Source organism: Bordetella ansorpii, assembly GCF_900078705.1.
In the GTDB taxonomy this organism is placed as follows: Bacteria; Pseudomonadota; Gammaproteobacteria; order Burkholderiales; family Burkholderiaceae_B; genus Bordetella; species Bordetella ansorpii_A.
In genome coordinates, this window is sequence record NZ_FKIF01000002.1 from 1,016,208 (window position 1) to 1,073,192 (window position 56,985).

49 protein-coding genes, 2 CRISPR repeat arrays and 1 riboswitch (2 of these 52 running past the window's edge) are annotated in these 56,985 nt (G+C 65.4%); of the genes, 29 read left to right on the forward strand and 20 right to left on the reverse strand.

Features of this window, described 5'->3' with window-relative positions:
• From A6745_RS08225 to A6745_RS08250, 6 genes are all read left to right on the forward strand, one after another.
• A protein-coding gene (locus tag A6745_RS08225; protein ID WP_066125554.1) for a response regulator transcription factor crosses the window boundary here: on the forward strand, positions 1-266 show its 3' end. 289 nt of this gene lie to the left of the window's left edge; the window shows 266 of its 555 coding nt (coding positions 290-555); the start codon falls outside the window, past its left edge; it ends in the stop codon at positions 264-266.
• Between the two features lie 280 nt (positions 267-546).
• Complete coding sequence (gene cyoA, locus A6745_RS08230) at positions 547-1,461, forward strand: ubiquinol oxidase subunit II (protein ID WP_066125556.1); 915 nt, start codon at positions 547-549, stop codon at positions 1,459-1,461.
• 9 nt (positions 1,462-1,470) lie between these two features.
• Positions 1,471-3,453, forward strand: coding sequence for a cytochrome o ubiquinol oxidase subunit I (gene cyoB / locus A6745_RS08235; RefSeq protein ID WP_066125558.1), 1,983 nt, complete (start codon positions 1,471-1,473; stop codon positions 3,451-3,453).
• Between the two features lie 3 nt (positions 3,454-3,456).
• The gene (cyoC, locus tag A6745_RS08240) at positions 3,457-4,077 is read left to right on the forward strand and encodes a cytochrome o ubiquinol oxidase subunit III (RefSeq protein WP_066125560.1); all 621 of its coding nucleotides are present in this window, start codon (positions 3,457-3,459) and stop codon (positions 4,075-4,077) included.
• Positions 4,077-4,415: a cytochrome o ubiquinol oxidase subunit IV gene (cyoD, locus tag A6745_RS08245; protein WP_066125562.1), complete on the forward strand. Its 339-nt coding sequence runs from the start codon at positions 4,077-4,079 to the stop codon at positions 4,413-4,415. The genes cyoC and cyoD overlap by 1 nt, the downstream gene beginning before the upstream one ends.
• Before the next feature lie 265 nt (positions 4,416-4,680).
• The gene (locus tag A6745_RS08250; protein WP_197488115.1) at positions 4,681-5,667 is read left to right on the forward strand and encodes a tripartite tricarboxylate transporter substrate binding protein; all 987 of its coding nucleotides are present in this window, start codon (positions 4,681-4,683) and stop codon (positions 5,665-5,667) included.
• Positions 5,668-5,727: 60 nt separating this feature from the next.
• On the opposite strand, the gene A6745_RS08255 is transcribed toward A6745_RS08250, so the two are convergent.
• Positions 5,728-6,474: an IclR family transcriptional regulator gene (locus tag A6745_RS08255; RefSeq protein WP_066125564.1), complete on the reverse strand. Its 747-nt coding sequence runs from the start codon at positions 6,472-6,474 to the stop codon at positions 5,728-5,730.
• A gap of 100 nt (positions 6,475-6,574) precedes the next feature.
• Here A6745_RS08255 and A6745_RS08260 point away from each other — a divergent pair, with 100 nt between their 5' ends.
• Together A6745_RS08260 and A6745_RS08265 are read left to right on the forward strand one after the other, a co-directional pair.
• Complete coding sequence (locus A6745_RS08260) at positions 6,575-7,837, forward strand: CaiB/BaiF CoA transferase family protein (RefSeq protein WP_066125566.1); 1,263 nt, start codon at positions 6,575-6,577, stop codon at positions 7,835-7,837.
• Between the two features lie 49 nt (positions 7,838-7,886).
• On the forward strand, positions 7,887-8,969 hold the full coding sequence (locus tag A6745_RS08265) for a TauD/TfdA family dioxygenase (RefSeq protein ID WP_066125568.1): 1,083 nt from the start codon (positions 7,887-7,889) through the stop codon (positions 8,967-8,969).
• A 41-nt stretch (positions 8,970-9,010) separates the two neighbouring features.
• On the opposite strand, the gene A6745_RS08270 is transcribed toward A6745_RS08265, so the two are convergent.
• Entirely contained in the window at positions 9,011-10,222 is a 1,212-nt protein-coding gene (locus A6745_RS08270) for an MFS transporter (RefSeq protein ID WP_066125570.1), read from the reverse strand.
• A 211-nt stretch (positions 10,223-10,433) separates the two neighbouring features.
• Here A6745_RS08270 and A6745_RS08275 point away from each other — a divergent pair, with 211 nt between their 5' ends.
• The 9 genes from A6745_RS08275 (at position 10,434) to cas2e (ending at position 22,511) form a co-directional block, all read left to right on the forward strand.
• Positions 10,434-11,402 (forward strand): NAD(P)-dependent oxidoreductase, encoded by a 969-nt coding sequence (locus A6745_RS08275; RefSeq protein WP_269148889.1) that lies wholly within the window; start codon positions 10,434-10,436, stop codon positions 11,400-11,402.
• Between the two features lie 122 nt (positions 11,403-11,524).
• Positions 11,525-13,204: direct repeats of the CRISPR family, unit length 29 nt; unit sequence GTGTTCCCCGCGTATGCGGGGATGAACCG.
• 337 nt (positions 13,205-13,541) lie between these two features.
• Positions 13,542-16,304 (forward strand): CRISPR-associated helicase/endonuclease Cas3, encoded by a 2,763-nt coding sequence (locus A6745_RS08280; protein ID WP_066125573.1) that lies wholly within the window; start codon positions 13,542-13,544, stop codon positions 16,302-16,304.
• Positions 16,305-16,643: 339 nt separating this feature from the next.
• Positions 16,644-18,206 (forward strand): type I-E CRISPR-associated protein Cse1/CasA, encoded by a 1,563-nt coding sequence (gene casA / locus A6745_RS08285; protein ID WP_066125575.1) that lies wholly within the window; start codon positions 16,644-16,646, stop codon positions 18,204-18,206.
• Positions 18,203-18,823 (forward strand): type I-E CRISPR-associated protein Cse2/CasB, encoded by a 621-nt coding sequence (gene casB, locus A6745_RS08290; RefSeq protein ID WP_066125577.1) that lies wholly within the window; start codon positions 18,203-18,205, stop codon positions 18,821-18,823. The genes casA and casB overlap by 4 nt, the downstream gene beginning before the upstream one ends.
• Positions 18,820-19,857: a type I-E CRISPR-associated protein Cas7/Cse4/CasC gene (cas7e, locus tag A6745_RS08295; protein ID WP_066125579.1), complete on the forward strand. Its 1,038-nt coding sequence runs from the start codon at positions 18,820-18,822 to the stop codon at positions 19,855-19,857. The genes casB and cas7e overlap by 4 nt, the downstream gene beginning before the upstream one ends.
• 3 nt (positions 19,858-19,860) lie before the next feature.
• Positions 19,861-20,628, forward strand: coding sequence for a type I-E CRISPR-associated protein Cas5/CasD (gene cas5e / locus A6745_RS08300; RefSeq protein WP_066125581.1), 768 nt, complete (start codon positions 19,861-19,863; stop codon positions 20,626-20,628).
• Positions 20,625-21,299 (forward strand): type I-E CRISPR-associated protein Cas6/Cse3/CasE, encoded by a 675-nt coding sequence (gene cas6e / locus A6745_RS08305; RefSeq protein ID WP_066125584.1) that lies wholly within the window; start codon positions 20,625-20,627, stop codon positions 21,297-21,299. Before cas5e ends, cas6e begins: the two co-directional genes overlap by 4 nt.
• 28 nt (positions 21,300-21,327) lie before the next feature.
• Entirely contained in the window at positions 21,328-22,215 is an 888-nt protein-coding gene (cas1e, locus tag A6745_RS08310; RefSeq protein ID WP_066125892.1) for a type I-E CRISPR-associated endonuclease Cas1e, read from the forward strand.
• On the forward strand, positions 22,215-22,511 hold the full coding sequence (gene cas2e / locus A6745_RS08315) for a type I-E CRISPR-associated endoribonuclease Cas2e (protein ID WP_066125586.1): 297 nt from the start codon (positions 22,215-22,217) through the stop codon (positions 22,509-22,511). The genes cas1e and cas2e overlap by 1 nt, the downstream gene beginning before the upstream one ends.
• Before the next feature lie 317 nt (positions 22,512-22,828).
• Here the strand turns inward: cas2e and A6745_RS08320 are convergent, their stop codons facing one another.
• The 3 genes from A6745_RS08320 to A6745_RS08330 all read right to left on the reverse strand — a co-directional run bounded on the left by A6745_RS08320 (position 22,829) and on the right by A6745_RS08330 (position 25,217).
• The gene (locus tag A6745_RS08320) at positions 22,829-24,160 is read right to left on the reverse strand and encodes an IS5 family transposase (protein ID WP_066124824.1); all 1,332 of its coding nucleotides are present in this window, start codon (positions 24,158-24,160) and stop codon (positions 22,829-22,831) included.
• Between the two features lie 170 nt (positions 24,161-24,330).
• Positions 24,331-24,918 carry a DUF6036 family nucleotidyltransferase gene (locus A6745_RS08325; RefSeq protein WP_066125587.1) on the reverse strand — a complete coding sequence of 196 codons (588 nt, stop codon included), beginning with the start codon at positions 24,916-24,918 and terminating at the stop codon, positions 24,331-24,333.
• On the reverse strand, positions 24,915-25,217 hold the full coding sequence (locus tag A6745_RS08330) for a hypothetical protein (RefSeq protein WP_066125588.1): 303 nt from the start codon (positions 25,215-25,217) through the stop codon (positions 24,915-24,917). Before A6745_RS08330 ends, A6745_RS08325 begins: the two co-directional genes overlap by 4 nt.
• A gap of 272 nt (positions 25,218-25,489) precedes the next feature.
• Positions 25,490-26,251: direct repeats of the CRISPR family, unit length 29 nt; unit sequence GCGTTCCCCGCGCATGCGGGGATGAACCG.
• A 246-nt stretch (positions 26,252-26,497) separates the two neighbouring features.
• Between A6745_RS08330 and A6745_RS08335 the strand changes: the two genes are divergently transcribed.
• The 4 genes from A6745_RS08335 (at position 26,498) to A6745_RS08350 (ending at position 31,083) form a co-directional block, all read left to right on the forward strand.
• Positions 26,498-26,995: a (2Fe-2S)-binding protein gene (locus tag A6745_RS08335; RefSeq protein WP_082852953.1), complete on the forward strand. Its 498-nt coding sequence runs from the start codon at positions 26,498-26,500 to the stop codon at positions 26,993-26,995.
• 5 nt (positions 26,996-27,000) lie between these two features.
• The gene (locus tag A6745_RS08340; protein ID WP_066125592.1) at positions 27,001-27,996 is read left to right on the forward strand and encodes an FAD binding domain-containing protein; all 996 of its coding nucleotides are present in this window, start codon (positions 27,001-27,003) and stop codon (positions 27,994-27,996) included.
• 10 nt (positions 27,997-28,006) lie between these two features.
• A complete protein-coding gene (locus A6745_RS08345; protein ID WP_066125595.1) occupies positions 28,007-30,223 on the forward strand; it encodes a xanthine dehydrogenase family protein molybdopterin-binding subunit in 2,217 nt (738 codons plus the stop codon).
• Between the two features lie 218 nt (positions 30,224-30,441).
• Positions 30,442-31,083: a phosphatase PAP2 family protein gene (locus A6745_RS08350; RefSeq protein ID WP_066125598.1), complete on the forward strand. Its 642-nt coding sequence runs from the start codon at positions 30,442-30,444 to the stop codon at positions 31,081-31,083.
• Between the two features lie 27 nt (positions 31,084-31,110).
• On the opposite strand, the gene A6745_RS08355 is transcribed toward A6745_RS08350, so the two are convergent.
• The 4 genes from A6745_RS08355 to A6745_RS08370 all read right to left on the reverse strand — a co-directional run bounded on the left by A6745_RS08355 (position 31,111) and on the right by A6745_RS08370 (position 34,187).
• The gene (locus tag A6745_RS08355; protein ID WP_066125600.1) at positions 31,111-31,872 is read right to left on the reverse strand and encodes a LamB/YcsF family protein; all 762 of its coding nucleotides are present in this window, start codon (positions 31,870-31,872) and stop codon (positions 31,111-31,113) included.
• Between the two features lie 10 nt (positions 31,873-31,882).
• The gene (locus tag A6745_RS08360) at positions 31,883-32,899 is read right to left on the reverse strand and encodes a 5-oxoprolinase subunit C family protein (RefSeq protein ID WP_066125602.1); all 1,017 of its coding nucleotides are present in this window, start codon (positions 32,897-32,899) and stop codon (positions 31,883-31,885) included.
• A 9-nt stretch (positions 32,900-32,908) separates the two neighbouring features.
• Positions 32,909-33,661, reverse strand: a complete 753-nt coding sequence (pxpB, locus tag A6745_RS08365; protein ID WP_066125604.1) for a 5-oxoprolinase subunit PxpB — start codon at positions 33,659-33,661, stop codon at positions 32,909-32,911.
• 94 nt (positions 33,662-33,755) lie between these two features.
• Positions 33,756-34,187: a VOC family protein gene (locus A6745_RS08370; RefSeq protein ID WP_066125606.1), complete on the reverse strand. Its 432-nt coding sequence runs from the start codon at positions 34,185-34,187 to the stop codon at positions 33,756-33,758.
• 115 nt (positions 34,188-34,302) lie between these two features.
• On the opposite strand from A6745_RS08370, the gene A6745_RS08375 reads away from it, so the two are divergent.
• A complete protein-coding gene (locus A6745_RS08375; protein WP_066125609.1) occupies positions 34,303-35,163 on the forward strand; it encodes a LysR family transcriptional regulator in 861 nt (286 codons plus the stop codon).
• 25 nt (positions 35,164-35,188) lie between these two features.
• Here A6745_RS08375 and serA read toward each other — a convergent pair whose 3' ends face one another.
• The 3 genes from serA to phoB form a co-directional block, all read right to left on the reverse strand.
• On the reverse strand, positions 35,189-36,385 hold the full coding sequence (gene serA, locus A6745_RS08380; protein ID WP_066125610.1) for a phosphoglycerate dehydrogenase: 1,197 nt from the start codon (positions 36,383-36,385) through the stop codon (positions 35,189-35,191).
• A 228-nt stretch (positions 36,386-36,613) separates the two neighbouring features.
• The gene (phoR, locus tag A6745_RS08385) at positions 36,614-37,915 is read right to left on the reverse strand and encodes a phosphate regulon sensor histidine kinase PhoR (protein WP_066125612.1); all 1,302 of its coding nucleotides are present in this window, start codon (positions 37,913-37,915) and stop codon (positions 36,614-36,616) included.
• Positions 37,916-37,924: 9 nt separating this feature from the next.
• Positions 37,925-38,623, reverse strand: a complete 699-nt coding sequence (gene phoB, locus A6745_RS08390) for a phosphate regulon transcriptional regulator PhoB (RefSeq protein ID WP_066125614.1) — start codon at positions 38,621-38,623, stop codon at positions 37,925-37,927.
• Positions 38,624-38,769: 146 nt separating this feature from the next.
• On the opposite strand from phoB, the gene ubiE reads away from it, so the two are divergent.
• The 6 genes from ubiE to rfaE2 all read left to right on the forward strand — a co-directional run bounded on the left by ubiE (position 38,770) and on the right by rfaE2 (position 44,643).
• Positions 38,770-39,543: a bifunctional demethylmenaquinone methyltransferase/2-methoxy-6-polyprenyl-1,4-benzoquinol methylase UbiE gene (ubiE, locus tag A6745_RS08395; protein ID WP_066125616.1), complete on the forward strand. Its 774-nt coding sequence runs from the start codon at positions 38,770-38,772 to the stop codon at positions 39,541-39,543.
• A gap of 148 nt (positions 39,544-39,691) precedes the next feature.
• Positions 39,692-40,675, forward strand: a complete 984-nt coding sequence (locus tag A6745_RS08400) for a Tim44 domain-containing protein (RefSeq protein WP_066125618.1) — start codon at positions 39,692-39,694, stop codon at positions 40,673-40,675.
• Positions 40,676-40,842: 167 nt separating this feature from the next.
• Positions 40,843-41,466, forward strand: coding sequence for a ubiquinone biosynthesis accessory factor UbiJ (locus A6745_RS08405; RefSeq protein ID WP_066125620.1), 624 nt, complete (start codon positions 40,843-40,845; stop codon positions 41,464-41,466).
• 4 nt (positions 41,467-41,470) lie between these two features.
• Entirely contained in the window at positions 41,471-43,027 is a 1,557-nt protein-coding gene (gene ubiB, locus A6745_RS08410; protein ID WP_066125623.1) for a ubiquinone biosynthesis regulatory protein kinase UbiB, read from the forward strand.
• 192 nt (positions 43,028-43,219) lie between these two features.
• On the forward strand, positions 43,220-44,107 hold the full coding sequence (locus tag A6745_RS08415) for a ferritin family protein (RefSeq protein WP_066125625.1): 888 nt from the start codon (positions 43,220-43,222) through the stop codon (positions 44,105-44,107).
• 56 nt (positions 44,108-44,163) lie between these two features.
• Entirely contained in the window at positions 44,164-44,643 is a 480-nt protein-coding gene (gene rfaE2, locus A6745_RS08420; protein ID WP_066125895.1) for a D-glycero-beta-D-manno-heptose 1-phosphate adenylyltransferase, read from the forward strand.
• A 52-nt stretch (positions 44,644-44,695) separates the two neighbouring features.
• Here rfaE2 and A6745_RS08425 read toward each other — a convergent pair whose 3' ends face one another.
• The 8 genes from A6745_RS08425 to A6745_RS29265 form a co-directional block, all read right to left on the reverse strand.
• Complete coding sequence (locus A6745_RS08425) at positions 44,696-45,877, reverse strand: ATP-binding protein (RefSeq protein WP_066125627.1); 1,182 nt, start codon at positions 45,875-45,877, stop codon at positions 44,696-44,698.
• Between the two features lie 138 nt (positions 45,878-46,015).
• Positions 46,016-47,344 carry a TolC family outer membrane protein gene (locus A6745_RS08430; RefSeq protein ID WP_066125629.1) on the reverse strand — a complete coding sequence of 443 codons (1,329 nt, stop codon included), beginning with the start codon at positions 47,342-47,344 and terminating at the stop codon, positions 46,016-46,018.
• A gap of 3 nt (positions 47,345-47,347) precedes the next feature.
• Complete coding sequence (locus A6745_RS08435) at positions 47,348-48,028, reverse strand: protein-L-isoaspartate O-methyltransferase family protein (protein WP_066125631.1); 681 nt, start codon at positions 48,026-48,028, stop codon at positions 47,348-47,350.
• A gap of 55 nt (positions 48,029-48,083) precedes the next feature.
• Positions 48,084-48,920, reverse strand: coding sequence for a bifunctional hydroxymethylpyrimidine kinase/phosphomethylpyrimidine kinase (thiD, locus tag A6745_RS08440; protein ID WP_066125633.1), 837 nt, complete (start codon positions 48,918-48,920; stop codon positions 48,084-48,086).
• Positions 48,917-49,717, reverse strand: coding sequence for a thiazole synthase (locus A6745_RS08445; RefSeq protein ID WP_066125635.1), 801 nt, complete (start codon positions 49,715-49,717; stop codon positions 48,917-48,919). Before A6745_RS08445 ends, thiD begins: the two co-directional genes overlap by 4 nt.
• Positions 49,718-49,786: 69 nt before the next feature.
• Positions 49,787-50,677, reverse strand: a complete 891-nt coding sequence (locus tag A6745_RS08450) for a cobalamin-binding protein (protein WP_066125636.1) — start codon at positions 50,675-50,677, stop codon at positions 49,787-49,789.
• A gap of 257 nt (positions 50,678-50,934) precedes the next feature.
• Complete coding sequence (locus A6745_RS08455) at positions 50,935-52,956, reverse strand: TonB-dependent receptor (RefSeq protein WP_066125637.1); 2,022 nt, start codon at positions 52,954-52,956, stop codon at positions 50,935-50,937.
• A gap of 94 nt (positions 52,957-53,050) precedes the next feature.
• Positions 53,051-53,232, reverse strand: a riboswitch (cobalamin riboswitch).
• Between the two features lie 114 nt (positions 53,233-53,346).
• Positions 53,347-54,312: a tetratricopeptide repeat protein gene (locus A6745_RS29265; RefSeq protein ID WP_231885937.1), complete on the reverse strand. Its 966-nt coding sequence runs from the start codon at positions 54,310-54,312 to the stop codon at positions 53,347-53,349.
• Between the two features lie 166 nt (positions 54,313-54,478).
• Between A6745_RS29265 and metH the strand changes: the two genes are divergently transcribed.
• On the forward strand, positions 54,479-56,985 hold the 5' portion of the coding sequence (gene metH, locus A6745_RS08465; RefSeq protein ID WP_066125639.1) for a methionine synthase. The gene runs 1,267 nt beyond the window's last position; 2,507 of the gene's 3,774 nt are visible here — the first part of the coding sequence; its start codon is at positions 54,479-54,481; its stop codon lies beyond the right edge, outside the window.

The following is a 56,985-nucleotide window of genomic DNA, read 5'->3' on the forward strand; positions in this document are numbered from 1 at the left end:
GCGGCGCCGACGATTACCTGCCCAAGCCCGCCACCGCGCCGATGATCCTGCGCACCCTGGGACTGCTCGATCCGCAGAACGTTACGATTGAAAGCGCCATGACGCCGTTGCACCGCCTAGAATGGGAGCACATCCATCAGGCGTTGTCGGAAACCAATGGCAATGTCTCGGCAGCCGCCCGGCTGCTCGGCATGCACCGGCGCTCGCTGCAGCGCAAGCTGGCCAAGAAGCCCGGCCCCGAGCGCGACGCCGTTCCCCACGATTGATCGCCCGGAGGGATTCCCGGGCCGCCGTCAGGCACGGCCTTCCCGGTTTGCCATTCCCTGACCTGGGACAATTCAGCAGGAAAAAGGGTGCGACCTTTTGTCGCACCGCCGTGAAAGGGACGCTGCGGGGTTTCCCTAGGCTTATGTCCCTTTGGTGCACCAAAATGGTGCCGTTGTGATCGGGCAACTGCGACTTTCTGTCGCATGTGCGCCGCCGCCGAGCGGGCTACCATCCCGGCTTTGCTGCAAGGCAGCACCCTTATCGTCCTCAGGGCCGCCCGTGAAACTCCCCCTTTACGCCTCCACTGCCGCACGCGCGCTCGCCGTCGGCGCCGTCCTGCTGCTGGGCGGCTGTTCCATGGAAATTCTGAACCCGAAAGGGGACATCGGGATGCAGGAGAAAACCCTCCTGCTGACCGCCACGGGCCTGATGCTGCTGGTCGTCGTGCCGGTCATCATCATGACCCTCTGGTTCGCCTACAAGTACCGATCCACCAACACCAAGGCGACCTATTCGCCGAAGTGGTCGCACTCCACCGGCATCGAGATCGTCGTCTGGACCGTGCCCTGCATCATCGTGGCCATCCTGGCCGTGCTGACCTGGAAGAGCTCGCACGCGCTGGATCCCTACCGCCCGATCGAATCCGACAAGAAGCCGGTCACCATCGAAGTGGTGTCCCTGGACTGGAAGTGGCTGTTCATCTACCCCGAGCAGAACATCGCCACCGTCAACGAAATCGCCTTCCCCGTCGATCGCCCCGTCGAGTTCCGCATCACGTCCGGCTCGGTGATGAATGCGTTCTTCATCCCGCAACTGGGCAGCATGATCTACTCGATGGCCGGCATGACCACCAAGCTGCACCTGATCGCCCGCGAGGAAGGCACGTACGCCGGCCTGTCGTCGAACTACAGCGGCGGCGGTTTCTCGGGCATGCGCTTCAAGGCCCACGCCACTTCCGAGCAGGGCTTCGAAGAGTGGGTCGCAAAGGCGAAGTCCACCGGCACCGAACTGACCAACGAGAAGTACGCCGAGCTGTCCAAGCCCAGCGAGCACACGCCGGTCGCCTATTTCTCGAGCGCGCCTCCCGCGATGTTCGATTTCATCCTGAATACCACCATGGCCAAGATCGCTGGGGTCGACTCGCCGTTCTGCACGCCCACGTCCAAGAACCTGGTCGCAGCCGCCTCGGAGTAATTTCAAATCATGTTCGGCAAACTTACCCTCGAATCGGTTCCGTACCACGAACCGATCGTCATGGTCACCCTGGCGGCTGTCATGCTGGGCGGCCTCGCCCTGTTTGGCGCCATCACGTACTTCCGCAAGTGGAACTACCTGTGGACCGAATGGTTCACCACGGTCGACCACAAGCGCATCGGCATCATGTACATCATCGTGGCGCTGGTCATGCTGCTGCGCGGCTTCGCCGACGCCATCATGATGCGCACGCAGCTGGCCGTCGCCTCGGGTGATTCTGCGGGCTTCCTGCCGCCGCACCACTACGACCAGATCTTCACGGCCCACGGCGTCATCATGATCTTCTTCATGGCGATGCCCTTCATCACGGGCCTGATGAACGTCATCGTGCCGCTGCAGATCGGCGCCCGTGACGTGGCCTATCCCTTCCTGAACTCGCTGAGCTTCTGGCTGTTCGCCGCCGGCGTCGTGCTGATGATGCTGTCGCTGTTCGTCGGCGAATTCTCGGCCACCGGCTGGCTGGCCTATCCGCCGCTGTCGGGCCTGGACTACAGCCCCAGCGTTGGCATGGATTACTACATCTGGGCGCTGCAGATATCAGGGTTGGGAACGACACTGTCGGGCATCAACTTCATCGTGACCATCCTGCGCATGCGCGCGCCTGGCATGTCGCTGATGAAGATGCCGGTGTTCACCTGGACCGCGCTGGTCACCAACATCCTGATCGTCGCCGCCTTCCCGGTGCTGGCCGCCACGCTGGCCCTGCTGACCGGCGACCGCTACCTGGGCACGCACTTCTTCACGAACGACGGCGGCGGCAACGCCATGATGTACGTGAACCTGATCTGGATCTGGGGCCACCCCGAGGTGTACATCCTGATCCTGCCGTGCTTCGGCGCGTTCTCGGAAATCATCGCCACGTTCTCGCGCAAGCCGCTGTTCGGCTACAAGTCGATGGTGTACGCCACGGCGTGTATCGGCGTGCTGTCGTTCCTGGTCTGGCTGCACCACTTCTTCACGATGGGCTCGGGCGCGAACGTCAACGCGTTCTTCGGTATCGCCACGATGATCATCTCGATCCCGACCGGCGCGAAGATCTTCAACTGGCTGTTCACCATGTACCGCGGCCGCGTGCAGATGACCACGCCCGTCATCTGGACCATCGGCTTCATGGTCACCTTCGTCATCGGCGGCATGACCGGCGTGATGATGGCCATCCCGGCCGTGTCGTTCGTGCTGCACAACAGCCTGTTCCTGATCGCCCACTTCCACAACGTCATCATCGGCGGCGTGGTGTTCGGTTGTATCGCCGCCATGACGTACTGGTTTCCCAAGGCCTTCGGCTTCAAGCTGAACGAGCGCCTGGGCAAGTATTCGTTCTGGTGCTGGCTGATCGGCTTCTACCTGGCCTTCATGCCCCTGTACATCCTGGGCTTCAAGGGCATGACCCGCCGCCTGAACCACTACGACAACCCCGAGTGGCAGCCTTACCTGATCGTGGCCTGGGTCGGCGCCGTGTTCGTCGCCGCCGGTATCGGCTTCATGCTGCTGCAGATCGCCGTCAGCATCCGCGACCGTGAAAAGAACCGCGACCTGACGGGCGATCCCTGGGGCGGCCGTACGCTCGAATGGTCGATCTCGTCGCCCGCGCCGTTCTACAACTTCGCCCACGAGCCGCAGGTCGAGCACCTGGACCAGTTCTGGGAAGACAAGGAAGCGGGCCGCACCGGCCGTCCGCAGCGTCCCTACACGGACATCCACATGCCGCGCAACACCGGCACGGGCGTCTACATGGGGGCCTTCGGCCTGGCGATGTGCTTCGGCCTGATCTGGCACATCTGGTGGATGGCCATCGTCGGCCTGGTCGGCATGATCGCGTCGTTCGTGGTGCGTGCCTACAGCCGCGACATCGATTACTACGTGCCGGCCAAGCAAGTCGAGGCCATCGAGAACGCGCACTACGAGCGCAAACAGCAACAGCAGGCTGCCTGAGCCATGACGCAAGCGACTACTCTCAATCACGACGTGGCCCACGGCCACGGCGACCACGAGCATCACGACGACGGATCCAAGACCACCTTCGGTTTCTGGATCTACCTGATGAGCGACTGCCTGATCTTCTCGGTGCTGTTCGCGACGTTCGCCGTGCTCTCCAAGGCCACCGCCGGCGGCCCTGACGGCAAGGAACTGTTCGACCTGTCCTTCGTGCTGGTCGAAACGATGCTGCTGCTGATCTCCAGCTTCACGTTCGGCGTGGCCATGCTGAACATGCAGGCGGGCAAGGTGGCCAAGGTGCAAGCCTGGCTGGCCATCACCTTCCTGTTCGGCCTGGGTTTCGTGGCGATGGAAGTCTGGGAATTCCACCACCTGATCACCGAGGGCTACGGCCCCGGCCGCAGCGCCTTCCTGTCGGCGTTCTTCGTCCTGATCGGCACGCACGGCCTGCACGTCACGTTCGGCCTGATCTGGATCCTGATCATGATGCACATGATCAGCCGCCAGAGCCTGGATCCGTTCAACACGCGCCGCCTGCAGTGCCTGAGCCTGTTCTGGCACTTCCTGGACATCATCTGGATCTGCGTGTTCACCTTCATCTACCTGTTTGGAGCCCTTTGATGTCGTCTCATACCGCAGCCGATCATCACGGCGCTGCCCACGCTCACGGCAGCATGAAGCAGTACATCGTCGGCTTCATCCTGTCCATCCTGCTGACCTTCGGCTCGTTCGGCCTGGTCATGACGGGCAACTTCTCGCACTCGGTCATCGTGCCGGGGCTGATCATCCTGGCCGTGGCGCAACTGCTGGTCCAGCTGGTGTTCTTCCTGCACATGGGCCGCTCCGAGCGTGACAACACGCTGACCTTCATCTTCACGATCAAGATCATCGCCATCATCGTCGTGGGCTCTCTCTGGGTGCTGCACAACATGAACGCGAACATGATGCCGGGCATGTAAGCCGCGCATCCCGGTCGGAAGGTTCGATCGCGAAAGCCCTGCACCAGCGATGGTGCGGGGCTTTTTGCATGGGGCCTGCTGACACCAAAAGGAGCCTCGCACCGCCCGCGAGCCCGGCCAGGCGTCGGTATTTACCCCTAGGAATCCGCATCGCCTCCCTATGAGGGGGCCTACGGCACGGATCGGCCTCGTCTCGACAGCGCCGAAAAGCTGTGCCTATACTGCCTCCACAAAATAGACATTATGTCTAAAAATGGAGGAGACGATGAAAACCATCCTGCGCCATGCCGCGTGTACGTTGGCCGCCCTGGCCATTCCCTCGGTCGTGTCGGCCGCGCCCGGCTCGGCCGGCGGCGTCGAATTGCCCGAGCTGATCCGCATCGTGGTGCCGTTCTCGCCCGGCGCCAGCAACGATGTGTTCGGCCGCGCCTTGGGTGAACGCATGTCGCGCCTGTTGGGCGTGAATGTGGTGGTCGAGAACAAGCCCGGCGCGGGCGGCGTGATCGGGGCGTCCGAGGTGGCGCGCGCCAGGCCGGACGGCTCGACGCTGCTGTTCAGTTCGGTGTCTTTCGCCACCAAGGCGGCCACGGAGCCCAAGATGCCCTATGACGCCACCAAGGCGTTCGCGCCGGTGGCCCTGGTGGCGCGCGGCGCCATGGTGCTGGTGGTGGGCAAGTCCACGCCCTACACCAGCGCCAGGCAGGTGATCGACTATGCGCGCGCCAACCGCGGCAAGTTGAACTACGGTTCGGCCGGCATCGGGTCCATCGGCCAGATGAGCACGGAACTGCTCAACGCCCAGACCGGCGCCGAGATGGTCCACGTGCCGTACAAGGGCATCACCAACGCCGTGACCGACATGATCGGCGGGCGCCTTGAAACCATGATCACCACGCCGGCATCGGTCAGCGGCCCGCTGGCGTCCAAGGACATCCGCGCGTTGGCCGTGACCTCGCCCGAGCGGTCGAAGTTTTTCCCTGACCTGCCGACCATCGCGGAATCGGTGCCGGGCTATTCGGTGGACGTGTGGTGGGGCATGTACGCCCCGGCCGGCACGCCGGCGCCGGTGGTGGCCAAGCTGAACGCGGCCATCCGCCAGGCCAGCCATACGCCCGAGATGCAGGCGCTGTTCGCCCGCGAGGCCACCGAGCCGGCCGACATGGACCCGCAGGCCTTCGCCGCCTATACCAACGATCAGCTCGCGCAATGGCGCAAGCTGGCGTCGGAGCGCCACATCGTGGCCAGCGAGTGAAGGCGTGCCGGTGCGGGGCCGCCGCGTGCGGCCGTCCCGCACCGGCCGTCCGGAAGAAGATCAGCCCGGCAGCGTCAGGCCTTCCAGCGCGCGGTACGGCGCCTCGAACAGCGAGACGTCGCCGCCCAGGTCGCGCGTCAACTGCCGGCCCGCTTCCATGACCAGGGGCAGGGCTTGCTCGAACACATTCTTGTCGAAACGGAACAGCGGCACTCCCAGCGAGATCGCGCACACCACCTGCTGGCGCACGCCGAACACGGGGCACGAGATGGCCGCGGTCTCGCTGCGGCGCTCGGACAGCGAGACCGCGTAGCCGGCCTCGCGGATGCGGTCGTAGGCCTCGCCCTGCTCGCCGTTGAAGGCCAGCAGCACCTTGCCGGCCGCGCCTTTTTCCAGTTCGACCTGTTCGCCTTCGCGCACATGCATGATCACCGAGCGCGGTTGCGTCATGCGGTGCAGGCAGATGCGGCGGTCGCCTTCGCGCACGTAGATGGCGGCGGTTTCCTTGGTCTGGCGCACCAGCTCGCGCAGCACGGGCGCGGCGTAGTCCCACAGCCGGAACGACTCTTGATAGAACATGCCCAGGTAGAACGGGGCGGGTCCCAGCATGAAGCGGTTGTCGTCCAGCCGCTTGATGAAACCGAAGTGCTCCAGCGATTCGCAGATACGCAGGATGGTGCTGTGATACAGCCCCGTCGCGTTCATCAGGTCGGTCAGCGTCATGCCCTCGACGCTGTCCTGGAAGGCCATCAGGATCGACAACGCCCGGTTGACCGACGCCACGCCGGGGTCTTCTTTTGCAGCCATGGGTACTCCCGCGAATGCGCCGGACAGCGCCGGCGCGGCGGCACATTGTAAGGTTCTTCAAAAATAGACATCATGTCTATTTTCAGGATAGACTGATTCCATGCAGACAGAAACGAATCGAGACACGCGCCTGCCGCGCAGGCAATTCGACGCCGCCGCCGCCGGTCCGCTGGCTGGCTTGAAGGTGGTGGACCTGTCGCGGCTGGTGGCGGGCAACATGCTGACGCTGCAATTGGCCGACTTCGGGGCGGACGTCGTCAAGGTGGAGCCCCGCGCGGGCGATACGCTGCGCGCCTTCCAGACCGCGGGCGTCGAAGCCTTCTGGAAGGTCTATGCGCGCAACAAGAAAAGCGTCTGCCTTGAGTTCCGCCATCCGGCCGCCATCGAACTCATCCGCCAGATGCTGCGCACCGCCGACGTGCTGATCGAAAGCTTCCGGCCCGGCGTGCTGGAAGAGATGGGCATGGCGCCCGGCGTGCTGCACGAAGCCAATCCTGGCCTGGTCATCGTGCGCATCTCGGGCTGGGGGCAGACCGGGCCGTACCGCCGCAAGCCGGGCTTCGGGACGCTGGTCGAGGGTTACTCGGGCTTTGCCGCGATGAACGGGTTCGGCGACCGCGAACCCGTGCTGCCGCCCATGTTCCTGGGCGACATGACCGCCGGGCTGTACGGCGCCAGCGCGGTGATGACGGCCTTGTGGGAAGTGCGCGTCAACGGTGGGCAAGGCCAGGTGATCGACCTGTCGCTGTTCGAGCCGACCATCTCGGTGCTGGGGCCGCAGGCGGCCAACTTCCGCATCACCGGCCGCGTCAAGGCGCGCACCGGCAGCCGTTCCAGCACCAGTTGCCCGCGCAACACCTATCGCACCTCGGATGGGCAGTGGCTGTGCGTGTCCACGTCCACGCAAAGCATGGCCGCGCGCCTGTTCGACACCATCGGCCGTGGCGACATGAACGGCGATCCGCGCTATTGCAGCAACTCCGCGCGGCTGCGGCACCTGGAGGAAGTCGACGGCATCGTCGCCAGCTTCATCGGGCAGCGCAGCCTGCGGGAGAACCTGGCGCTGTTCGAGGCGGCCGACGTCACGGTGGGGCCGGTCTACGACGCCGCGTCCCTGCTCGAAGACGAGTACGTCGCGCAGCGCGAAAGCCTGGTCGAGCTGGACGACCATGAGCTGGGCAGCGTGCCCATGCACAACGTCACGCCCCGGCTCTCGGGCACGCCGGGCAATTTCTACCGCCCCGCGCCGGGCAAGGGCGAGCACAACGAGGCCTGCCTGCTGCCGCTGGTGGGCGAGCAACGTTACCGGCAATTGGTGGACGAAGGCGTGGTCGTGGTGGCCGGCGCCGCGCAGCCCGCCTAGAACCTGTCGGCCATTGGCGACACACACATCAGCACCGGAGGAGCAAACCATGAGCATGATCGGCAAACATATCGACAGCCCGGGCGCCTGGAAAGGCCCCGACATCGACTGGACCCGCGAGGGCCTGCACGTCCTGTCGGACGGCGAACTGCGCGAGATCGACCTGGCGTTGAAGCACCTGCTGAGCCTGGGCAACCTGGACTTCCCGCAGATCACGCGCGAGACTTTTCCGCTGGACAAGGTGGGCGCGCTGATGGAAAGCCTGCCGGTGCGGCTGCGCACCGGCCGCGGCTTCCTGATGCTGCGCGGCCTGCCGCGCCAGCAGTATTCCGACGATGACATGACGCGCATCTACTTCGGCCTGGGCGCCTACCTCGGCAAGCCGATGACGCAGTCGTACCTGGGCGACATCCTGGGCCACGTCATGGACGTCAGCGACTACGAACCCAAGTCGCGCGGCTACCGCAAGGGCGGCGGCCAGCTGATGCACACGGATTCATGCGACATCATCGGCCTGATGTGCCTGAAGTCCGCGATCTCGGGCGGGGAAAGCCGCATCTCCAGCGCGCTGGCGGTACACAACGTGATGGCCGAGCAGTATCCCGAGCAACTGAAGCTGCTGGCCGCCGGCCTGTTCCTGAAGCGCACCGATGAGGATGGCCGCCGCGCCACGCGCACGTTCAGTCCGGACCGCGTGCCGTTCTTCCATGAGGAAAACGGCGAGGTCACCTGCTATCTGCCCACGGGGTATGCGCGCCTGGCCGAGAAGAGCGGCCAGTGTCCCTTCACGCCGGAAGAGTCCGAGGCCCTGTACCGCGTGCGCAAGGTGGCGGCGTCGCCCGAGTTGTACCTGGACATGGGTTTCAAGGAAGGCGACATCCAGTTCCTGAACAACCGCATGATGGTGCACGGCCGCACCGACTACCAGGATGCGAAGGAACTGGCGGACCGCCGCCATCTGCTGCGCCTGTGGTTCGAGGTGCCCACATGGCCTGCGATGCCGCAGAAGCAGATCTTCCATACGGCGGAGGACCGCCGGCTATGGAGCCAGTACCGCCAGCCCTATGGCGAGATGCCCTCCATCCACTATCGGAAGCTGCTCGAAGGCGCGCACAGCGAGATGGTGGAGTAAGGCGCGGGGCGCTCGCGTCCCTGGCGCCGGCTGCGGGTGGCTCAGTCCGCCGTGTCGATCGCCAATGCCTGGTGGCGGTGCTTGCTGCCGCGGTCGACCGAGACCGACACGGCCCACAGCGCCAGGCCGCCCAGCGCCAGCGCGCTGCCCACCCAGCCGGTGGAGACCCAGCCGAAACCGGCCGCGATGGCCAGCCCGCCCAGGTAGGGACCCAGCGCGTTGGCCGTATTGAAGGCCGAATGGTTCAACGCCGCGGCCAGCCCTTGCGCGTCTTCCGCGACATCCATCAGGCGGGTTTGCAGCACCGTGCCCAGCGAGCCGCCGCAGCCGATCAGGAAGATCGACAGCGACAGCGTCCAGATGTTGCCGGCCATGAAGGGAAACAGGGCCAGCGACGCGGCGCTGAACACCAGCACGGCGCCGGCCGTGCGCATCAGGGCGCGGTCCGCGAACATCGGCACGACGATGCTGCCGAAGGTCATGCCCACGCCGAAGATGCTGAAGACGATGGGAATGGTGGAGGGCGAGACCTGCGTCACCGCGGCCATCGTGTCCGCCAGGTAGGTGTAGACCGAGAAGATGCCGCCGAAGCCGATGGCGCCGATGCCCAGCGTCAGCCAGACCTGCCCACGCTTGAGCGCGCCCAGTTCCCGTAGCGGGCTGGCGTTGGCGTCAGCGGGCGTGTTCGGCGCGTACAGGCGCACCAGTGTCATCGTCGCCACGGCCAGCACCGCGACCAGCGCGAAGCTCCAGCGCCAACCGACGGCCTGACCCAGGAAGCTGGCCATCGGCACGCCGACGATGGTGGCCACCGTCAGGCCCAGGAACACGCGGCCCACGGCCAGCGTGCGTTTGTTCTCGGCCACCAGCGAGCTGGCCACCAGCGCGGCGATACCGAAGTAGGCGCCATGCGGCAGGCCGCTGATGAAGCGGAAGAACAGCATCCAGTGGTAATCGGGTGCGAGGGCGCTCAGGCCGTTGCCGATGGCGAACATGCCCATCAGCAGCACCAGCAGGGTGCGGCGCGGCAGCCTGGCGCCCAGCACGGCCAGCAGCGGCGCGCCGATCACCACGCCCAGCGCGTAGGCGCTGATGACGTGCCCGGCGGTGGGGGCATCGATGCCCAGGCTCTGCGCGAAATACGGCAGCAGGCTCATCGAGGCGAATTCGGTCGTGCCGATGGCGAAGCCGCCGACGGCCAGCGCGAACAGCACCAAGCCCGGCTGCACGTGCCGGGAAGTGGGGGGAGGCATTCGGGGGATCCTTCGAGTTGATGCGCGACATGGGCCAACGAGGCCACAAGCCGCCATTATGCCGCCACGATGGAATGCCTTTTTGCCTGATTCTGCTTTTTTGCACTGCATCAAAACTTCGTGGCAAAAGTCCGGTATAGAGAGTGTTCCGCCTGCCAGGGGGGAGAGCATGGCGGAGCGGTTACTGGTCATCTGATGGCATGGCCAGATAATCCGGGCGCGCGCGCCAGGCAGGGACGCGTGTTCAGTCCCATGTCAGTCAACATCCGCACCATCGACGCACTTACAGGAGATTTGGATCATGAACATCGGTTTTATCGGCGTGGGTTCCATGGGCGCGGTGATGGTGCGGCGGCTGCTGGCCGCGGGCCACACGGTGCGTGTCTGGAACCGCAACGCCGAGCGCGCGCGTCCGCTGGCGGAGCAGGGCGCCATCATCGTGGGCAGCGTGCGGGAGGCCTTCAACGGCGATGCGGTCTTCTCGGTGCTGGCCGATGACGTGGCCGCGCGCGCCGTATTGCTCGACAGCGGCGTGCTGGATTCGGTGCCGGACGACGTGGTGCACGTGAACATGGCGACCATCTCGGTGGAACTGGCCGCCGAGCTGGCGCGTTGCCATGCGGATCGCGGCGTGGCTTATGTGGCCGCGCCGGTGCTGGGGCGTCCCGACGTGGCCGAGGCCGGCAAGCTGAACATCGTGGCGGCGGGCCCGGGGGCCGCGATCGACCGCGTGCAGCCGTTGCTGGACGTGCTGGGCCAGAAGACCTGGCGTATCGGCGAGGCCCCCGAGCATGCGAACGTCTACAAGCTGGCCGCGAATTTCATGCTGGCGTGTGCGATCGAGACCTTCGGCGAAGCGGCGGCGCTGGTGTCCGGGCATGGCTCGGATGCGGCGTTGTTTCACGAGCTGATCACCAGCAGCATCCTGCCCGGGCCTGTGTACCAGGGGTACGGGAAGATGATTACCGAAGGGCGTTATGAGCCCGCGCTGTTCAAGGCCCGATTGGGGTTGAAGGACGTGCGGCTGGCGCTGGCGGCGGGGGAAGCGGTGAATACGCCGTTGCCGATGGGCAGTGTTGTGCGCGACAGCCTGATCGAGGCGGTTGCGCATGGGGATGGGGATAAGGATCTGGCGGCGTTGGGGAAAGTGGCGCAGCGCAGGGCGGGGCGAAAGGTCTGAGGATTTTTCGCTTTGCGAAGATCTGACTGATAGGGTGTTGATGCTGCCAAATTTTGGCAGGAAGAATCGGTAGATTTTTCGTGTCCGGAAATTTGCTTATTAAACAGTGGGTTATGAGAAGAGTGTTCCCCGCGTATGCGGGGATGAACCGTTACTGGCGAGCGTGCTGATGAGCATTATCGGCGTGTTCCCCGCGTATGCGGGGATGAACCGTTGTAGCCAGCCTCGCCGAACTGCCTCGCCAGGTGTTCCCCGCGTATGCGGGGATGAACCGACCATCAGTGACCTGCGCGAGGCCATGTTCGAGTGTTCCCCGCGTATGCGGGGATGAACCGGCCTTCGAGCGCCTGGCCGGCATCCCGAAGCAGTGTTCCCCGCGTATGCGGGGATGAACCGGAGTTGCAGCCGTGGATTCAGACGTTCCCGACGTGTTCCCCGCGTATGCGGGGATGAACCGCCCACCCCGCCAGACTCCGGCCAAGTCAACCAGTGTTCCCCGCGTATGCGGGGATGAACCGATGGTGATTTCGGCCATTGCGGCTCCTAGAAAGTGTTCCCCGCGTATGCGGGGATGAACCGACGCAGGAGGCTGTCTCGCTGGCGCAGAACACGTGTTCCCCGCGTATGCGGGGATGAACCGGGAGTAGCGCGGCGGCGGGCGCCCTGGATTTAGTGTTCCCCGCGTATGCGGGGATGAACCGCGATGCGTTGCGGCTGGTGGTGAAGCTGGGCCGTGTTCCCCGCGTATGCGGGGATGAACCGGAAGAGTACGGCAGGGAACTGATGGGCGCCGCGTGTTCCCCGCGTATGCGGGGATGAACCGGGCGCGTGTGGAGTGCACATAGGGCGGGTCCAGTGTTCCCCGCGTATGCGGGGATGAACCGCGCGATCCGGCCGGGGCGTAATAGTCGAAAACGTGTTCCCCGCGTATGCGGGGATGAACCGAATTCGAATTCCTCGCCCTTTTCGACAATCCGGTGTTCCCCGCGTATGCGGGGATGAACCGCACGTGCCCAACGCCACCTGCAGCGCCTGGATGTGTTCCCCGCGTATGCGGGGATGAACCGTTCACGTCCTCATCGACCGGCGCGACGTCTACGTGTTCCCCGCGTATGCGGGGATGAACCGGACGACAGCCGCGTCTGCGACATCGATGAGCGCGTGTTCCCCGCGTATGCGGGGATGAACCGTCAAAACGGCTGCTGGCCGCGTCCATGAGCCCGTGTTCCCCGCGTATGCGGGGATGAACCGCCCGCTGCATAGCCGGTCGACGTCAGGGCTGCGGTGTTCCCCGCGTATGCGGGGATGAACCGCGCCCCGGCGATGCCGCCATGTCTTGATGACCGTGTTCCCCGCGTATGCGGGGATGAACCCGGCGATCAGGGCGGGGTATAGCGAGAAGACCGGTGTTCCCCGCGTATGCGGGGATGAACCGGACGCATTGGCGAAACGCGGTGTTCCATCGCCGTGTTCCCCGCGTATGCGGGGATGAACCGACGATGGGCTGACCTGCGACCAGGCCATGCGAGTGTTCCCCGCGTATGCGGGGATGAACCGGACTCATCCGGGAACGGCATGGCGCGGAAATCGTGTTCCCCGCGTATGCGGGGATGAACCGTCATCAAGGCGAACGAGTGATGGATCTGGATAGTGTTCCCCGCGTATGCGGGGATGAACCGAACTCGGCAGGCTCGGAGTACAGCCGGCCTTCAGTGTTCCCCGCGTATGCGGGGATGAACCGACGGGTTTACCAACGGCGACGCGATTGCCGGCGTGTTCCCCGCGTATGCGGGGATGAACCGTCCTCTTCGGCCAGAATGCCGTGCATAGTGCCTTGACGCTCACGGTCCATCCGATCCTCTTCGGGCCCAATTCGAGGCGATTGGCACGAGGCAGTTTTCGCCTAGCGTCGAGTACTGCGCGGCGCTGGCCGAGTCGTTTCTTTCTTCATTGCCCAGCGGTATCGGCAAGCGCTAGCCGGCAGCAAAAAAATATCCCGAGCATCTTTCATGTAAATGAAACTTGATGTTTTTTATTTGACAAAATATTCCATGGTGAATTAGAAAGAAGGCGGCGAAGCGCCCGGTTTTCGATTCCGCTCGCCAGTCAATTGTCTGGCAACCGCTCCGAATCGGATTTATGGTGCTCGTTCCATCGACTTTCCCTGCATATCTGTCTGCCTATTGGGGTAAAGCTCGTCCTGAATCCGGGGGCGCTTCACCCTCATACCATCTGCTCGCTTATCACGCTCTCGACGTTGCTGCCGTCGCCGAAGCGTTGAGCCATTTACCCGCATTCGAGTTGAGTGGCTTGGCGCAAGCGCTGGATTGGGATCTATCCAGCGTTCGCCAACTGAACACCTTCTTCAGCGCATTGCACGACCTCGGCAAGTTTGCCCGTGCCTTTCAAGGCCTGGCCCCCGGCCTGTCGCCCACGCTGGTGCCGCCCATCGCCTCGAAGCAGTATCGGTCGTGCCGGCATGACACGATGGGATGGTTGCTGTGGAAAGACCATCTTTCCCTGAATTTTCCCGAAGGTATTCTCGGCAATCCCGGTTCAGGATTCTGGGCTGCCTGGATAAAAGCCGTGGCGGGCCATCATGGCAGCCCGCCCATGGAAACCGCGCGCAACGGTTGGTCGGAGTTGTCGGCGGAAGATTATTTCCACGCGGATGACGTCGCAGCAGCGCATCAGTTCGTCGCTGCTGCCGCGCAGTTGATCCGTGTGCGGGATATGCCGGCGCCCACGCGCAGCATGATCCCCATATTGAAACGCCATGCCTGGCGTCTGGCCGGCATGACCGTGCTGGCGGATTGGCTGGGCTCGGACCAGCGGTTCTTTCGTTATCACGATGAGCCCATGCCGCTGGACCGCTATTGGGCAGAGATGGCGCAGCCCAACGCGCGCGAGGCGCTTGTGGCGGCGGGTCTTGGTCCCGCCCCGGTTCGTCAGTGGAATAGACCCGCCGACCTGTTCGGCTATCTGGATACTCCTACGCCATTGCAACGCCTAGCGGCCGAACTGCCTTTGGGGCCGGGCCCGGAACTATTCCTGCTCGAGGACGTGACAGGGGCGGGCAAGACCGAGGCGGCGTTGATGCTGACTTATCGGTTGATGGCCGCAGGCAAGGCGCAGGGCTTTTATTTTGGCCTGCCCACCATGGCGACCTCGAACCAGATGTACGCGCGGGTCGGAAGCGTGTACCGCTCGCTCTACGAGCCAGACGCATCGCCCTCTCTGGTGTTGTCGCACGGCGCGCGCCAGATGATCGATGCCTTTCGAGAAAGTGTCCTGGTGCCCGGCCAGCCTCTGACGGACCTGGATTACAGCCCAGGCGAAGGCAGCGCCACCGCGCAGTGCAGCGCCTGGCTGGCGGATAACCGCAAGAAGGCGTTATTGGCGCACGTCGGCGTCGGGACGTTGGATCAGGCGCTGCTGGCGGTGTTGCCGGTGCGGCATCAATCGCTGCGTCTGGCCGGCTTGGCGGGCAAGGTGCTGGTGGCCGATGAAGTCCATGCCTACGACCCGTACATGCGCACGTTGTTGGCACGGCTGTTGCAAGCGCATGCCAGCCAAGGCGGCAGCGCGGTGCTGCTGTCCGCGACCTTGCCTGCGGATATGCGGCGCGAGCTGGTGCAGGCATTCATGCGTGGCCGGGGTGCGGATGCGGGTGACGTCCCAGACGATGGGCGCTATCCGTTGGTCACCCATGCGCATGCTCATGTGTTGGCGTACCCCTGCGATACCCGTCCCGAGGTGAAGCGTACGGTGAAGGTGCAGTGGTTGCACGACGAGGCGGAAGTGCAGCGGCTTGTTCTGGCCCAGGCCCAGGCGGGTCGCGGTGTCTGCTGGATACGCAATACCGTGGGTGACGCGCGCAGGGCATATGAGGGGTTGCAAAAAGAGGGCGCATCGCACGTCACTTTGTTCCATAGCCGATACGCGATGGGCGATCGGCTGGCGATCGAAGATAAGGTGCTGGCGACGTACGGGAAAAAGTCATCGGCTGAGCAACGTGCGGGCCGGATACTGGTTTCGACCCAGGTGGTCGAGCAATCGCTCGATCTGGATTTCGATGTCCTCATAAGCGATCTGGCGCCTATCGATCTGTTGATTCAACGTGCGGGCCGTCTTCACCGGCATCGCCGTGACGCGCAAGGGAATCCCGCTGGACATGAGGGGCGCGAGGCGCCAGTTTTGTACATCTTCGGGCCACGACCCGACATGGCCCCGCGCGCGGATTGGTACAAGGCCGTGCTGCCAGGCGCCAATGCGGTCTATCCGAATACCGGGCGTCTTTGGCTGACCCAGCAAGTGCTTTGTGCGGCAGGCGAGATCGTCAGTCCTGGCAAGCCGGGACAGCCTGGCGCGGTGCGTACGCTGGTCGAGGGTGTCTACGGCGTAGATGCACAGGAGATTCCCGACGCGCTGTTGCAGGCCTCATCGCGGCAAGAAGGCGAAGCCATGGCGCACATCAGCCAGGCGAACTTCAATGCGCTGGAGATTGAACGCGGGTATAGCAACGACAGCAATCGGCAGTGGCATGAGGACACCATGGTGCCGACCCGGCTGAGTGATGAGGATTCGGTAGCGGTGTATTTGGTGCGGGTGAGAGGGGAAAGTGAGTTAGAGCCGTGGTTCCCCGGTGGGGCGTTAGCTTGGGAGCTGTCTTCGATACGAATTCATGCAAAGCAGGTGGTTGGTCTGTCACCTGAATGGGAACAGCGTTATGGCCATCGATTGACTTTGCTGAGAGGAGAGACGCGATTATTGGAAGAGCCGACGTTGATTGTGCCTCTCTCTGTCGATCACTCAGGGAGATATGTTGCCGAAGTGACCAGCAGGGAGGCTGAGCTTCAGAGCGCTTGCTATGACTCTGTGATGGGATGGCGAGTGGGATGACGGGGGGCGTCGGGGCCTTCGCCTCGACGCCCATCCCCGCAGATGCGGGGAACGTGGGAGACGTATTTGAGTACGTCGGTTCATCCCCGAAAAGACGGGGAATGTTCTCGAATCTTACAAGAGGGGTCTGTGTCGTGAAAAAGACATTGAGAGCCAAAGTGAAAATTTTAAGACGTATTCATAAACGTCACTCAAAGAAGTCTGCTACAGTACGATCACGATCTCGCTGGAGCGGACATCATGAGTTCAGACGAACTGTTGTTGGGTCTCATCATTTGCGGATTGCTAGGCCTCCGCAAGATCACCTTGAAGATCAAAATCTACTGCGGGAAGAGATGAATGAACTTGCTCAATGCATTGCCTTTCCACCTTGCTCGGCAAGACGGCTCGCATCATCAAGCTTCATTTGGGCAGATCGTTGATTCTCACTGGACCGACATCTGGTCCCCCCGTCCCGACTTCCGCGGCGCGGCGTACCAATTCCTGATCGGCGTCTTGCAAACGGCATTGGCGCCTGAAGACCAGGAACATTGGCAGGAGCTTTGGGATACCCCGCCCACCGAAGCCGAGCTGCAAGCCGCCCTGGCCCCCTATGCCTCCGCTTTCAACCTGGACGGCAACTCCTGGCGCTTCATGCAGGACAACGACCTGGGCGATGTGGAAAGCAAGAGCATCGCCAACCTGCTGATCGAGTCCCCCGGCGACAAGACCGTCCGCGACAACCTCGATCACTTCATCAAGCGCGGCCGCGTCGAGCAGATCTGTCCCGCGTGCGCCGCCATGGCGCTGTTCACACTGCAGATCAATGCGCCCAGCGGCGGCGTTGGGCATCGCGTCTCGTTGCGCGGAGGCGGTCCGCTGACGACCTTGCTCGTGCCGAATGCGGCCGATGCCACCTTGTGGCAAAAGCTCTGGCTGAATGTCTTGCCGCAAGATGCGCTGGCCTATGGCGCCTCGCCGCGTCTGTCGGACGTGCTGCCGTGGGTGGGCAAGACACGTACCAGCGAAGCCAAGACCGGCACCGACACCACGCCTGAACACGTCCATCGCCTGCAGGCGTACTGGAGCATGCCGCGCCGCATCAGCCTGGAGATCGAGGCCGTTCCGAATAGCCAGTGCGATCTGTGCGGCACGGATACCGATGAGATCGTCCGCCAGTACGGCACGAAGAACTACGGCATCAACTACACCGGCGCCTGGCAGCATCCGCTGACACCCTATAGCGTCGATCCCAAGACGGGGTTGTTGTCCATCAAGGGCCAGAAAGGCGGCATCGGCTATCGGCATTGGTTGGGTTTGGCGCTTGGCAGTTCCGCCGACAACCGAGAGGCGGCACGGATTGTCGGCCACTTCAACCAGCACTTGACCAGGCGCGTCCCCGCAAGGCTGTGGTGTTTCGGTTTCGACATGGACAACATGAAGGCGCGCTGCTGGTACGACGCCACGTTGCCTCTGCACGAGATCGAGCCGGCTCAGCAACGCGCTTTCATCAACGCCGTGCGATCCATACTGGAATTGGCTGCCGAAGCGGCGAAGCTGCTCAACAGCCACGTCAAGGCCGCGCGATTCAGCCGGCCCGGCGATGTGCCCAGCGATCCCGCCATACCGCAAAGTTTCTGGCAAGAATCCGAACCCGGTTTCTATGCCTTGCTGAAGCAGCTTGCCGACACCCGCATGGATGACGATGCCGCTGTGGCCGGCATCTATCGCAGTTGGTTGACGGACGTCAGCCGCATCGCCTTGCGCCTGTTCGATCAATGGGTGGAAAGCGTTCCCATCGAGGACGGCAACATGGGGCGCATCGTTCGTCAACGCGAAGAGCTTCGCAAGTGGCTCAACGCCAACAAGATCGCCAAGGAGCTTTGGAAAATCGTGAAGGCCTATCAGAAGGAGGCGGCATGACGGCTCGATATCTCGACGATGCGCAACGCAAATGGGTGCGCGATTGGTACCGCGCCATCCACCCCAGCGACATTTCCGCCAAGTTGCCGCCCGTGCTGACGGGATTGGGACGCCAGGCCAGGGCGCAATTGCGTCGGTGCTCCACGATTGAAGAGCTCATCACCGAATCGGCGGCCCTGAGGTTGGCTGGCCCGTTGCTGGAGCTGGAAGCCCAGAAAAAGTACGAGCAGTTCAAAAATGGCTACGCGGCTATCGGGATGGTGGCAGGTGTGCTGGCGCATGTCAGGGAAGACGCACCGGACGGCAGGGGATTGGCCACTCGCCTGGGAGGAGAGCAGCCGAACATGAGCGAGCTGCGCTTCACCCGCTTGATGCGAGCGGAGTCCGACGAAGATTTCTACCGCATGATGTGCCGCGCCGTGCAACTGGCCGACGGCAAGGCCGACGTGGCCGAATTGGCCGACGACATCATCGCGTGGGCCGTCGAACGCAAGACTTTCTATGTCGACCCGGCATCCAGAATGAAGAGCCGCTGGGCTCGCGACTATTACCTGCCGGCCCAGACCCGGGCGGCAAAGCAGGACAAACAGAACACCACCTCGGAGAATCCGGCATGACGCGCTTCATCCAATTGCACCTGCTGACGTCCTATCCTCCTTCCAACCTGAACCGCGATGATGCGGGCAACCCGAAGACGGCCCGAGTGGGGGGCGTGGAGCGCCTGCGGATATCCTCGCAAAGCCTCAAGCGGGCCTGGCGTACTTCCGAGGTCTTTCAGCAGCGTTTGGCGGGCAACATCGGCACGCGCACCAAGCGGCTGGGCCACGATGCGTTCAACGCATTCGTTGCCGCCGGTATTGCGCAGAAGAAGGCCACCGAGTGGGCATCCCAGATCGCCAAGGTGTATGGCGCGGTGAAGAAAGACCAGCCGCTCGAAATCGAGCAGTTGGTTCACATTGCTCCGGAAGAGCGTGAGACGCTGGACGCCCTGATCGCCAAGGTCGCTCAGGAAAAACGTGAGCCTACCGATGAAGAGCTGAACGGCTTGCTGCACATGCAGCATGCCGTGGACATCGCCATGTTCGGTCGCATGCTGGCCGCCAAGACCGAGTTCAATGGCGAGGCCGCCGTGCAGGTGGCGCATGCGTTTGGTGTGCATGCCTCTGCCATCGAGGACGATTATTTCACTGCCGTCGATGACCTGAACCCGGATAGCGAGTCCGGCGCGGGCCACGTTGGGGAAGCCGGTTTTGCCGCGGCCGTTTTCTACCAGTACATCTGCATCGACCGGGATCGATTGAAGAGGAACCTGGGCGGTGACGAGGCCTACACCCAGAAGGCGCTGGCGGCATTGATCGAAGCCGCGCTGACTGTCGGCCCCAGCGGCAAGCAAAACAGCTTTGCCAGCCGTGCCCGTGCTCACTATGCCCTGGCCGAAAAGGGTGCCCAGCAACCGCGTTCGTTGTCGCTGGCCTTCGTCCAACCGGTGGCGGGCGCCAGCTACGCCAGCGATGCCATCGCGGTGCTGCGCAAGCTGCGGAAGAACATGGATGCCGTCTACGGCGATTGCGCGGACGAACGCTATGAAATCGACGTGCTGGAAGGCCAGGGCACGATGAAGGACCTCGTGGCGTTCGTCGCGGCGGAATAAGCCATGGCGGACTATCTGGTCTTTCGCCTGTATGGCCCGCTGGCCAGTTGGGGGGAAATCGCCGTCGGCGAGTCGCGCCATTCGGCGGTTCATCCCTCCCGGTCCGCGCTGCTGGGCTTGTTGGGCGCAGCCTTGGGCATCGAGCGTACTGATGATGAAGGACAAGCAGCGCTGACCGCCGGCTATCGGTTCGGCGTGAAGCTTGTCAGCGCGGGTTCGCCTGTGCGCGACTATCACACCGTACAGGCACCGCCGCAGCAGGCCAAGGTGCAATATCGCACACGGAGGCAAGAGTTGATAGACGATAGCCGTCTTGGCACGTTGTTGTCCTCTCGTGAGTACCGCTGCGACAGCATTGCCGTGGTCGCTGTTCTCGCTCTCGACAATGCGCCCCGGCCATTGGATCAGTTGGCGGACGCTTTGCGTCGTCCGGTGTTTCCGCTGTATCTGGGAAGGAAGTCATGCCCATTGGCGCTGCCGCTTGGCCCGCAACTGGTGCGGGCTGAAACCCTGCGCCTCGCACTGGATTCGGCTGCGCAGTTTTCCTTGACGGATCTGCCGAAGAAGTCTGCCCCCGGAGCCTGGCCCAGCGCATCGGACAAATGGGCGTTTCGCCCTGGCCTGGCGCGCTACTACTGGGAAACCGGCATGGATGCGGGCATGCCCGTCAGCTTTCAAACCGATCGGAGCGACGAACCCTTGTCCCGTCGACGCTGGCAGTTCGTGTCACGCCGCGAATCCGTTTATCTGGCCGGAGAGGACGGACAATGAGCCATTATTTTTCTCGCGTTCAGTTGATCGATTGGCCAGACGACATGGAACTGTTGGCCAGCTTGGCGCGGCATGGCGAGGCTTACCGCGATCACGCGTTGATGTGGAAGCTGTTCGCCGGTGATGATCGGCCCAGGGATTTCGTATTTCGCAGAAACCAGGTGTCGGGCGGCAAGGATATCTATTACGTCGTCTCCGCACGTCCTCCGCGGGACGTGCCCGGTCTGTTCCGGTTGCAATCCAAACCGTATGCGCCCACGGTGGAGCAGGGCGCTTGCCTGCGCTTCGACCTGCGCGCCAATCCCGTCGTGACGCGTCGGGCGCGTGCCGATGCGCCGGGCAAGCGGCATGATGTGCTGATGAATGCCAAGCAAGCGTATGACGGCGAGCCTGAGCACCGCGCCGATCTCATTCAACAGGCTGCTGTGGACTGGTTGTTGCGCAAGGCGGAAGGTTGGGGGCTTGCGGTTCGACCCGAGACCGTGGCCGCCGAGGCCTACACGCAGCACAAGTTGCGGCACCGCCAGCGCAGTATCGAGTTCTCATCTTTGGACTATCAAGGTGTGGCTTATGTCGAGGATGCCGAGTTGCTGGGCCGCGCCTTGCGCGAGGGAGTCGGCCATGCGCGGGCCTTTGGCTGCGGGCTTCTGCTGGTGAAGCGCGTCGACTAGCATGCTGCCGCGCCTGAGGCCCTTGCCCATGAAAGACCGTGTCTCGATGATCTTCGTCCAGTACGGGCAGATAGACGTGCTGGACGGAGCATTCGTCGTGGTCGACCAGACGGGTGTGCGTACGCACATTCCCGTTGGGTCCGTGGCATGCATCATGCTGGAGCCCGGCACGCGTGTATCGCACGCTGCCGTGCATCTGGCATCCACTGTGGGCACCCTGCTGGTGTGGGTAGGCGAGGCGGGCGTGCGTTTGTATGCCAGCGGCCAACCTGGCGGTGCGCGTGCCGACCGGCTGCTTTACCAGGCCAAGCTTGCGCTGGACGATGAGCTGCGGCTGAAGGTCGTGCGCAAGATGTACGAGTTGCGCTTCAAGGAGCCTGCGCCGGCTCGCCGCAACGTGGAGCAATTGCGTGGTATCGAGGGCGCTCGTGTGCGCGAGACCTATAAGCTGCTGGCTCGTCAGTACGGGGTCGACTGGCAGTCCCGCAATTATGATCAGAAGCAGTGGGATGCCGCCGATATCCCCAACCGCTGCCTTTCCGCCGCCACAAGTTGTTTGTATGGCATTTGCGAGGCGGCGGTATTGGCCGCAGGGTATGCCCCCGCTGTGGGATTCATCCATACGGGAAAGCCGCTGTCGTTCGTGTATGACGTAGCCGACTTGTTCAAGTTTGAGACGGTCGTGCCCGCGGCATTCAAGATTGCCGCTCAAGCGGGCCCTGAGCCCGAGCGCCAGGTGCGATTGGCATGCCGGGACATCTTTCGCTCGACCAAGCTGCTGGCTCGCATCATTCCCATGATCGAAGAGGTGTTGGCTGCGGGCGAGATTTCACCGCCAGCGGCGCCGCCGGAATCCGTTCCTCCGGCGATCCCGAACGCGGTTGGCCTGGGTGACGTCGGACATCGGGTGCAGTAGTGGCGTTCGTTGTCGTCGTTACCGAGAACGTTCCTCCGAGACTGCGGGGGCGCATGGCTATCTGGTTGCTGGAGGTGCGTGCGGGCGTCTACATCGGGGACGTGACTGCGCGCACACGCGAAGTGATCTGGGAGCAGTTGAGCGAAGGCCATGAGGGCGGAAACGTGGTCATGGCGTGGGCCAGTTCCAGCGAGTCCGGGTATGAATTCCAGACACTTGGGGAAAACAGGCGGATGCCTGTGGAGTTTGATGGGCTGCGGCTGGTGGCGTTTCAGCCAGTGGAAGCGTCGGAGTGAGCAGCGGGCCATGCGCCTCTGTGGCCGGATTCGCCGGGTGGTTTGGCGAGGTTTTTGTGCGGTGGGTTATTGAGAAATCTATCGGCAGGATTTTTGGCGTGAGAGTTGATCTTTAAAAATAGGAACTTACGTTAAGAAGAGCGTTCCCCGCGCACGCGGGGACGAGCCGCTGATTTTCCAGCCAGCGGGCAACGCATCTCGGTGTTCCCCGCGCGTACGGGGATGAACGAGACTGAGGTGATCTGGCCGAATAAAACCGTACATAGTCGGCCCTGAACAATCAGGTTCTGGGTCGACCAAGCAATGTGACGCCCTGGTTATCTCGGCACAGTCACTGTCATCGCGGTAAAGCAGTCCATCCATAGTGCCAGGAGCAGGGCGTAAAAAAGCCGCAGCCGGCGCAGCAGCAGGCGGATGTTGTGGCCCGCGCCACACAGCACGGCATGCATCGCATCGCCCAGCGCGCCCTTGAGCCAGTTCCGCCCCAGCTTGCCGTCAGCCTTCATGTGTCCGATGGTCGGCTCGATGGCGCTGCGGCGCTTGATCATCGCTTTCAGGCCGCGAGTCAGGCCGCGCCGCTGGCCTGAGCGTAGGATCTGCACACCCGGCACTTCGACCCCGCGGTAACCGCGATCCACGACCGCCGTGGTGATCGGGCTTTCGGCAATGATCCCCGCCTGCTCCAGCGCCTCGGCCAGCGTGTGCCCGTCGTACGGATTGCCCGGCATCGAGCGCGCGCCCACCACGAACCCTTCCTTGAGCGTCGTGGAGATCGACACCTTCACCCCAAACTCGTAGGGCGTCCTGGCCTTGCCCTTGCTGATGCATTCGACCTCGGGCGCATGCAGCGCGTACAACTTGTTCTTGTCCTTCGGGCGCTGATCCAGGATACGTTTGGTCCGTACCATCAAGTCTTGCAGCGAGGCGCGCGCCGTCACCTGCACCCGATCCATCTGCCGGTCGATGTCACGCCAGACCCGCCCCACGCGCGAGCGCAATGTACGCAGCGACTTGTTCATCCGCTTGAACTGCCGGGCGTGCGCATACCGACCTATCTGCACGGCCAGCCTCGGCGCCTCGCGGTTGTAGTTCTGCCGCAGCTTCAATCCGTGTTCGGTCGCCGCCTTGACCAGGTGCGCGCGACTGCGCTCGAGCAATCGCGAATCGGTCGGATGCGAGATCGCCTTGGGAGCCACCGTCGTATCCACGATCACCGTCTTGAAGCTGGCCGCGCGCAGCAGTCCGCCGCCTTTGGCTGCCGCCACGGTCGCAGCCAGCAACTCCTCCACTCCCGCCTCGCCCAGACGAGTGCGCCAGCGCGTCAAACTCGACGCGTCGATCGGCGGCTCGGTCTGCAAATAGGTCTCGCCGGTGAATACCTGCCAGTACGGGTTCTCCACCCAGCCCCACACCACGGCCTCGTCCGACAGATCGAACGCGTGTTGCAGGTACAGCAGCCCGGCGATCAACCTCGGCGACGTGGCGGGGCGGCCTCGGCCCGAGGTGAAACCCGATGCGCACACGGCCTCTATGCGCTGCCAGTCCATCAGATCGGCCAATTGCACGATCGGATGCTTCAGGTTGATCTGTTCGCGCAATGGATGGCGGAACAGATCGCCGCTCCGGGCTGCTGGCGTCTTCGGGCCCATCTAAACCTCGGATAAATTTGCAGGAAAACGGGCTTCTATTATCTCCAATCCTGCAATTCCTCACCACCTATCCTGCTTGGAAAGCCCTATGAAATAAGGCTCCGCAGGATTGTTCAGGGCCGACTACATATGTGCGTACGCAATGATGAGTCGAGAGGACTGGTCACGATTCAGCAGCCATCAAGCTTTCGGGCCTCTGCCTGACGAGCAATTTCCACGGCATCGCGGATATTCAGCTTGAGCGGTCCCACATTACCTACAAATCCCGGTAATGCATCAAGGGCGCGCTTTTCGATGGCATCTGCGGTTGTCAGCCCATGCAACACGAGCGCTGAGATGTCTTCCTGATCGTTCTTTGCAAATCGAGAAATCTTGCTGACGGCCAGGTCGACAGGAGACAGTACGTGGATGTCGAAGTACTCCACTGCGAGGGGAACGCGCTCTGCGTCATCCAGATAGTCTTCGTGCATGAGCGCGAAGGTGGAGTTGTACTGGGTATCGAAGTGCAGCCACAGGGGGCGGCCGTTTGGTCCCATGACCTCTATGCCCAAGTCTGCGGGCAAGTGCAGGCGGGCGCTGAATTCGGCGTCCACGTCCATGCTGACGCGGTATGCGGTGTAGAGGTGAACCGCGATACCGCCCGCGATGTAGACCTTGATCGGCGCCTGAAGTTGAAGGCGAAACTGCAATTCGTCGAATAGAGCCTTCAGGCCTTTGCCGAGTTCGGTATCAAGGTAGAAGTTGTGTTCGTTCTTCAATGAGATACCTGCCGACTGAGTTGCATCAACAGCATGTCTCGCAGCCTTGAAACCGACAACACATGGCCTGTGCGGATCAGATCAGCCAGGGGTGTCGGGGCGTTGTCCGGATACTTGGAGAAGTAAGCATCGCTGGCATGCCAAAGGGCTGTGGACCATGTCTTGTCCGCCGTATCCAGCGCCATGGCAGCAAAGCGAAACACACTGGCTTCTGCCTGCGATTGCGCCGTGTCGACGCGACCCAGCGCGCCGCTGATGCAACGGTCGAGTACAGCTTGTTCCAGGTCGCGAGCGGTCATGATGAAGCAGGGAGGCGAGGGGGCTCGAGAATTATGGCACTGGCCAACATGTTGGGATAGGGCAGGGACGTTTGGGCCCTCCCTCTCTGGGCGCTGGTTGGCTGTCGATTGCCCGGATTTTCAGATGGGGTTTTGGAGGGTAGATAGGGGTCTGGATCTGTCCTGGGAGAGCATCGTTGAACGTGGCTTTTGGATTGCAAATTTGTTGCTAAAGAATTGGTAGAATTTTTGGGGTGTAAATTTCTCTTTTAAAATAAGAGGTTATGCTAAGAGCGTTCCCCGCGCATGCGGGGATGAACCGACTCTGGGCTTAAGCGGATATCAGAAATTCCCCGCGTTCCCCGCGCATGCGGGGATGAACCGTCGATGCTCGCCATGGTACCCAGGATGAATGCGCGTTCCCCGCGCATGCGGGGATGAACCGACACGGTTTTGCACGGAAGAGCTGAAGCGCAAGCGTTCCCCGCGCATGCGGGGATGAACCGCTTTCCTCGATTCTCTTCAGTCGCGCGGCCGGGCGTTCCCCGCGCATGCGGGGATGAACCGATCGTCGTCATGCCCGGGTTGTCCGGGTGCAGGCGTTCCCCGCGCATGCGGGGATGAACCGACCGGCCGAACGGCTTGGGCCTACGGCTTCAGGCGTTCCCCGCGCATGCGGGGATGAACCGCGGCAACGTAACGGACTCGCCCTTTTGAGGCCGCGTTCCCCGCGCATGCGGGGATGAACCGAGCGCGCCCATTACCATCCGATCTTTGATCGGGCGTTCCCCGCGCATGCGGGGATGAACCGCCTTGAGCGTCGCCTTCAGTTGGGACACCTCGGCGTTCCCCGCGCATGCGGGGATGAACCGCCCAGGCCGGCATGGCCAGCACGGTCTCGAGGGCGTTCCCCGCGCATGCGGGGATGAACCGTCCGATTCGGCGGTCTACAGCATCCAGGCTGCGCGTTCCCCGCGCATGCGGGGATGAACCGATTACGTGGACGGCTACGAGCTGCGTGATGATGCGTTCCCCGCGCATGCCGGCAAGAATCAGTCACGACGCACTCACTGCGTTACCACCTGAAAACATCTCCCCCCACGCAGGCTGCCGTGGTCGTTGACTGGAGTTCAGCCCACTTGCTGAAGAATGCCGCCCGTATCCCCGTACGTCGTCGAGATCGAATTTCAGATCGGCCATGGATCCGGTAGCCTGCATAAGAGCCTCTGCGGCGCGATTCGACCTTCTCTCTTGCAGGCATGCAGCTTGCTGCCATCCCCCCGATCCATCCGGAGGTCTCCATGCCTGACTCTTCTTCCCCTGTCGCGGCCACGGGCGCGCTTGACGTCACCCTGCATGTCAACGGCACGACGCACGCCCTGCGGCTCGACCCGCGTGCCACGCTTTTGGACACGCTGCGCGAAACCCTGCACCTGACCGGCAGCAAGAAAGGCTGCGACCATGGCCAGTGCGGCGCCTGTACGGTGCATCTCGACGGCCGTCGCGTCAATGCGTGCCTGACGCTGGCGGCCGTGGCCGACGGCTGCCAGGTCACCACCATCGAAGGCCTGGGTTCGCCCGAAGCGCTGCATCCCATGCAGGCCGCTTTCGTGGCGCACGATGGCTACCAGTGCGGCTACTGTACGGCCGGACAGATCATGTCCGCCACCGCCCTGGTGAATGAACCGTGCGGCCCGCACGATGACGAGGTGCGCGAGCTGATGAGCGGCAACATCTGCCGCTGCGGCGCGTACTCCAACATCGTGGCGGCCATCCAGGACGTCCGCGGAAAAAGGTGAGCGCCATGCAGAATTTTCGCTATAGCCGAGCCGCTGATGTGGCCGACGCCGTCCGCCTGGCCGCTTCCGAACCCGCGCGCGTGCGCTTCCTGGCCGGAGGCACCACGCTGGTCGACCTGATGAAGCTGGATGTCGAGACGCCTACGCACGTCGTCGACATCAACCGCCTGGGCCTGGATCAGGTCGAGGTGACGGCGGAGGGCGAGGTCCGTGTGGGCGCCATGGTGCGCAATGCCGACCTGGCTCATCATCCCCACATCCGCGAACACTATCCTGTGTTGTCGCAGGCGCTGCTGGCCGGCGCGTCGGCGCAGTTGCGCAACATGGCCACCACCGGCGGCAACCTGCTGCAGCGCACCCGCTGCGTGTACTTCCGCGATCGCGCCGCGCCGTGCAACAAGCGCGAGCCGGGTTCGGGCTGTTCCGCCATCGGCGGGTTCAACCGCAACCTCGCCGTGCTGGGGACCAGCGAGCATTGCATCGCCACCAATCCCTCCGACATGAACGTGGCCCTCATGGCGCTGGGCGCGCGCGTGCAGGTGCAAGGCGTGGACGGCATGCGCACCCTCGCGCTGGACGAGTTCTATCTGCTGCCGGGCAACACGCCCGAGCGCGAAACCGTGCTGGCGCCCGGGGAACTGATCGTTGGCGTGGTGCTGCCCGCGCTGCCAGCGGGCACGCGTTCGGCCTACCTGAAGCTGCGCGACCGCGCCTCGTACGAGTTTGCGCTGGCCTCCGCCGCCGTGGTGCTGAACGTCCGCGACGGCCGCATCGAACAGGCCGGCATCGCGCTGGGCGGCGTTGGCACGCGGCCCTGGCGTTGTCCACAGGCCGAGCAGCGGCTGCTGGGGCAGGCTCCCCATGAATCCACTTATGCACAGGCCGCGGAGGATGCCTTGCGCGGCGCCGTGCCGCAAAGCGGCAACGCCTTCAAGATCGAACTGGCGCGCCGTTGCCTGGCGCATGCCTTGTCCACCGCGGTGCCGCCGCACAACGCCTAGGAGCCCGCGCATGGATACTCCCCGCCAACAGAACGCGCTTTCTCACCCCGAGGCCATCGGCAATCCCCATCCGCGTGTCGATGGGCCGCAGAAGGTCAGTGGCATGGCGCGCTATGCCGCCGACTTCAACCTGCCCGGCATGCTGCACGGCGTGCTCGTGGGCGCCACCATCGCGCATGGCCGGATCGCCGACCTGGATGCCAGCCAGGCCGAGGCCGTGCCCGGTGTGCGGTTGGTGCTGCATCGCGCCAATCGCCCGCCGCTCAAGCGCGCCGAGAAGGGGTCCATCGACGAGAAGCGGCCGCCGCTGGAAGACGATGTGATCCGTTACTACGGCCAATACGTGGCCCTGGTGGTGGCCGATACATTGGAGATCGCCACCGCCGCCGCGCGCCTGGTGAAGGTGCGCTACGAGGCGCTGGCGCCGGACGTCTCGGCGCCCGAGGACGTCGATCAGGCCAGCGACGTCGAGAGCGAGCGCGGCGACGCCGAGGGCGCCTATGCCAGCGCGCCCGTGCGTATCGAGGCCATCTACAGCACGCCGGTCGAGACCCACAATCCCATCGAACTGCATGCCTGCGTGGCCGACTATGACGGCCGCGGCTACACGCTGTACGAGACCAGCCAGGCCGTGGTGAATCATCGGGACGTCATGGCCCAGATGCTGGGCGTGAAGCCGGACGCCGTGCGCGTGATCTCGCTTTTCCTGGGCTCCGGCTTTGGCGGCAAGCTGTGGCCGTGGCCGCATTCGCTGCTGGCGGCGGCCGCGTCGCTGCAACTGCGCAAGCCGGTGAAGGTGGTGCTGCAACGAGCGATGGCCTTCCAGACCGTGGGGCATCGGCCTTTCGTGCGCCAGCGTTTCCGGCTGGGCGCCACGCAGCAGGGCAAGCTGGTGTCGGTGCAGCAGCATTACATCAGCCAGGGCTCGCAACTGGACGACTACCAGGAAAGCTGTGTCGAGGCCACGCCGCATATGTACAGCGTGCCCAACCTGAAGGTGTGTTCAGGCATCGCGCGCCGCCACGTCGGTGCGCCCACGTCCATGCGGGGCCCTGGCGCGGTGCCCGGGCTGTTCGCGCTGGAGTCCGCCATGGACGAACTGGCCGTGGCGCTGGATATGGATCCGGTGGCCTTGCGCCTGTTGAACGAGCCCGAGAAGGACGAGGGCAGCGGCCTGCCGTTCTCTTCGCGCCATCTCACGGAGTGCCTGAGCACCGGCGCGCAGCGCTTCGGGTGGTCGCGCCGGACGTCGCCTGTCGGTTCGATGAAAAAAGGCGACCTGATCCTGGGGTGGGGCATGGCTTCGTGCTCGTGGCTGGCGTTGCGGCTGCCCGCTGAAGCAACCGTCACGCTGCACGCCGATGGGTCGGCGCGCGTCGTCTGCGCGACGCAGGACCTGGGCACCGGAACATACACAGTGCTGGCGCAACTGGTCAGCGCCGAGACGGGGATTCCGCTGGCGCGCATCGACGTCCGCCTGGGCGACACGGCGCTGCCGCCGGGTCCATTCTCCGGGGGCTCGGGGGCGACCGCTTCTGTGATCCCGGCCGTGCTGCAGGCAACGCGGGAGGCCGTGCGCGCGGTGATCGGCATCGCCACGCGCAAGGGCGGGGTCTGGGCGGATCGGCCCGCCGATGGCCTGTCGTGCCGGGACGGCGCCATTGGCCCGTCCAAGGGCGCGGACGCGCACGTGCCGCTGCAGGATGTGCTGCGCCGGGCTGGCGTCGAGTCCGTATCGGGTGAAGGCAAGGCCGGGTCGGGGAACGACCTGAAGAAGCGCTATTCGATCAATTCCTACGGAGCGCACTTCGCCGAAGTGACCTGGCACCCCGCCACGGCGCGCCTGCGCGTATCGCGCGTGGTCACGGTGATCGACGGGGGACGCATCGTGAATCCGCGCACCGGGCGCAACCAGATCGAGGGCGCGCTCATCATGGGGGTGGGCATGGCGCTGTTCGAGCAGACCGAGTACGACGCGCGCAGCGGCGCACCGGTGAACAGCAACCTGGCGGATTACGTCATGGCCACGCACGCGGATGCTCCTGAACTGGACGTGACGTTCCTGGATTATCCGGACCTGATCTGGAATGAGCTGGGATCGCGCGGCATCGGAGAGATAGGGCTGGCGGGAATCGCGGCGGCGATCACCAATGCGGTGCATCACGCCACTGGGGTGCGGGTCCGGGATCTGCCGGTGAAGATCGAGGATCTGCTGCAAAAAAGATAGGCTGCAATATCCCTCGTCAGGGGGATGGCACGCAACGGGTGGGCGGGGCACCATCCGTTCGCGCTTGCGCTGTCGTGCGGCGGCCCTCGCGGCCTCGGGCGCGGCATGCCGCGCCGCCTTGCCGAGCAGACCGCGGCGTCGAATGAGACAATGCGGCCCTGGCGCATGCAGGCCCGTGCCGAATCCCCCATGAAAGTGCAAGCCAGCCCTGAACGTCCATGCCCTGGTCCCTATTCACCCTTTTCGGCAACGCCGTGTTCCTCGTCCCCTTGGGTGCGCTGGTCTGTTTCCAGATTTTCCGGCAGTCGGGCGTTCGCGCCGGCGTGGTCTGGATGCTGGCGTTCGGGGCAGGCATGTTGGCCGTGGCTGTCAGCAAGATCCTGTTCTATGGCTGGGGCATAGGCGTGCCGTCCCTGGACCTGACGTGTTTCAGCGGGCACACTTTCCTGGCGCTCACGGTCTGGCCATTCGTATCGTTGCTGACATTGCAAGGCATCATGCCGCGGCTGGCCTGGCTGCCCGGCGTGGCGCTCGGCTTGCTGGTCGCGTGCTCGCGCGTCGGCGTCGGTGCGCACTCGGTCGCCGAGGTGGTCGCGGGCGGGGGACTCGCGCTGTCGGTGCTGGCGGCAACGCAGATCGCCGGGCGGCCGCGGCCCGAAGGGCTCCCTGGCATCCCGAACCTGCTGTTGCCGTTGATGTGTGCATTGCCCGTGGTGGGCCTGGCCTTTGCAGTGACCTCAGGGCGGAAACTGCCGACCGAGCACTATTTCAGTCAGATCGGCATCAGCCTGTCCGGCGCGGACCAGCCCATGTCGCGAGAGAAATGGCTGCGGCGGTGGGAGGACGGTCTGCGCCACTGACGTGGACGACTGCGGATGCGGCGTGGTTCACATGGCCCGGACTTCGATGCCCGCTTCCTGCAGCGCTTTCCTGATGCCCGCGGCAAACGCTTCCGCGCCCGGCTGATCCCCGTGGATGCACAGCGTGTCCGGCCGCAGCGGCACGCGCGTGCCGTCGGTGGCCTGTACGACGCCATCACGCACCATGCCCAGCACTTGCCCGATCGACTGGTCCAGATCCGTGATCATCGCGTCGGCGCGGCTGCGCGGCGTCAGCGATCCATCGGCCTGGTACGTACGATCCGCGAACACTTCCTGTGCGGTCCGCAATCCCACCGACTGGGCCGCCTCGATCCAGCGGCTGCCCGCCAGGCCATACAGCACCAAGCCGCCATCCACGTCCCGCACGGCCTGGCACAGCGCGCGCGCCAGTTCCAGGTCTTTCGCGGCCATGTTGTACAGCGCGCCGTGCGCCTTGACGTGATGCAGCCTCGCGCCCTGCGAGGCCGCCACGCCGGCCAGCGCGCCGACCTGATAGACCATCGCGTCGTACGCTTCCTGCGGTGATATCTGGATGGTGCGGCGGCCGAAGCCGGCCAGGTCCTGCAGGCTGGGGTGCGCGCCGATGGCCACGCCGTTGGCCAGCGCCGCCGCGACGGTCTTGCGCATGGTGCCCGGATCTCCTCCGTGGAAACCACAGGCGATGTTGGCCGAGCTGACGTACTTCAGCACGGCTTCGTCGTTGCCCATGTGCCAGGCGCCATAGCTTTCGCCCATGTCGCAGTTCATGTCGAGGGTGATGGAGGTCATGGCGGTTCCGTCAGGCAGAGGTGTGCTGCGCCAGCATGCCGCGCAGCGCTTGCAGCGAGTGTTCTAGGTCGCGATAGGCGCGCTCGCGCGCGTTGTCCAGGCGCTGGGCTTCTTCCAGGCCGATCATTGCGAAGCGCAATGCCTGGCCGGGCGCGTATTGCGCCAGCAGCGGCAGGTCGGCGCTGGCCACCTGGGCGATCTTCGGATAGCCGCCCGTGGTCTGGCGGTCGGCCATCAGGATGATGGGCTGGCCGCCCGCGGGGACCTGGATGGTGCCGAAGCTGGCGGCCTCGGACAGCATCTCGCGCGGCTTGCCCAGCGACAGGTTGGGGCCGGACAGGCGATAGCCCATGCGGTCGGATTGCGGACTGATCTGGAAGACCGCTTGCACCAGCCGCTGCCGCGAGGTCTCGTCGAAGGCCTCCCAGTGCGCGCCCGGCAGCACGCGCAAGGCCTCGCGCGGCATGTGCACCAGCGGGGCGGGCAGGTAGATGCGCAGATCGTCCAGGGCGTCGGCCAGCTTGTCCAGCGCCGTGTCGTTGCCCCTGAGGGCGGCGTGCAGGCCGATGCGGTCTTCGCGGGCCAGCGGGCGGCCGTGCCAGCCGCCGAAGCCGCTGCGCAGGTAGGTGCTTTCGCTGCCCATGACGGGATCGATCGCATAACCCCCATGCACGGCCAGGTAGGCGCGCACGCCGCGTTCGTGGCGCGGCCGCGACGAGAACGTCAGCACGTCGCCCGCGCGAGCCAGCATGGGCCGCAGCGGCGGGATGCCGATGCCGTTCAGGGTGGCGCCCAGGTCGGCGCCGCCGATGGCCACGCAGGCCGGCGCGTCGAAACGCAGGGTCGGGCCGACCAGGGTGATTTCCAGCGAGGCGTGGCCCGCCGGATTGCCCACCAGCAGATTGGCCAGGCGGTGGGCGCGCTCGTCCATGGCGCCTGCCACGGGAACGCCCAGGTGTTGCCAGCCGGTGCGGCCATCGTCCTGGAAGGACGACAGCATGCCTGGCTTGAGGACGGTAAGGCTCATGGGGCCACTTCAGGAGGCAGAAGAGGAAGAAAGATCGGCGCGCATGCGCGCGTACTGGTCGGCGCTGATGGGCACGAAGCGGATGCGGTCGCCGGGCGCCAGCAGGGCGGCGGGTTCGCGCGCGGGGTCGAACAGCACCAGCGGCGTGGCGCCGATGACGCTCCAGCCGCCGGGCAGGTTGCCCGGATAGATGACGGTCTGGCGATTGGCCACCGCCACCGCTCCCGCCGGAATCGACATGCGCGGGGTGGGGCGGCGGGGAATGGCCAGGCGTTCGTCGTGGATGCCGATGTAGGCATGGCCCGGCGCGAAGCCCAGCATGAACACGATGCTTTCGGGACCGCTGTGCAGGGCAACGACTTCGTCGGCGCTCACGCCGGCGCGTTGCGCCACGTCGGGCAGGTCGGGCCCGAACTCGCCGCCATAGCAGACAGGGATCTCGATCTCGCGGCCGGCGGAGGCGTCAGGCCGTATGCCGGCCGCCAGCACGCGCTCGATGCGCGCGGACAACTGGCTGAAGGTGGGGCCGTCGCCCGTGGGCCGGTAATGCACGGCCACGGCGGTGAAGGACGGCACGATGTCGAGGACGCCGGGCAGGCCGGCGTCGCGCAGCAGGTTGGCCGCCGCCAGGCAGACCTGGCCGGTGCGTACGTCCAGGGATTCGCCGAAGCGCACCAGCACGCAACGGTCTCCCTGGGCCTGGATGCGCCAGGCGGGCGTATTGGCGCCGGTGCCGGATGAAGGGGTTGCTGCGTGGCTCAATCGGTGTTGCCCGCGTGATGGGTGAAAGCACCCGGGTTAATGAATACCGGCGCCCTCAGGCGCCGGCGGTGTCGCGTCTGTACGCAGCTTACTCTTACTTGGCGAACAGCGATTCCATGTTCTTGAACGCCTTGAATTCCAGGGCGTTGCCCGACGGGTCCAGGAAGAACATCGTAGCCTGTTCGCCCACTTCGCCCTTGAAGCGGATGTAGGGCTCGATGACGAAGTCGGTGCCGGCGTCGGTCAGCTTCTTCGCCATGTTCTCCCACTCTTCCATCGACAGGACGACGCCGAAGTGGCGCACGGGCACGTTGTGCGAGTCGACGGCGCTGGTGGCCTTGTGGCCGCACTCGTCGGGCGACAGGTGGGCGACGATCTGGTGGCCATAGAAGTTGAAGTCGATCCAATCGGGCGAGCTGCGGCCCTCGCTACAGCCCAGCAGGTCGCCGTAGAACGTGCGCGCTTCGGCCAGGTCGCGGACGGGGAAGGCCAGGTGGAAGGGGGGCATGGCGGCTTGGGCGGTCATGGAAAGCTCCGGTCTGTCGAGGGATTGAATCAAAGGTGATGACGGCGTAGTGTATGGATTGTTTTTTTGATTGGAAACCGATATTTTTTGGGCCTGACGAACAAAAAAATCGATTGTGATTCGCGAATTCAAGACTTTCATCGCCGTGGCGCGCGAGGGCACTTTCACCGGGGCGGGCCGCCAGTTGGGGCTGACCCAATCCGCCGTCAGCGCGCAGATCCGCCGCCTGGAAGAACATCTGGGCGTGGCGCTGTTCGACCGCACGGCCAAGTCGGCCGACCTGAACGTGCATGGCCGCGAGATGCTGCCGCAGGCCGAGGCGCTGGTGGGCATGGCGGACCAGATGGTGAGCATGGCGGGGGCGGGGCGCGTCAGCGGCCTGTTGCGCGTGGGCGCCATTGCGTCGGTGCAACAGGACCTGCTGGTGCGCGCGCTGTCCACGTTCCGCGCGGACTATCCCGACGTGCGGGTGCGCATCGTGCCCGGCGTCTCGCTGAACCTGCTGGGCCACGTGGACTCGGGCGAGGTGGACCTGGCGGTGATGCTGCGCCCGCCGTTCGCGCTGCCGCCGGAGCTGGGTTGGCAGCCGCTGCTGCGCGAACCCATGGTGCTGGCCGTGCCGCGCGCGCTGCCACAGGCCTCATGGCGCCAGTTGCTGGCCACGCAGCCCTTCATCCGCTACGACCGTTCGTCGTTCGGCGGCAGGCTGGTGGATGGGTTCCTGAAAAAGCAGCGTCTGAGCGTGCGCGAGGCGATGGAACTGGACGAGCTGGACGCCATCGCCAATCTGGTGCGCGAAGGCCTGGGCGTGGCGCTGATGCCGCATACGCGGCAGTTGTCGACACGCGGCCTGCGGCTGCTGGATCTTGGCGAACCGTCGTTCCGCCGCGAGATCGGCGTGATCGCCCGCGTGCCGTTCGACAGCGCGCCGTTGACGGCGCAACTGGTGAACAGCCTGGCTGCCGCGGCGGCGTGAGCCGGCCGCCGCGTGCAAAGCCGCCTCAGACCCGATCGCAGCGTACGGTGACCGGCAGGCTGCGCAAGGCCGCCATCACCGCATCGTCGACCTTGCCGTCGACGTCGGTGATCACATAGCCCACCTGGCCGCGCGTCTGCAGGCTCTGGCTGACGATGTTCAAGCCGTGCTCGGCCATCAGGTTGTCCAGCGCGCCCAGCGCGCCCGGCGCGTTGCGGTGCACGTGCAGGATGCGCGCCGTGCCCATGGGTTCCAGGTACGGCAGTTCGGGGAAGTTCACCGCCGTCTTGGTCGTGCCCGCCTGGAGGTAGCGCACCAGCTTCTCGGCCACTTCGCGGCCGATCGCTTCCTGCGATTCCTGCGTGCTGCCGCCGATGTGCGGCGTCAGGATCACGTTGTGCATGCCGACCAGCGGACTGGACAGCGGCTCGTCGGCGCTCTTGGGCTCGACCGGGAACACGTCGAGCGCGGCGCCGGCCAGGTGGCCGGATTGCAGCGCATCGCGCAGCGCGGGCAGGTCGACCACGGTGCCGCGCGAGGCGTTGATCAGGATGGCGCCGCGGCGCATGCGCGCCATCGTCTCGGCATTCATGATGTTCTCGGTCGACTTGCCGCCGGGCACATGCAGCGTGACCACGTCGGCCTGCTGCAGCAGATCGTCCAGCGAGCCGGCGGCGCGGGCGTTGCCCAGCGGCAGCTTGGCCTCGACGTCGAAGAACACCACGCGCATGCCGACCGCCTCGGCCAGCGTGCCGATCTGCGAGCCGATGTTGCCGTAGCCGACCACGCCCAGCGTCTTGCCGCGGGCCTCGAACGCGCCGGCGGCGGTCTTGTCCCAGTGGCCGGCGTGCACGCGCGCATTCTTTTCGGGGATGCGGCGCAGCAGCAGGATGGCCTCGCCCAGCACCAGTTCGGCCACCGAACGGGTGTTGGAGAAGGGGGCGTTGAACACCGGCACGCCGCGTTGCATGGCGGCGTCCAGGTCGACCTGGTTGGTGCCGATGCAGAAGCAGCCCACCACGCGCAGGTCGGGCGAAGACAGCAGTTCGGCATCCAGTTGGGTACGCGAGCGGATGCCGACGACTTCGGCGCCTCGCATGGCTGCGGGCAGCTCGGCGGGCGGCAGCGACGCGGCATGCGCGACGATGTCGGTGTAGCCGGCCGCCTGGAAGACGGCGCGCGCGCTGGGATGGATGTTCTCGAACAGGACGATCTTGGCCATGGCTGCCGGGCCCTCATGCGGATTGAGATTGATTTCACATTGTGGACCACTTGGCGTGCTGCGACGCAAAAGGCCCTGGCGGCGGTGTGGCGAATCAGGGTTTGCCCTTGGGGGCGCGCGACGGGAAGCCGGGCGCCCCGGCGGCGCGGTTCCACGCAGGGACGCAGGTCTGGACGCGATGCCCGCAAAGAAAACGGCCTCGCGGTGCGAGGCCGGCGGCGGAGGGGTTCAGCCGTTGCGGGCCACGCGCTCCGCCGGGAAGCGCAGCGAGAAGAGGCTGCCCTTGCCAGGCTCGCTTTCGATGTGCAGCGCCGCGTCGTGGCGCATGGCGATGTGCTTGGTGATGGCCAGGCCCAGGCCGGTGCCGCCCACCGCGCGCGAGCGGCCGCGGTCGACGCGGTAGAAGCGTTCGGTCAGGCGGGGGATGTGGCGCGCCGGGATGCCGATGCCGGTGTCCTGCACGCTGTAGCGGGCCGAGCCTTCCTCGTCCTGTTCCCAGCGCACGGTGATGCGGCCGCCATCGGGGGTGTAGCGCACGGCGTTGGTCAGCAGGTTGGCCACGGCCGAGGCCAGTTCGCTGCTGCTGCCCAGCAGGTGCAGGTTGCCGTCGAGGTGCCATTCGAAAGTGTGCCGCCCGCCCGACAGCGCTTCGATCTGTTCCCGGGCCTTTTGCAGCATTTCGGTCATGTCGACCGCCACGGGATCGGCGCTGGGCGAGGATTCGAGCGTGGACAGGGTCAGCAGGTCCTCGACGATGGCCTGCATGCGCTGGGCCTGCTCGTGCATCATGCCGACGTATTGGTCGCGCTGCGCGGCGGGCAGGGCGTCCGCGGGCATGTCGCGCAAGGTTTCCAGGAAGCCGGACAGCACGGTCAGCGGCGTGCGCAGTTCGTGCGAGACGTTGGCCACGAAGTCGCGGCGCGTGGTCTCGAGCTTCTCGATCTGCGTGACGTCGCGGGAGATCAGCAGGCGCTGGTCGCTGGCGTAGGACGTCAACTGGATCATCATGACCCGTTCCTGGCCATTCTGCGTCAGGCGCAGCAGGATGGGCTCGGGCCAGTCGTTGCTGTGCGCGTAGGCGACGAACTCGGGCGAACGCAGCAGGTTCAGCAGGTTGCTGCCGCGGTCGGCCGGCAGGCGCAGGCCGAGGTGGCGGCGCGCCATGCGGTTGCACCAGTCGATCTGGAAGTCTTCGTTCAGCGTGACCACGCCATCGGGCAGGGCCTGCGCCGCCGCCAGCATGCTTTGCATGGCGTCGCGCGTATCGGCCAGGTCGCGCGCGCGCACGCGTAGGTGCCGATAGAGCGGGGCGAGGATGTCATCCCAGGCGCCCACGCCGAGGGGCGGCGAGGTCTCGGGATGATGGGCCCAATGGGAAACGCGTTGCATGCGCCAACTGCGCCACAGCAGGACGGAGGACACCGACACGCTGAACAAGACCCAACCTGCCGGATCGCCCAGCAGCCATTCGGCAAGCGCCGAAAGGGCCGCCCAGAAGGCGACCAGCGACAGCGTGCGCAGCCAGACCATCTTGAGGGGTCAGCGCGCCGGCAGCTGGGCGGTGAAGCGGTAGCCGCTGCCGCGCACGGTCTCGACGTGGGCGTCGTGGCCGCTGGGTTCCAGCGCCTTGCGCAGGCGGCGGATGTGCACGTCGACGGTGCGTTCCTCCACGAAGACGTGGTCGCCCCACACCTGGTCGAGCAGTTGCGAACGCGAGAACACGCGCTCGGGGTGCGTCATGAAGAAGTGCAGCAGGCGGAATTCCGTGGGGCCGATCTGCAACTGCTGGGCATTGCCCGACAGGCGGTGCGTGACCGGATCCAGCTTCAGGCCGGCGACGTCGATGATGTCGTCGGTGAGCTGCGGCGCGCGGCGGCGCAGCACGGCCTTGATGCGGGCCATCAGCTCTTTGGGAGAGAACGGCTTGGTGATGTAGTCGTCGGCGCCGGCTTCGAGGCCATCGACCTTGTCTTGTTCGGAACCCTTGGCCGTCAGCATGATGACGGGAACGGTGCGGGTACGTTCGTCTTCGCGCAGTTTGCGGGCCAGCGACAGGCCCGACGTGCCGGGCAACATCCAGTCCAGGAGAATGAGGTCGGGCAGTTCGGCGCGGATCAGCGTCTGGGCTTGTTCCGCATCGAAGGCGCGTAGGACCTTGTGTCCGGCGAATGACAGGTTGACGGCGATCAGTTCCTGGATGGCGGGTTCGTCTTCGACAACAAGTATGGTGCTGGACATATGAGAGCAATACCGATGTGCGCCGGCGCGGCGCGAACGTTGCGATAGTATGGCCGTAATATTTCAGGTATGTGAATGACTGTCATATTCCAGGCGCTGCGCCGTGGCGGATCGGCTACCATTGGACCATAACCGGGATCCCTACCATGCAGAACACCTCATCTTCCGACGCGAAGGCGTCCGGCCAGGATACGACCCACTTCGGCTTTCAATCCGTCCCTGAAAACGAAAAGGCGCGCAAGGTCGCGGAAGTCTTCCATTCGGTGGCCTCCCGCTACGACGTCATGAACGACCTGATGTCCGGTGGCCTGCACCGCGTCTGGAAGGCCTTCACCATCGGCCGCGCGGCCATCCGCCCCGGCATGCGGGTGCTGGACATCGCGGGGGGCACGGGCGACCTGGCCCGCGCCTTCGCGCGCCGCGCCGGCCCCACGGGCGAGGTCTGGCTGACGGACATCAACAATTCGATGCTGCGCGTGGGCCGCGACCGCATGGCCGACAGCGGCCTGCTGCTGCCCGTGGCCGTCTGCGACGCCGAGCGCCTGCCGTTCCCCGACGGCTACTTCGACCGCGTCAGCGTGGCTTTCGGCCTGCGCAACATGACCCACAAGGATCGTGCGCTGGCCGAGATGGCCCGCGTGCTCAAGCCTGGCGGCAAGCTGCTGGTGCTGGAGTTCTCGCGCGTGGCCAAGCCGCTGGCGCCGGCCTACGACTGGTACTCCTTCAATGTGCTGCCCTGGCTGGGCAAGAAGGTGGCGAAGGACGAAGCCAGCTACAGGTATCTGGCGGAATCCATCCGCATGCACCCCGACCAGGAAACGCTGGCGGGCATGCTGCGCGAGGCCGGGCTGGAGCGTGTGCAGTATTTCAACCTGACCGCCGGCGTAGCGGCGCTGCACGAGGGCGTGCGGCTGGGTTGATACAAACTGAAAGGAACTTGTAGCGGCGTTGATTGTCCGTTATTCTAGGTTCATTCAGTTTTTTGTAAGATTAGTGGCGCTGGCCGCTCCGCGGCCCGACAGGTCCTTCTGCGGGGAAGGGCGGCGCACATCGAGGAGCACACCAGAAATGTCCCGAATCCATATCTCCCGGTTCATTGCCGCGGCGCTGATTGCCGTCTCGGGCGTTGCCTTGCTGGCAACCACCTTCGACGCAGAAGCCCGCCGCGCGGGCGGCGGCGGCAGCGTCGGCCGCCAATCGTCCAACGTCACGCAGCAGCGCCAGGCCACCACGCCGCCGTCGGCCGCGAACAATACCACTGCCGCTGGCAGCACCGCCGCCGCCGGTTCGGCTGCCGCGGGTTCGGCCGCCGCGGCCGGTGCGCGCAGCGGCGCTTCGCGCTGGCTGGGCCCCATCGCCGGTCTGGCCGTCGGCCTGGGCCTGGCGGGCCTGCTGTCGTCGCTGGGCCTGGGCGGCGCGTTCGCCGAGTTCATGGCCAGCATGCTGCTGATCGCCCTGGTGGTGTTCGCTGTCGTGTTCCTGGTGCGTCGCCTGCGCGGCGCCTCGGGTCCGCGTCCCGCCTTCCAGGGCGCTGGCAACAACAACTACCGCGACAGCGCGCAAGCGCGACCCATGCAGCGCGAGGCGTTGCGCGCCGCACCGGCCGCCGCGCCCGCCGCCGCCGCGGCCACCACGCTGCCCAAGGCCGGCGAAGACGGCAACTGGTACATCCCGGGCGACTTCGACACCCAGTCGTTCCTGCAGCAGGCCAAGCAGCAATTCGTCAGCATCCAGGCGCTGTGGGACACGGGCAACGTGGCCAACCTGCGCGAGTACCTGACCGACGACCTGATCGCCGAACTGAAGCCGCAGCTCGAAGCCCGCGCCGGCGCCGCCAACAAGACCGACGTGGTCCTGCTGAACGCCGAAATGCTGGGGATCGAGACGGTGTCCGACGGCCACCTCGCCAGCGTGCGCTTCTCCGGCATGCTGCGCGAAGATCCGAACGCCGAGGCGTTCCGCTTCGAAGAGGTGTGGAACCTGTTCAAGCCGGCGCAAGGCGGCTGGCTGCTGGCGGGTATCCAGCAGATCCCCGTCGAATACGCCAGCTGATCGCTGCCCCCGCCGGCAGCGCCGGCGGCCCGCAGTGTCGAACCGGCCCTCGAGGCCGGTTTTTCATGGCGGGCGCCTGGCGGCCCGGGGCATTCGGGCGGTACGGGCGAACCCGGTAAACTGCCGGTTTGCCTCTGCCGGCCGCACGTGGCCACTCGATCGAAACCATGTCGCCTTTTTCCGCCCTGCCCACTTTGCCGCGCCTGGCCGCGGGTGCGCTCAATGCCCTGACGGGCCGTGAGCCCTGGGCGCGTGAGCGCCTGTCCCGGCACGCCGGCAAGACCGCGCGTTTCGTCCTGGCGGGCCAGACGGTTTCGCTGACCATCTCCACCGATGGCACCGTGGGGTCGGCCGACGACGCCATCGTGCCCGACGTCACGCTGACCTTGCAGTCGGACAAGCTGCGGCCCGACCGCCTGCTTGCCGGCAGGCCGGATTTCGCCGAGGTCACGCACATCTCGGGCGATGCCGCGCTGGCGCAGGCGGTGGCCGACCTGGCCCGCGACCTGCGCTGGGACGCCGAGGGCGATCTGGCGCGCGTGGTGGGCGACATCCCGGCCACGCGGCTGGCATCGGGCGCCCGCCTGCTGACGACCGGCCTGCGCAACGCCGGCCAGCGGCTGGCGGCCAACGTGTCCGAATACCTGACCGAAGAGCAGCCCGTGCTGGCGGGCAAGCCGCTGCTGGACCAGTGGCGGCAGGACCAGGCTGCGCTGCAGGCCGATACCGACGCGTTGCAGCGCCGTATCGCCGAACTGGACGCGCGCCTGGCCGCCAGGCGGGGAGCCTGACGTCATGTTGCCGATCCTGCCCCGCCTGATCCGCATTCTGTTCATCGCCTTCCGCTACGGACTGGACGACCTGGTCCTGTCCAGCCTGAACCATCCGGTGGCCACGCTGGTGCTGCGCGTGATTCGCCTGGGCACCCGCCCGCGTGCGCCGCGCGGCCAACGCCTGCGCCAGGCGCTGGAGTCGCTGGGTCCCATCTTCGTCAAGTTCGGCCAGGTGCTGTCCACCCGGCGCGACCTGATCCCGATGGACATCGCCAACGAGCTGGCGCTGCTGCAGGACCGCGTGCCGCCGTTCCCGTCGGCGCAGGCCGCGGCCAGCATCGAGGCCGCGCTGGGCGCGCCGCCGCACCAGCTGTTCGCGCAGTTCGACATCGATCCCGTGGCGTCCGCCTCGATCGCGCAGGTGCACTTCGCCGTACTGCACGACGGCCGCGAAGTCGCCGTCAAGGTGCTGCGCCCGGGCATGCTCGACGTCATCGACAAGGACATGGCGCTGATGCGCATGGTGGCCGGCATCATCGAGCGCATCGGCCCCGACGGCCGGCGCCTGAAGCCGCGCGAGGTGGTGAGCGAGTTCGACCAGTACCTGCACGACGAGCTGGACCTGGTGCGCGAGGCTTCGAATTGCAGCCAGCTGCGCCGCAATTTCGGCCCCGAGACGGGCCGTGGCGACATGCTGATCGTGCCCGAAGTCATCTGGGAGTACACGGCCAGCACGGTGTTCACCATGCAGCGCATGTACGGCATTCCGGTCGGGCAGATCGACCGCATGCGTGCGGCCGGCATCGACATCCCCTTGCTGGCGCGCAGCGGCGTCGAGATCTTCTTCACCCAGGTGTTCACCGACGGCTTCTTCCACGCCGACATGCACCCGGGCAACATCTACGTGTCCGACGACCCGCGCACGCTGGGCCGCTACATCGCGCTGGACTTCGGCATCGTCGGATCGTTGTCGGAATTCGACAAAAACTATCTGGCGCAGAATTTCCTGGCCTTTTTCCACCGCGATTACCGGCGCGTGGCGCAATTGCACATAGAATCCGGCTGGGTGCCGCCCGATACCCGCGAGGAACAGCTCGAAGGGGCCATCCGGGCGGTCTGCGAACCGTATTTCGACCGTCCGCTGTCCGAGATATCGCTGGGCCAGGTGCTGCTGCGCCTGTTCCAGACTTCGCGGCGCTTCAATGTCGAAATCCAGCCGCAACTGGTATTGTTGCAAAAGACCCTGCTCAATGTGGAAGGGCTGGGCCGCCAACTGGATCCGGACCTGGATCTCTGGAAAACGGCCAAGCCCTATCTGGAACGCTGGATGTATCAGCGGGTGGGTCTCGATGGACTGCGCAAGAACCTGGCCAAAGAAGCCGGGCAATGGTCGCAGATGCTGCCGGCTTTGCCTCGTCTGATTCACGACAGGCTCAACCGGCCCGACGTCGGCCCCGAATTGTTGCGGGAAACGCAACGATTGAGGGTGGCCCAGGAGGCGGGCAACCGCCTGCTGACGGCCTTGACGGCGGTCCTGGCATTGGCAATCGCCGTGGCGCTCTGGGCGCTGACACGGTAATTACACACTTGGGGACGTCTCGGTCATGTTTTTGTCATTAAACTGTCATTACAGTTTCTCGTAACCTGGCGTCAAATGAGCCTTATTAAGATCGCCTTGTGTACGGTGCGCCGTCCGCGCGCTCCTCTCTCCTGTACGCACTGAGCGGCGCGAGCCCATACCGAGCGGAAACCCATAAAGGGCCCATCAATCATGCTTTATCCTGAACTCTTCAAAACCATGGAAGCCGTCCGTTGGAACATGGCTTCCGACATCCCCTGGGATGACTTCGACCGCAGCAAGCTGACGGAAGATCAGGCCCAGACCATCAAGATGAACGCCATCACCGAGTGGGCGGCGTTGCCGGCCACCGAGATGTTCCTGCGAGACAACCGCAGCGACAGCGACTTCTGCGCGTTCATGTCGGTCTGGTTCTTCGAAGAACAGAAACATTCGCTGGTGCTGATGGAGTACCTGCGCCGTTTCCGCCCCGACCTGGTGCCGACCGAAGAAGAACTGCACAAGGTGCGCTTCGAGTTCGACCCGGCCCCCGAGCTGGAAACGCTGATGCTGCACTTCTGCGGCGAGATCCGCCTGAACCACTGGTACCGCTGCGCCGCCGACTGGCACACCGAGCCGGTCATCAAGGCCATCTACCGCACCATCGCCACCGATGAAGCGCGCCACGCCGGCGCCTACCTGCAGTACATGCGCCGTGCCCTGCACGACCGTGGCGAGCCGGTCAGCGTCTCCGCGCGCCAGTCGTTCGCCAAGATCGGCGTGCTGATGGCGTCGGCCAGCCGCACCGCGCAGGCCATGCACCCGACCAACCTGCACGTGAACAAGGCCTTGTTCCCGAACGACACCGTGCAGTCGCGCCTGCCCGAGCCGGGCTGGCTCGAGCACTGGCTGGACACCCAGATCCGTTTCGACAACGGCTGGGAAAACCGCGTGGCCAGCCGCATCCTGCACATCCTGTCCAAGCTGCTGGACCGCAATTTCGAGACGGTGAAGGATCTGAACCGTTACCGGAAGGAAGTCATGGGCCGCATGCCCGGCGGCAAGGATGCCGACGACAGCGGCATCATCCTGGCCACCTGATCGCAGCGGGTTCGCCGTCGTCCCCGGGGCGGCGGCAGCCGCGTAGAATGCCCGGCATGCCTGCCCGTTTCGATACCAAAGTCCTGTCCCGCGACGCCGTCATCGCGGCCGTCGCGCATCTGCCGCGTCCGCTGGTCTTCACCAACGGGGTGTTCGACATCCTGCATCGGGGCCATGCCACCTATCTCGATCAGGCCGCCCAACTGGGCGCCACGCTGATCGTGGCCGTGAACACCGATGATTCGGTGCGCCGCCTGGGCAAGGGCAGCGACCGGCCGCTCAATGCCGAGGCCGACCGAGCCGCGCTGCTGGCGGCCCTGGGCTGCGTCGACCTGGTGACGTCTTTCCACGAAGACACGCCCGAAGCGCTGATCGGCCAGTTGCGCCCCGACATCATCGTCAAGGGCGGCGACTACGACATGGCCAAGCTGCCCGAAACCCGCCTGGTGGAAAGCTGGGGCGGCAAGGCGGTGGCGATTGCGTTCGAGCACGAGCGCTCGACGACGGCGCTGTTGAAGAAGATCCGGCAGGCATAGGGCGCCAAGGTCGTTCAAAACGTCCTTGGCTATATGAGGTCTTCATGGGGGGTCATGCATCGCCAGGCATGATGCGCTTCATGAACTCATCGAATAGGGGGACAGTAAAAGCGGTGTCCCCATGAGTCGGACTCCAGATCATGCCCTTGGCGATCAGGGTGCTTCGGACGGGCCCAAAGGCCGCAACGGCTTTCCCTTGTTTTTGTGCGATGTCGCCAGACCTGTGAGGGCCAGGTCCCAGTTCCGCCATGGCGCGTAAATACTTCTTCTCTGCCGGCGTGAGACGATCAAAGCGAACGCGGAAGAAACTTTCATCCAATGCGGCGATGGCCTCACGAGACGCTATTTCGACATCCTCTGCAGAAATCGGACTTGCATCGGCGACCTCCCATGCACACTTTCCCCACTCCTGCAGGAAGTAGGGATAGCCTTGGGTTTCTCTAATGATTGCAGCCACTGCGGCTGGGTCAATGTCGACGCCTTCTTCCTTGGCTGGCAGAGTGATCGCCAACGCCGCATCGGCGTCGTTCAGCGCGCCAATCTCGGCAAAATCGAACAGTCTTTCAGCGTAGGACTTGGCCTCGCCCATGCGGCCGCGTAGCTGTGGTAAACCCGCTCCGACCAAGGTAACGGGCAATTTCTGTTGTGCGCATCGGTGGAGTGCCGAGATCAACGCTGCAAGCTGCTCTTCCGGGACGTATTGGAGTTCGTCAACGAACATCGCGACCACGGTATCCGCAGCCCTAGCCGCTCGGCCAACTTGCTCCAGCAGCGCAGCAAGGTCTCCTTCCAAGTCTCCGTTGTCGGCGAGGCCTGGTTCGGACTCGTAATCAAAGCCAACTTCGATGTCGGCAAATGACACCTTGAGCCGCTTTGCAAAACCTGTGAGCGCCCGCAGTCCTCTGATGGCGTAGTCTTTGGCGGCGTCTACTCTGCTCAAGCGCAGCAGCGCCAAGCGGAGTTGTGGCGCCAGAAGCGCCGGCAACGATTTGTTTTCTGGAGCTTCGATGCGAACTGTCTGCACTGCTCGGCCTTCCGCATCGGTGCGCATCTGATCCAGCAGGACGGTCTTTCCGACGCCTCGGAGGCCGAGCAGCAATACGCTTTTGGCTTGTCTGCCAAGCTTTAGTCGTTCTAAGCACACACGGACTTTTTCGCGAATGTCATCCCGTCCCGCAAGTTCGGGCGGCGGGCTGCCGGCGCCGGGCGCATAGGGATTGATGATGGGGTCCATGTGTATGGAAATTAGGGAAGTTAGTGTTTTTTTATAATTCCACTAATTTTTCTACAATGCAAGATCAAAATAACGGAATGTCGGCGCCGTGACAGGTGTTTTGCCAGACCCCCGCCGGCACTGCCCTTGAACACGCCCTTACGGTTTCGGCAGCCGCAGCAACCGATTCACCGCATCCAGGTCGCTTTCGGCCAGGATGCCGCTGGCTGCTTTCAAACGCAATCCATCCAGCAGCGTGCCATAGCGGGCTTGCGCCAGATCGCGCTGGGTGGCGTACAACTGCTGCTGCGCGTCCAGTACGTCCTGGTTGATGCGTACCCCCACCTCGTAGCCGATACGGTTGGCCTCGACCGCCTGGCGGCTTGAGCGTTCGCCCGCCTCCAGCGCCCGGATGCGCGCCAGGCCCGAGGTGACGCCGCTGTAGTAGCGGCGGGCCGACTGCACGGCCTGGCGCCGCGAGGCCTGGTAGTCCTGCCGGGCTTTCTGTTCCAGTTGCACCTTCTCGGTGACCCGCGAGGACACGCCGCCGCCCGAATACAGCGGAATGGACAGCACGACGCCGACGCTGTTGTCGATCGGGCGGCCGGGGGCTTCGCTGCCCTGGCGCATGCGTGCGTCCGTCGCGCTGCCGCTGCTGGCGCGCAGGTTCACGGTGGGATAGTGGCCGCTGCGGGCGATCTGGATGTCGTGGCCGGCGATGCGCGTCTGCAACTGGGCGCGCAATACGCTGATTCCGGAGGATTCCGCCTGGCCCGACCATTCGTCGATGCGCGAGGGCTGCGGCGCGGGCAGGGTCACGCCAGAGGGCAGTTCCGCCAGCGCGCCGGGCGGCGTGCCGATGATCTGCGCCAGTTCGTCGCGGCGCACGTCCAGCGCATTCTGCAGGTCGAGTTCCCGGGCGACGACCAGGTCGTAGCGGGCCCGGGCCTCGTAGCTGTCGGCGATGGTGGAGTTGCCCAGTTCGAAATTGCGCTGGGCCGCGGCCAGTTGCTCGGCGACGGCGGCCTTCTCGGCCTCGGTGGCCGACAGGGTGTCCTGGGCGGCCAGCACGTTGAAATAGGCGTCGGCCACGCGCAGCAGCAGGTCCTGGAAGGACTGCTGCAATTGCAGTTCGGTGTCGGCCACGCGTAGCTGGGATTGCTCGTAGCGCTGCCAGCGATTCCAGTCGAACAGCGGCTGCGTCAGCACCAGCGCCCAGTTGGCGCGCGTGCCGTCGTAGGCCGTGAAGCCACGGGTGGAGTGCGTGGACTGGTAGGCCCCGCCAACCTCGGCGCTGATGGCCGGCAGCAGATCGGCGCGCGCTTGCGGCAGTTGTTCGAGCCCGGCACGATAGGCCGCGCGGGCCGAGGCGTAGACCGGGTCGCTGCCCAATGCCTGCTGCCAGACCTGCATGAGGTCCTGCGCGTTCGCGCCTTCACTTGCGGCGCCGCAACAAAGCAGGAAGGCCGCAAGCGGGAAGGCGCGCATTCGTCAGAACTTGAACTGGGACACCGCGGTGCCGCGCAGCGGCTTGATCACGGTTTCGAAGAGATTGACGGTTTCGAAGCTGGCGGCGGTGGTGCGGGTGATGCGGCAGGCGGTCATCACCGGCGCCTGGCCGACCACGACGACCATGCGGCCGCCCACGCGCAGCTGGTACTTCAGCGCGTCGGGCACGGAGGGCACCGAGCCGGTGACCAGGATGGCGTCGAATTCGGTGGAGCCCCAGCCATTGCGGCCATCGCCGGTCTCGACCTTGACGTTGCCGACGTTGTTCATCTGCAGGTTCTGCTGGGCGAACGCAGCGAGGCGGCTGTCGATCTCGACCGAGGTGACCTGTTGGGCCAGGTGGCCCAGCAGGGCGGCCTGGTAGCCCGAGCCGGTGCCGATCTCCAGCACGCAGTCGCTGGGTTGCAGGCGCAGTTCCTGGGCCAGGCGCGCCTCGACGCGAGGCGCCAGCATGGTTTCACGCGTATCGACCGCGTTGATCTCGAGCGGCAGTTCGACGTCGGAGAAGGCCAGGGCGCGCAGCGCGGGTGGCACGAACAGTTCGCGGCGCACCGCGAACAGGGCGTCCAGAACCTTCGTGTCGAGCACGTCCCAGGGGCGGATCTGCTGTTCCACCATGTTGAAACGGGCGTGTTCTACGTCGGGCAGAGTTGAGGCGTTCATGACTGAGAGGCGGGGGTGAATGTCGCGGGCCATTGTAGTACCGGCTGGGTTGCCGTTACCACCATGCGTGGAAATGATGCACCGGGCCGTGTCCGCCGCCGATCCCCAGGCGGTCGGCGTGGCGGATGGCTTCGGTCAGGTAGGCCTTGGCGCGGCGGGCGGCTTCGGGCACGTCCTCGCATTGCGGCAGCAAAGCGGCCAGCGCGGCGGACAGGGTGCAGCCGGTGCCGTGGGTGTTGCGTGTTTCCAGGCGGGGCGCCGCCAGTTCGATCATGCGGTCGCCGTCGTGCAGCAGGTCGATGGCGGCTTCGCCGGGCAGGTGGCCGCCCTTGAGCATGACCCAGCGCTGGCCGGAATGCGCCATCTTGTTGCGCAGGCGCTCGGCCACGCGGCGCATTTCCTTGATGGTCTCGACGGGGCGCTCTTCGAGCAGCACGCCGGCCTCGGGCAGGTTGGGCGTCAGCAGGGTGGTCTGCGGCAGCAGGGCCTCGCGCATGGCGCCGACGGCTTCGCGTTCCAGCAGCAGGTCGCCGCTCTTGGCGACCATGACGGGATCAAGCACGACGTGCGTGGGCGTCCAGCGCGCCATGCGCTCGGCCACGGTGACGATGACGGGCTGCTGGCCCAGCATGCCGATCTTGACGGCGTCGATGCGCACGTCGGCGAACAGCGTGTCGATCTGCTGGGCCACGAAGGCGGGCGGCACGGGCGAGATGCCGGTGACGCCCTGGGTGTTCTGCGCGGTGAGGGCGGCGATGACGGCGCAGCCGTAGGCGCCCAGGGCGCTCATGGCCTTGACGTCGGCCAGCACGCCGGCGCCGCCCGAGGGATCGACCCCGGCGATGGAAAGCGCGTGCGGGATACGGCGCCCGGTGGACGGGGAGTGGCTCATTGCTTGGTCGCGGTGATCAGGCCTTCGGTCGGCGAGCTGGGGATGGCGCTGTACAGCTTCCTGGGCATGCGGCCGGCCAGGAAGGCCTCGCGGCCGGATTCGACGGCCTTCTTCATGGCGCCGGCCATCAGCACGGGATTCTGCGCATGCGCGATGGCGCTGTTCATCAGCACGCCGTCGCAGCCCAGCTCCATGGAGATGGTGGCGTCCGACGCCGTGCCCACGCCGGCGTCGACCAGCACCGGCACCTTGATCTGGTCGATGATCAGGCGCAGGTTCCAGGGATTGAGGATGCCCATGCCCGAGCCGATCAGCGAAGCCATCGGCATGATGGCGACCGCGCCCATGTCTTCCAGCATGCGGGCCTGGATGTGGTCGTCGGCGCAATAGACCATGACCTTGAAGCCTTCGTCGACCAGCGTCCTGGTGGCCTTCAGGGTTTCGGGCATGTTGGGGAACAGGGTGTGCGAATCGCCCAGCACTTCCAGTTTCACCAAGTCGTGGCCGTCCAGCAACTCGCGCGCCAGGCGCAGCGTGCGCACGGCGTCGTCGGCGGTGAAGCAGCCGGCGGTGTTGGGCAGCAGGGTGAACTTCGACATCGGGACGTAGTCCAGCAGATTCGGCTCACCGGGGTTCTGGCCCAGGTTGGTGCGGCGGATGGCCACGGTGACGATCTGCGCGCCGCTGGCGTCCAGGGCGGCGCGGGTCTGTTCGAAATCCTTGTACTTGCCGGTGCCCACGATGAGGCGCGAGTCGTACTCGCGGCCGGCGATGCTCAGAGTGTCTGCGGTGGTCATGACTGTGCGGATCAGGCGCCGCGGCCTGGCGTCAGGCGGCCGGCGCGGTTCAGGGTCGGTATCCCGCCATCATAGACCACCCGGCGGGTTGGGCCGGCGGGACCGGGCGGCGTCGATGCGGGCGCAGAGGGTTTCGACAGCGTCGACCAGCCTGCCGGTGGGACGGTACAGGGCGTCGGCGTCCAGGGTGTACAGGTGGCCGTTGCGGGCCGCGGCCACGCCGGAGGATTGCCAGGTGCGGCGGAATGCCTCGGCTTCGGCGGGGCTGCCGACGCCGGCGACGATGACATCGGGCTGGCGGGCCAGCACGCTTTCCACCGAGACCTGCAGGGCGGCGCGTCCCGCGTCGGCGAAGGCGTTGACGGCGCCGCAGCGGCGCAGCGCGTCGCCGATGATGCCGGTGTCGCCCAGGGCATACACCGGGTTGGCGCCGGCCTGGATGAAGACGCGCACGGGCGGCTTGCCGGCATAGCGTTCGGTCAGGGCGTCCAGGCGCCTGCGCAACGCCTGCGCGCGGTCCCGTGCGATCGGCTGGGTGCCGAACAGGATGCCGAAGCGTTCCAGCGTCAGGGGGATGTCGTCCAGCGAACGCGGGTCGCTGACGTACACGGCCGGCTTTTGGGATTGCAGCACCGGCGCCAGCGTGCGCAGCGCGCCGGGCTGCCAGGCGATCAGCAGGTCGGGCCGCAGCGCCGCGACGCGTTCGGGGTCGGGCCGCAGGCCATCGCCCACCTGGGGCAGGTTGCGCGCCTGCGGCGGATAGTCGCTGCCCATGACGGTGCCGGCCAGGGACTGGCCCGCGCCGGCCTCGTAGGCCAGTTCCACGGCGTGCGGCGCCAGGGCGATGGCGCGGCGCGCGGGGGCGGGCAGTTCGACCGTGTTGCCGGCGTCGTCGCGGACCTGGATGAGGGCCGCAGGCCGGGGCGTGGGCTGGGCGGCGGCGTTGAAAGCCAGCGCCATCGTTAGAGCGGCGGCCGGGAGGGTGTTTCGGCAGGTCGCGGCCAGGCCCTCGGTGAGGCGTGAGTTTGCCAAACGGTTGGCGGTGAAACGCGCCCGCTGATCGGCGGGAGTTTTCAAGATGCCTTTCAATGCGCGGAACGTGTGGCGACCACTGAGGAAACTCATGCGTCAGGTCCCCTTCGCCCCCTGTGACGGGTTCGTAAAAGCATGAAGCTGCCAAGCGGTCGCTTCATGCCTGACTCCAGCCCGCCCGACCATCAATAACGCACGGTCAGCGAGGCCATCACGTTGCGTCCCATGCCCGGGTACAGGTTATAGCGTCCCGTGGGGCCCAGGGGCATGAACGAGGCGTCCGTGCCGCGGATGCCGTAGGTGGCGTAGTCGCGGTCGAAAAGGTTGTTCACGGCCAGCGTGGCTTCGACGTTGCGCGTGAAGCGGTAGCCGGCGCGGGCGTTGAACAGCACGTAGTCGCCGATCTTGGTCTTGAACTGGTTGGCCTGGTCGTTGTCCATGCGCGAGCTGCCCACGTATTGCGCGGAGGCGCCCAGGAACAGCGCGTCGGTTGCACGCCACGTCACACCGGCGTTGGCCAGCCATTCGGGCACCAGCGGCACGCGATTGCCGGCCAGATCCACGCCGGCATAAGTGCCGGAACGGAACTTGGCTTCGGTCCAGGTCACGTTGCCGTCCAGCGTGATGCCGGGGGTGACGGCGTAGCGGCCTTCCAGTTCGATGCCCTGGCGGCGCGTGGGGTCCAGGTTGACGTTGGCGAACGTCAGCGGGTTGTATTGGATCTCGTTCTTCAGGTCGGACTGGAACCAGGCCAGGCGCGCGCTGGAGGCGCCCCGCGACCACAGCACGCCCAGTTCCTTGTCGGTGGACGTCTGCGGCTTCAGGGGATCCTGCAGCATGAACAGCTCGTCGGCGTTGGCCAGGCGGAAGCTGCGGCCGATCTTGCCGTAGGCGCTGAAGCCGGCGCCGACTTCCTGGCGCAGGGCGAATTGCCAGGCGCTCAGGTGGCGGCTTTCATCCGACGGCGTCTTGAAGCCGGATTCGACGCGCAGGTCGTCCGACGCGTACTGGCGGCGGCCGCCCAGCGTGACGATGGTGGTGGACGTGGCCTGCACCGTGCCTTCGGCGAAGATCGAGTGCTGGCGCTGGCGCGCCGAGGTCTGGTCGGGCGCGAAGCTGTAGTAGGCCTCTTGCGTGGCATTGGTGCGGTTGTAAAGGCCGTCGGCGCCGACGACCAGGCTGTGGCCGCCCTGGAACGGCAACTGGTAGCGCACGCTGCCCGTGGTCTCTTCCAGTTCCTGCTGGCGGATGGTGTCGCCGAAGCCGTCGTTGGTGAAGCCGTACAGGCGCTTGTCGCGCTGGCTCAGGTCGGCGAACAGCGTGCCGCGCCAGATCTGCTGGCGAACCTGCAGGCCGAAGGCCTCGGTGGTGCTCTTGATGTAGTCGTCCGGGTAGGTCGCGCCGCGCGGATCGTCCTCGTACTGGTTCAGGCCGGTGGCCGGGTCCACGGCGCGCGGGCCGGGCAGGCCCAGCTTCTGGGTGGTGGTGCGGGCGTACAGGCGGACAGAGCCCGTATCGTGCTGGAAGGTCAGCGCGCCGCCGCCGCCGGCACGGCGTTCGCGGTTGTTGTCGCGGTAATTGTCGGTCTGCAGCGTCTGGCCCCAGGCTTGCACGCCGACCTTGCCGTTGTTGGCCTGCACGTGCAGGTCGGTCTGGCGCAGGCCGTAGTTGCCGATGGAGAACTTGGCACTGGCGTCCATCGGACGCTCGAAGCCGCGGCGCGTGATGATGTTGATCACGCCGCCGGTGGCGCCGCCGCCGTATTGCACGGCGCCGCTGCCGCGCACGATCTCGATGCGCTCGATCTGGTCCAGCGGGATCGTGCCCAGCGTGGGGGCGGACAGGTCGTTGTCGTTCTGCTTGATGCCGTCGACCAGGATCAGCGTGTTGCTGATGCCGGTCAGGCCGAAGCCGCGCAGGTCGACGACGCCGTTGTCGCTGGAGCCGGTGTTGTTGATGACGTGCACGCTGGATTGCGTGGACAGCACGTCCTGCAGCGTGCGCGCGCCGCTGGCATGGATGTCCTGGGCGCTGATCACGGAGACGGGCACGGCTTGCGCGCTGGCGTCGGTCGGCACGCGCGAGGCGGTGACGGTGATGGTGTCGAGTTGCGTGGTGGCGGGTTCGGCGGCCGTCTGGGCCAGGGCGGTCAGCGGCGCGGTGCAGGCCAGGACGCCTGCGCAGCGCAGGATGGAGCGGGAAGTCATGGGATGAGCCTCGAGGTGACGCGCGACCCCGCACGTCAGACACAGGAATGAGGCCGGCCGCGCTGTCCGGCAGGTGGCCGGCATGCCGCGAAACGTCCTCGCGATCGAACCGGCCGGTATCGGGCTGCCATGGCGAAGCGCCATGGGGACCGTTGCGGGGGCAGCACAGGCTGGGCGGACGGGACACGCGCCGCGCGTCTTGCGTCGAACCTTCCTGTTTCCCGTTTATCTTTCGCGCACCATCATGCCGAAAGCACCGATTCGGGGCGCAAATGTATCACCTCGCGATGCATTTGGTCGTCGTTGTTTTATTTTTGCCACATATCGGGCGCATCGCGGCGGGGGCCTGGCGGGCCCGGCATGCGGGCCCGGCATGCGTGGCGGGAGGGCTCAGTCGTCCTCGATGAGATCCCGTTCGATCAGCAGGCGCAGCATCGCGGGGCCTTCTTCTTCGTCGCCCTCGAAGATCTCGTTGCCGTCCAGCATGTAGGCGCGCAGCAGTTCGTCGATGGCGCGTTCTTCATCGCCGCCGCGTTTCCACAGGGATTTGCCCAGCATGTAGTGGATGAACGGATTTGCCTGCGCCTCGGGGCCATTCAGGGCATCGAACAGCACCTGCACCGCGCCTTCGTAGTCTTCCTGGAGATAGCACGCTTCGCCGATGGAGGCGTTGAGCCAGGTGTATGCCTCCCAGATGTCCCGGGGCTCGGGCAGCAGAGCGAGCGCCTGGCGCCAGACGGCTTCGGCCCCGGCGGCATCGCCATCGTCGATCAGGTCGTTGCCGTCCTCGGACAGGGCTTCGACCTGTTCGTAGATGTCGTCGGGCAGTTCGTCGGGCACGTCCTCGTCGCCAGCGCGGGCCAGGCCAGCCAGGGGGCCCGCGGGAACGGGCGTGGGGTCCACCGGCGTGCGGCCTTCCCGGATGGCGGCCGCGCGGTCCAGGTAGAACGACAGATAGGCCGGATCTTCGCCCTTGAACGGGCGGCGGTCGAATTGCTCGTACACCTCGTCGAACAGGGCATAGGCCTCATCGAACTCGCTGGCGGCGTAATGCACGGTGGCGGCCAGGAATTCGGTGTGCACCTCGGGGCCGGGGCCGTAGGCCTCGCGGGCCAGCGCCAGCCAGGGGCGGGCTTTGTCGACCTGGCCGATGTCGCGGTAGAACTCGGTCATGGCGACCGCGGTGGTGGCGGCGTGGTCGTACGCCAGCTTGGGATCGGGGATGGCGTCCCACGCTTCCAGGTAGAAACGTTCGGCCGTCTCGACGTCGCTGGCCTCGCGCGCCTTGCGGCCCTGGATCGCCAGGGCGACGAAATCGGCTTCCACATCGGCGGGCAGGGGGCGGGGATGGGGCATCTGCTTGGTGTTCCAGTGATGGGTTGTGGGCACGCGGACCGGCAGGGGAGTGCTGCGTGCAGGGTAGCGTCCGCGGTCCTGTTCGAGGCGCCGCCGGCCAGGACCGTTAAAATGCGGATACAAGTCCGTCATCTCGCGCGCCGCCGCATTTCCCGCAGGATCCGCCGTGTCATACCCCCGCATGCCCTATCCTTTGTCCGCCTACACGCATGGCGCCGAGTTCGTTCGCCAGTTGGACAAGCGCATCCTGATCCTGGATGGCGCGATGGGCACGATGATCCAGCGTTACAAGCTGACCGAATCCGATTTCCGCGGCACGCGCTTCGCCGAGCACCACAAGGACCTCAAGGGCGACAACGAACTGCTGTCGCTGGTGCGGCCCGACGTCATCTCCGAGATCCACCGCCAGTACCTGGAAGCGGGCGCCGACGTCATCGAGACCAACACCTTCGGCGCCACGTCCATCGCGCAGGGCGACTACGACCTGCCGGAGCTGGCCTACGAACTGAACAAGGTATCGGCGCAACTGGCGCGCGAAGCCTGCGACCGCTACAGCACGCCCGAGCACCCGCGTTTCGTGGCCGGCGCCCTGGGTCCGCAGCCCAAGACGGCCTCCATCTCGCCGGACGTGAACGATCCCGGCGCGCGCAACGTCACGTTCGACGAGCTGCGCGCGGCCTACATCGAGCAGCTCGATGGCCTGCTCGACGGCGGCATCGACATCGTGCTGATCGAAACCATCTTCGACACGCTCAACGCCAAGGCGGCCATCTTCGCCACCGAGGAAGTGTTCGAGCAGCGCGGCGTGCGCCTGCCCGTGATGATCTCGGGCACCGTGACCGACGCCTCGGGCCGCATCCTGTCGGGCCAGACCGTCGAGGCCTTCTGGAATTCGGTGCGCCACGCGCGTCCCGTCACCATCGGCCTGAACTGCGCGCTGGGCGCGGCGCTGATGCGCCCCTACGTGGCCGAGCTGTCCAAGATCTGCGACACCTACGTCTGCGTCTATCCCAACGCCGGCCTGCCCAATCCCATGGCCGAGACGGGTTTCGACGAGACCCCGGCCGATACCTCGGCGCTGCTGGAAGAGTTCGCGCGCGCGGGCCTGGTCAACATGGCGGGCGGCTGCTGCGGCACCACGCCCGACCACATCCGCGAGATCGCCAGGAAGGTGCGGGTGCTCACGCCGCGCGCCGTGCCCGAGGTGGCCGTGAAGACGCGCCTGTCGGGACTGGAACCGCTGAACATCGACGAAGAGACCCTGTTCGTCAACGTGGGCGAGCGCACCAACGTGACGGGCAGCAAGATGTTCGCGCGCCTGATCCGCGAAGAGAAATACGACGAGGCGCTGGCCGTGGCCCGCCAGCAGGTCGAGAACGGCGCGCAGATCATCGACATCAACATGGACGAGGCCATGCTGGATTCGGTGGCCTGCATGCACCGCTTCCTGAACCTGATCGCGTCCGAGCCCGACATCGCGCGCGTGCCGGTGATGATCGACAGTTCCAAGTGGGAGGTGATCGAGACCGGCCTGAAGTGCGTGCAGGGCAAGCCGGTGGTCAACTCCATCTCGATGAAAGAGGGCGAGGAGCCCTTCCGCCATCATGCCCGCCTGTGCCGCCGCTACGGCGCGGCCATGGTGGTGATGGCCTTCGACGAACTGGGCCAGGCCGACACGCTCGCGCGCCGCAAGGAGATCTGCGGCCGCGCCTACCGCATCCTGGTCGAGGAAGAAGGCTTCGCGCCTGAAGACATCATCTTCGATCCCAACGTGTTCGCGGTCGCCACCGGCATCGACGAGCACAATCACTACGCGATGGATTTCATCGACGGCGTGGCGTGGATCCGCAAGAACCTGCCGCACGCGCGCATCTCGGGCGGCATCTCGAACGTCAGCTTCTCGTTCCGCGGCAACGAGCCGATGCGCGAGGCCATCCACACGGTCTTCCTGTACTACGCGATCACCGAAGGCCTGACGATGGGTATCGTCAACGCGGGCCAGTTGGGCGTGTACGCCGACCTGTCGCCGCAGCTGCGCGACCTGGTGGAGGACGTGGTGCTGGACCGCGCCGAGCCCGTGGGCCGCGTCGATGCCGCCGATGAGCGCACGCCCACCGAGCGCCTGGTGCAGTTCGCCGACACCATCAAGGGGTCTGGCGCCAAGAAGGAAGAGGACCTGGCGTGGCGCAGCGCCGAGGTCGAGCAGCGCCTGTCTCACGCGCTGGTGCACGGCATCACCGCGTTCATCGTCGAGGACACCGAAGAGGTGCGCCGGAAGATCGAGGCGCGCGGCGGCCGTCCGATCGAGGTGATCGAAGGCCCGCTGATGGATGGCATGAACGTGGTCGGCGACCTGTTCGGCGCGGGCAAGATGTTCCTGCCGCAGGTGGTGAAGTCGGCGCGCGTGATGAAACAGGCCGTGGCCCACCTGATTCCGTTCATCGAGGAAGAGAAGCGCCAGATCGCCGCGGCGGGCGGCGACGTGCGCGCCAAGGGCAAGATCGTCATCGCCACGGTCAAGGGCGACGTGCACGACATCGGCAAGAACATCGTGTCCGTGGTGCTTCAGTGCAACAACTTCGAGGTCGTCAACATGGGCGTGATGGTGCCCTGCGCGCAGATCCTCGACAAGGCCAAGGAAGAGCAGGCCGACATCATCGGCCTGTCCGGCCT

What these genes read in the sequence shown, in the direction of transcription:
- cyoB (WP_066125558.1), top strand. Translation starts at nt 1,471, where the DNA reads ATGTTCGGCAAACTTACCCTCGAATCGGTTCCGTACCACGAACCGATC.
- cyoC (WP_066125560.1), top strand. Translation starts at nt 3,457, where the DNA reads ATGACGCAAGCGACTACTCTCAATCACGACGTGGCCCACGGCCACGGC.
- cyoD (WP_066125562.1), top strand. Translation starts at nt 4,077, where the DNA reads ATGTCGTCTCATACCGCAGCCGATCATCACGGCGCTGCCCACGCTCAC.
- A6745_RS08250 (WP_197488115.1), top strand. Translation starts at nt 4,681, where the DNA reads ATGAAAACCATCCTGCGCCATGCCGCGTGTACGTTGGCCGCCCTGGCC.
- A6745_RS08255 (WP_066125564.1), bottom strand. Translation starts at nt 6,474, where the DNA reads ATGGCTGCAAAAGAAGACCCCGGCGTGGCGTCGGTCAACCGGGCGTTG.
- A6745_RS08260 (WP_066125566.1), top strand. Translation starts at nt 6,575, where the DNA reads ATGCAGACAGAAACGAATCGAGACACGCGCCTGCCGCGCAGGCAATTC.
- A6745_RS08265 (WP_066125568.1), top strand. Translation starts at nt 7,887, where the DNA reads ATGAGCATGATCGGCAAACATATCGACAGCCCGGGCGCCTGGAAAGGC.
- A6745_RS08270 (WP_066125570.1), bottom strand. Translation starts at nt 10,222, where the DNA reads ATGCCTCCCCCCACTTCCCGGCACGTGCAGCCGGGCTTGGTGCTGTTC.
- A6745_RS08280 (WP_066125573.1), top strand. Translation starts at nt 13,542, where the DNA reads ATGGTGCTCGTTCCATCGACTTTCCCTGCATATCTGTCTGCCTATTGG.
- casA (WP_066125575.1), top strand. Translation starts at nt 16,644, where the DNA reads ATGAACTTGCTCAATGCATTGCCTTTCCACCTTGCTCGGCAAGACGGC.
- casB (WP_066125577.1), top strand. Translation starts at nt 18,203, where the DNA reads ATGACGGCTCGATATCTCGACGATGCGCAACGCAAATGGGTGCGCGAT.
- cas7e (WP_066125579.1), top strand. Translation starts at nt 18,820, where the DNA reads ATGACGCGCTTCATCCAATTGCACCTGCTGACGTCCTATCCTCCTTCC.
- cas5e (WP_066125581.1), top strand. Translation starts at nt 19,861, where the DNA reads ATGGCGGACTATCTGGTCTTTCGCCTGTATGGCCCGCTGGCCAGTTGG.
- cas6e (WP_066125584.1), top strand. Translation starts at nt 20,625, where the DNA reads ATGAGCCATTATTTTTCTCGCGTTCAGTTGATCGATTGGCCAGACGAC.
- cas1e (WP_066125892.1), top strand. Translation starts at nt 21,328, where the DNA reads ATGAAAGACCGTGTCTCGATGATCTTCGTCCAGTACGGGCAGATAGAC.
- A6745_RS08320 (WP_066124824.1), bottom strand. Translation starts at nt 24,160, where the DNA reads ATGGGCCCGAAGACGCCAGCAGCCCGGAGCGGCGATCTGTTCCGCCAT.
- A6745_RS08330 (WP_066125588.1), bottom strand. Translation starts at nt 25,217, where the DNA reads ATGACCGCTCGCGACCTGGAACAAGCTGTACTCGACCGTTGCATCAGC.
- A6745_RS08335 (WP_082852953.1), top strand. Translation starts at nt 26,498, where the DNA reads ATGCCTGACTCTTCTTCCCCTGTCGCGGCCACGGGCGCGCTTGACGTC.
- A6745_RS08340 (WP_066125592.1), top strand. Translation starts at nt 27,001, where the DNA reads ATGCAGAATTTTCGCTATAGCCGAGCCGCTGATGTGGCCGACGCCGTC.
- A6745_RS08345 (WP_066125595.1), top strand. Translation starts at nt 28,007, where the DNA reads ATGGATACTCCCCGCCAACAGAACGCGCTTTCTCACCCCGAGGCCATC.
- A6745_RS08350 (WP_066125598.1), top strand. Translation starts at nt 30,442, where the DNA reads ATGCCCTGGTCCCTATTCACCCTTTTCGGCAACGCCGTGTTCCTCGTC.
- A6745_RS08355 (WP_066125600.1), bottom strand. Translation starts at nt 31,872, where the DNA reads ATGACCTCCATCACCCTCGACATGAACTGCGACATGGGCGAAAGCTAT.
- A6745_RS08360 (WP_066125602.1), bottom strand. Translation starts at nt 32,899, where the DNA reads ATGAGCCTTACCGTCCTCAAGCCAGGCATGCTGTCGTCCTTCCAGGAC.
- A6745_RS08370 (WP_066125606.1), bottom strand. Translation starts at nt 34,187, where the DNA reads ATGACCGCCCAAGCCGCCATGCCCCCCTTCCACCTGGCCTTCCCCGTC.
- serA (WP_066125610.1), bottom strand. Translation starts at nt 36,385, where the DNA reads ATGGCCAAGATCGTCCTGTTCGAGAACATCCATCCCAGCGCGCGCGCC.
- phoR (WP_066125612.1), bottom strand. Translation starts at nt 37,915, where the DNA reads ATGGTCTGGCTGCGCACGCTGTCGCTGGTCGCCTTCTGGGCGGCCCTT.
- phoB (WP_066125614.1), bottom strand. Translation starts at nt 38,623, where the DNA reads ATGTCCAGCACCATACTTGTTGTCGAAGACGAACCCGCCATCCAGGAA.
- ubiE (WP_066125616.1), top strand. Translation starts at nt 38,770, where the DNA reads ATGCAGAACACCTCATCTTCCGACGCGAAGGCGTCCGGCCAGGATACG.
- A6745_RS08400 (WP_066125618.1), top strand. Translation starts at nt 39,692, where the DNA reads ATGTCCCGAATCCATATCTCCCGGTTCATTGCCGCGGCGCTGATTGCC.
- A6745_RS08405 (WP_066125620.1), top strand. Translation starts at nt 40,843, where the DNA reads ATGTCGCCTTTTTCCGCCCTGCCCACTTTGCCGCGCCTGGCCGCGGGT.
- ubiB (WP_066125623.1), top strand. Translation starts at nt 41,471, where the DNA reads ATGTTGCCGATCCTGCCCCGCCTGATCCGCATTCTGTTCATCGCCTTC.
- A6745_RS08415 (WP_066125625.1), top strand. Translation starts at nt 43,220, where the DNA reads ATGCTTTATCCTGAACTCTTCAAAACCATGGAAGCCGTCCGTTGGAAC.
- rfaE2 (WP_066125895.1), top strand. Translation starts at nt 44,164, where the DNA reads ATGCCTGCCCGTTTCGATACCAAAGTCCTGTCCCGCGACGCCGTCATC.
- A6745_RS08425 (WP_066125627.1), bottom strand. Translation starts at nt 45,877, where the DNA reads ATGGACCCCATCATCAATCCCTATGCGCCCGGCGCCGGCAGCCCGCCG.
- A6745_RS08430 (WP_066125629.1), bottom strand. Translation starts at nt 47,344, where the DNA reads ATGCGCGCCTTCCCGCTTGCGGCCTTCCTGCTTTGTTGCGGCGCCGCA.
- A6745_RS08435 (WP_066125631.1), bottom strand. Translation starts at nt 48,028, where the DNA reads ATGAACGCCTCAACTCTGCCCGACGTAGAACACGCCCGTTTCAACATG.
- thiD (WP_066125633.1), bottom strand. Translation starts at nt 48,920, where the DNA reads ATGAGCCACTCCCCGTCCACCGGGCGCCGTATCCCGCACGCGCTTTCC.
- A6745_RS08445 (WP_066125635.1), bottom strand. Translation starts at nt 49,717, where the DNA reads ATGACCACCGCAGACACTCTGAGCATCGCCGGCCGCGAGTACGACTCG.
- A6745_RS08450 (WP_066125636.1), bottom strand. Translation starts at nt 50,677, where the DNA reads ATGGCGCTGGCTTTCAACGCCGCCGCCCAGCCCACGCCCCGGCCTGCG.
- A6745_RS08455 (WP_066125637.1), bottom strand. Translation starts at nt 52,956, where the DNA reads ATGACTTCCCGCTCCATCCTGCGCTGCGCAGGCGTCCTGGCCTGCACC.
- A6745_RS29265 (WP_231885937.1), bottom strand. Translation starts at nt 54,312, where the DNA reads ATGCCCCATCCCCGCCCCCTGCCCGCCGATGTGGAAGCCGATTTCGTC.